The organism is Kitasatospora sp. NPDC058063 (genome assembly GCF_042885395.1).
Lineage (GTDB): Bacteria > Actinomycetota > Actinomycetes > Streptomycetales > Streptomycetaceae > Kitasatospora > Kitasatospora lactacystinica.
Map to the genome: position 1 here is coordinate 61,156 of NZ_JBHVSD010000008.1, position 55,535 is coordinate 116,690.

57 protein-coding genes and 1 pseudogene (1 of these 58 running past the window's edge) are annotated in these 55,535 nt (G+C 71.1%); 21 read left to right on the top strand and 37 right to left on the bottom strand.

Translation table 11 applies throughout. The features are described 5' to 3' along the window. From ACFVUY_RS15585 to ACFVUY_RS15605, 5 genes are all read right to left on the bottom strand, one after another. The coding region (locus ACFVUY_RS15585) for a DNA cytosine methyltransferase (protein ID WP_387730194.1) at window positions 1-673 on the bottom strand (673 nt) is incomplete at its 3' end. A gap of 51 nt (window positions 674-724) precedes the next feature. Further along, on the bottom strand, window positions 725-1,423 hold the full coding sequence (locus tag ACFVUY_RS15590; protein WP_387730197.1) for a hypothetical protein: 699 nt from the start codon (window positions 1,421-1,423) through the stop codon (window positions 725-727). An 81-nt stretch (window positions 1,424-1,504) separates the two neighbouring features. Next, window positions 1,505-2,206 carry a hypothetical protein gene (locus ACFVUY_RS15595; RefSeq protein WP_387730199.1) on the bottom strand — a complete coding sequence of 234 codons (702 nt, stop codon included), beginning with the start codon at window positions 2,204-2,206 and terminating at the stop codon, window positions 1,505-1,507. A gap of 266 nt (window positions 2,207-2,472) precedes the next feature. Beyond that, window positions 2,473-3,057 carry a hypothetical protein gene (locus ACFVUY_RS15600; RefSeq protein ID WP_387730201.1) on the bottom strand — a complete coding sequence of 195 codons (585 nt, stop codon included), beginning with the start codon at window positions 3,055-3,057 and terminating at the stop codon, window positions 2,473-2,475. Further along, complete coding sequence (locus ACFVUY_RS15605) at window positions 3,054-3,311, bottom strand: hypothetical protein (protein WP_387730203.1); 258 nt, start codon at window positions 3,309-3,311, stop codon at window positions 3,054-3,056. The genes ACFVUY_RS15600 and ACFVUY_RS15605 overlap by 4 nt, the downstream gene beginning before the upstream one ends. A gap of 118 nt (window positions 3,312-3,429) precedes the next feature. Between ACFVUY_RS15605 and ACFVUY_RS15610 the strand changes: the two genes are divergently transcribed. Next, window positions 3,430-3,903 carry a spore-associated protein A gene (locus ACFVUY_RS15610; protein WP_387730206.1) on the top strand — a complete coding sequence of 158 codons (474 nt, stop codon included), beginning with the start codon at window positions 3,430-3,432 and terminating at the stop codon, window positions 3,901-3,903. 25 nt (window positions 3,904-3,928) lie between these two features. Here ACFVUY_RS15610 and ACFVUY_RS15615 read toward each other — a convergent pair whose 3' ends face one another. From ACFVUY_RS15615 to ACFVUY_RS15655, 9 genes are all read right to left on the bottom strand, one after another. Beyond that, window positions 3,929-4,687, bottom strand: a complete 759-nt coding sequence (locus tag ACFVUY_RS15615) for a peptidoglycan-binding protein (protein WP_387730209.1) — start codon at window positions 4,685-4,687, stop codon at window positions 3,929-3,931. A gap of 81 nt (window positions 4,688-4,768) precedes the next feature. After that, window positions 4,769-4,963: a hypothetical protein gene (locus ACFVUY_RS15620; protein ID WP_387730211.1), complete on the bottom strand. Its 195-nt coding sequence runs from the start codon at window positions 4,961-4,963 to the stop codon at window positions 4,769-4,771. A 34-nt stretch (window positions 4,964-4,997) separates the two neighbouring features. Then, window positions 4,998-5,270: a hypothetical protein gene (locus tag ACFVUY_RS15625; protein ID WP_387730213.1), complete on the bottom strand. Its 273-nt coding sequence runs from the start codon at window positions 5,268-5,270 to the stop codon at window positions 4,998-5,000. A 514-nt stretch (window positions 5,271-5,784) separates the two neighbouring features. Beyond that, window positions 5,785-6,885 carry a hypothetical protein gene (locus ACFVUY_RS15630; protein WP_387730216.1) on the bottom strand — a complete coding sequence of 367 codons (1,101 nt, stop codon included), beginning with the start codon at window positions 6,883-6,885 and terminating at the stop codon, window positions 5,785-5,787. A gap of 6 nt (window positions 6,886-6,891) precedes the next feature. Next, entirely contained in the window at window positions 6,892-7,017 is a 126-nt protein-coding gene (locus tag ACFVUY_RS15635) for a hypothetical protein (RefSeq protein ID WP_387730219.1), read from the bottom strand. A gap of 969 nt (window positions 7,018-7,986) precedes the next feature. Next, complete coding sequence (locus ACFVUY_RS15640; protein ID WP_387730221.1) at window positions 7,987-8,847, bottom strand: phage distal tail protein; 861 nt, start codon at window positions 8,845-8,847, stop codon at window positions 7,987-7,989. Continuing rightward, window positions 8,848-11,271 carry a phage tail tape measure protein gene (locus tag ACFVUY_RS15645; protein WP_387730224.1) on the bottom strand — a complete coding sequence of 808 codons (2,424 nt, stop codon included), beginning with the start codon at window positions 11,269-11,271 and terminating at the stop codon, window positions 8,848-8,850. It abuts the gene before it with no gap. Between the two features lie 388 nt (window positions 11,272-11,659). Continuing rightward, window positions 11,660-11,971 carry a hypothetical protein gene (locus ACFVUY_RS15650; protein ID WP_387730226.1) on the bottom strand — a complete coding sequence of 104 codons (312 nt, stop codon included), beginning with the start codon at window positions 11,969-11,971 and terminating at the stop codon, window positions 11,660-11,662. Between the two features lie 57 nt (window positions 11,972-12,028). After that, complete coding sequence (locus tag ACFVUY_RS15655; RefSeq protein ID WP_387730228.1) at window positions 12,029-12,592, bottom strand: hypothetical protein; 564 nt, start codon at window positions 12,590-12,592, stop codon at window positions 12,029-12,031. Window positions 12,593-12,645: 53 nt separating this feature from the next. Here ACFVUY_RS15655 and ACFVUY_RS15660 point away from each other — a divergent pair, with 53 nt between their 5' ends. Then, window positions 12,646-13,173 carry a hypothetical protein gene (locus ACFVUY_RS15660; RefSeq protein WP_387730230.1) on the top strand — a complete coding sequence of 176 codons (528 nt, stop codon included), beginning with the start codon at window positions 12,646-12,648 and terminating at the stop codon, window positions 13,171-13,173. Here the strand turns inward: ACFVUY_RS15660 and ACFVUY_RS15665 are convergent. The 10 genes from ACFVUY_RS15665 to ACFVUY_RS15710 form a co-directional block, all read right to left on the bottom strand. Then, window positions 13,147-13,572: a hypothetical protein gene (locus tag ACFVUY_RS15665; RefSeq protein ID WP_387730233.1), complete on the bottom strand. Its 426-nt coding sequence runs from the start codon at window positions 13,570-13,572 to the stop codon at window positions 13,147-13,149. The genes ACFVUY_RS15660 and ACFVUY_RS15665 overlap by 27 nt on opposite strands. After that, window positions 13,565-13,831, bottom strand: a complete 267-nt coding sequence (locus ACFVUY_RS15670; RefSeq protein WP_387730235.1) for a hypothetical protein — start codon at window positions 13,829-13,831, stop codon at window positions 13,565-13,567. The genes ACFVUY_RS15665 and ACFVUY_RS15670 overlap by 8 nt, the downstream gene beginning before the upstream one ends. After that, the gene (locus ACFVUY_RS15675) at window positions 13,828-14,148 is read right to left on the bottom strand and encodes a hypothetical protein (protein WP_387730237.1); all 321 of its coding nucleotides are present in this window, start codon (window positions 14,146-14,148) and stop codon (window positions 13,828-13,830) included. The genes ACFVUY_RS15670 and ACFVUY_RS15675 overlap by 4 nt, the downstream gene beginning before the upstream one ends. Before the next feature lie 20 nt (window positions 14,149-14,168). Then, the gene (locus tag ACFVUY_RS15680; RefSeq protein WP_387730239.1) at window positions 14,169-14,711 is read right to left on the bottom strand and encodes a hypothetical protein; all 543 of its coding nucleotides are present in this window, start codon (window positions 14,709-14,711) and stop codon (window positions 14,169-14,171) included. 184 nt (window positions 14,712-14,895) lie between these two features. Then, window positions 14,896-15,840, bottom strand: coding sequence for a major capsid protein (locus ACFVUY_RS15685; RefSeq protein ID WP_387730241.1), 945 nt, complete (start codon window positions 15,838-15,840; stop codon window positions 14,896-14,898). Window positions 15,841-15,917: 77 nt separating this feature from the next. After that, window positions 15,918-16,496 carry a hypothetical protein gene (locus tag ACFVUY_RS15690; protein ID WP_387730244.1) on the bottom strand — a complete coding sequence of 193 codons (579 nt, stop codon included), beginning with the start codon at window positions 16,494-16,496 and terminating at the stop codon, window positions 15,918-15,920. A gap of 11 nt (window positions 16,497-16,507) precedes the next feature. Then, window positions 16,508-17,482 carry a hypothetical protein gene (locus ACFVUY_RS15695; protein WP_387730246.1) on the bottom strand — a complete coding sequence of 325 codons (975 nt, stop codon included), beginning with the start codon at window positions 17,480-17,482 and terminating at the stop codon, window positions 16,508-16,510. Beyond that, window positions 17,479-18,876, bottom strand: coding sequence for a phage portal protein (locus tag ACFVUY_RS15700; RefSeq protein WP_387730679.1), 1,398 nt, complete (start codon window positions 18,874-18,876; stop codon window positions 17,479-17,481). Before ACFVUY_RS15700 ends, ACFVUY_RS15695 begins: the two co-directional genes overlap by 4 nt. Before the next feature lie 40 nt (window positions 18,877-18,916). Then, window positions 18,917-20,617: a terminase large subunit gene (locus tag ACFVUY_RS15705; RefSeq protein WP_387730248.1), complete on the bottom strand. Its 1,701-nt coding sequence runs from the start codon at window positions 20,615-20,617 to the stop codon at window positions 18,917-18,919. Then, window positions 20,598-21,035, bottom strand: a complete 438-nt coding sequence (locus tag ACFVUY_RS15710; protein ID WP_387730251.1) for a P27 family phage terminase small subunit — start codon at window positions 21,033-21,035, stop codon at window positions 20,598-20,600. The genes ACFVUY_RS15705 and ACFVUY_RS15710 overlap by 20 nt, the downstream gene beginning before the upstream one ends. Before the next feature lie 633 nt (window positions 21,036-21,668). On the opposite strand from ACFVUY_RS15710, the gene ACFVUY_RS15715 reads away from it, so the two are divergent. Then, entirely contained in the window at window positions 21,669-22,073 is a 405-nt protein-coding gene (locus tag ACFVUY_RS15715) for a hypothetical protein (RefSeq protein ID WP_387730253.1), read from the top strand. Between the two features lie 73 nt (window positions 22,074-22,146). Here ACFVUY_RS15715 and ACFVUY_RS15720 read toward each other — a convergent pair whose 3' ends face one another. From ACFVUY_RS15720 to ACFVUY_RS15740, 5 genes are all read right to left on the bottom strand, one after another. Further along, entirely contained in the window at window positions 22,147-22,380 is a 234-nt protein-coding gene (locus ACFVUY_RS15720) for an HNH endonuclease (RefSeq protein WP_387730256.1), read from the bottom strand. A gap of 632 nt (window positions 22,381-23,012) precedes the next feature. Further along, window positions 23,013-24,728: a recombinase family protein gene (locus ACFVUY_RS15725; RefSeq protein ID WP_387730259.1), complete on the bottom strand. Its 1,716-nt coding sequence runs from the start codon at window positions 24,726-24,728 to the stop codon at window positions 23,013-23,015. Further along, the gene (locus tag ACFVUY_RS15730) at window positions 24,725-25,144 is read right to left on the bottom strand and encodes a VOC family protein (RefSeq protein WP_387730262.1); all 420 of its coding nucleotides are present in this window, start codon (window positions 25,142-25,144) and stop codon (window positions 24,725-24,727) included. The genes ACFVUY_RS15725 and ACFVUY_RS15730 overlap by 4 nt, the downstream gene beginning before the upstream one ends. A gap of 10 nt (window positions 25,145-25,154) precedes the next feature. Next, complete coding sequence (locus ACFVUY_RS15735; RefSeq protein WP_387730681.1) at window positions 25,155-25,679, bottom strand: GNAT family N-acetyltransferase; 525 nt, start codon at window positions 25,677-25,679, stop codon at window positions 25,155-25,157. A gap of 17 nt (window positions 25,680-25,696) precedes the next feature. Continuing rightward, window positions 25,697-26,155: a group II truncated hemoglobin gene (locus ACFVUY_RS15740; RefSeq protein ID WP_387730264.1), complete on the bottom strand. Its 459-nt coding sequence runs from the start codon at window positions 26,153-26,155 to the stop codon at window positions 25,697-25,699. A 190-nt stretch (window positions 26,156-26,345) separates the two neighbouring features. Here ACFVUY_RS15740 and ACFVUY_RS15745 point away from each other — a divergent pair, with 190 nt between their 5' ends. Genes ACFVUY_RS15745 through ACFVUY_RS15755 form a run of 3 tightly spaced genes read left to right on the top strand, consistent with a single transcriptional unit; the run spans window position 26,346 to window position 29,113 of the window. Then, window positions 26,346-27,110: an SDR family NAD(P)-dependent oxidoreductase gene (locus tag ACFVUY_RS15745; protein WP_387730266.1), complete on the top strand. Its 765-nt coding sequence runs from the start codon at window positions 26,346-26,348 to the stop codon at window positions 27,108-27,110. A gap of 20 nt (window positions 27,111-27,130) precedes the next feature. Further along, the gene (locus ACFVUY_RS15750; protein ID WP_387730683.1) at window positions 27,131-27,526 is read left to right on the top strand and encodes a MerR family transcriptional regulator; all 396 of its coding nucleotides are present in this window, start codon (window positions 27,131-27,133) and stop codon (window positions 27,524-27,526) included. A 51-nt stretch (window positions 27,527-27,577) separates the two neighbouring features. Next, window positions 27,578-29,113 carry an AMP-binding protein gene (locus ACFVUY_RS15755; RefSeq protein WP_387730268.1) on the top strand — a complete coding sequence of 512 codons (1,536 nt, stop codon included), beginning with the start codon at window positions 27,578-27,580 and terminating at the stop codon, window positions 29,111-29,113. On the opposite strand, the gene ACFVUY_RS15760 is transcribed toward ACFVUY_RS15755, so the two are convergent. Beyond that, a complete protein-coding gene (locus ACFVUY_RS15760; RefSeq protein WP_387730270.1) occupies window positions 29,106-29,882 on the bottom strand; it encodes a LuxR C-terminal-related transcriptional regulator in 777 nt (258 codons plus the stop codon). The genes ACFVUY_RS15755 and ACFVUY_RS15760 overlap by 8 nt on opposite strands. A gap of 161 nt (window positions 29,883-30,043) precedes the next feature. Here ACFVUY_RS15760 and ACFVUY_RS15765 point away from each other — a divergent pair, with 161 nt between their 5' ends. Next, window positions 30,044-30,868: a TIGR03084 family metal-binding protein gene (locus ACFVUY_RS15765; protein ID WP_387730273.1), complete on the top strand. Its 825-nt coding sequence runs from the start codon at window positions 30,044-30,046 to the stop codon at window positions 30,866-30,868. Between the two features lie 28 nt (window positions 30,869-30,896). Here ACFVUY_RS15765 and ACFVUY_RS15770 read toward each other — a convergent pair whose 3' ends face one another. Genes ACFVUY_RS15770 through ACFVUY_RS15780 form a run of 3 tightly spaced genes read right to left on the bottom strand, consistent with a single transcriptional unit; the run spans window position 30,897 to window position 36,884 of the window. Further along, window positions 30,897-34,250 (bottom strand): error-prone DNA polymerase, encoded by a 3,354-nt coding sequence (locus tag ACFVUY_RS15770; RefSeq protein WP_387730275.1) that lies wholly within the window; start codon window positions 34,248-34,250, stop codon window positions 30,897-30,899. A gap of 59 nt (window positions 34,251-34,309) precedes the next feature. After that, window positions 34,310-35,998, bottom strand: a complete 1,689-nt coding sequence (locus ACFVUY_RS15775; protein ID WP_387730278.1) for a DNA polymerase Y family protein — start codon at window positions 35,996-35,998, stop codon at window positions 34,310-34,312. Between the two features lies 1 nt (window position 35,999). Further along, entirely contained in the window at window positions 36,000-36,884 is an 885-nt protein-coding gene (locus tag ACFVUY_RS15780) for a hypothetical protein (protein WP_387730281.1), read from the bottom strand. A gap of 313 nt (window positions 36,885-37,197) precedes the next feature. Here ACFVUY_RS15780 and ACFVUY_RS15785 point away from each other — a divergent pair, with 313 nt between their 5' ends. The 5 genes from ACFVUY_RS15785 (at window position 37,198) to ACFVUY_RS15805 (ending at window position 40,532) form a co-directional block, all read left to right on the top strand. Next, window positions 37,198-37,737 carry an RNA polymerase sigma factor gene (locus ACFVUY_RS15785; RefSeq protein WP_387730284.1) on the top strand — a complete coding sequence of 180 codons (540 nt, stop codon included), beginning with the start codon at window positions 37,198-37,200 and terminating at the stop codon, window positions 37,735-37,737. A gap of 20 nt (window positions 37,738-37,757) precedes the next feature. Then, entirely contained in the window at window positions 37,758-38,114 is a 357-nt protein-coding gene (locus ACFVUY_RS15790; protein ID WP_387730286.1) for a hypothetical protein, read from the top strand. Between the two features lie 213 nt (window positions 38,115-38,327). Next, window positions 38,328-39,071, top strand: a complete 744-nt coding sequence (locus ACFVUY_RS15795) for an ArsR/SmtB family transcription factor (RefSeq protein ID WP_387730289.1) — start codon at window positions 38,328-38,330, stop codon at window positions 39,069-39,071. Continuing rightward, a complete protein-coding gene (locus ACFVUY_RS15800) occupies window positions 39,068-39,892 on the top strand; it encodes an SRPBCC domain-containing protein (protein ID WP_387730291.1) in 825 nt (274 codons plus the stop codon). The genes ACFVUY_RS15795 and ACFVUY_RS15800 overlap by 4 nt, the downstream gene beginning before the upstream one ends. A 67-nt stretch (window positions 39,893-39,959) precedes the next feature. Next, window positions 39,960-40,532: a dihydrofolate reductase family protein gene (locus ACFVUY_RS15805; RefSeq protein ID WP_387692852.1), complete on the top strand. Its 573-nt coding sequence runs from the start codon at window positions 39,960-39,962 to the stop codon at window positions 40,530-40,532. 174 nt (window positions 40,533-40,706) lie between these two features. Here ACFVUY_RS15805 and ACFVUY_RS15810 read toward each other — a convergent pair. Beyond that, window positions 40,707-41,462: pseudogene (locus ACFVUY_RS15810) on the bottom strand (class I SAM-dependent methyltransferase); the annotation flags it as partial. Window positions 41,463-41,608: 146 nt separating this feature from the next. Between ACFVUY_RS15810 and ACFVUY_RS15815 the strand changes: the two are divergent. Then, window positions 41,609-42,199 carry a DinB family protein gene (locus ACFVUY_RS15815; RefSeq protein WP_387692855.1) on the top strand — a complete coding sequence of 197 codons (591 nt, stop codon included), beginning with the start codon at window positions 41,609-41,611 and terminating at the stop codon, window positions 42,197-42,199. 4 nt (window positions 42,200-42,203) lie between these two features. Here ACFVUY_RS15815 and ACFVUY_RS15820 read toward each other — a convergent pair whose 3' ends face one another. Then, window positions 42,204-42,764, bottom strand: a complete 561-nt coding sequence (locus ACFVUY_RS15820) for an ATP-binding protein (protein ID WP_387730294.1) — start codon at window positions 42,762-42,764, stop codon at window positions 42,204-42,206. Between the two features lie 58 nt (window positions 42,765-42,822). Between ACFVUY_RS15820 and ACFVUY_RS15825 the strand changes: the two genes are divergently transcribed. The 4 genes from ACFVUY_RS15825 to ACFVUY_RS15840 all read left to right on the top strand — a co-directional run bounded on the left by ACFVUY_RS15825 (window position 42,823) and on the right by ACFVUY_RS15840 (window position 47,397). Continuing rightward, window positions 42,823-43,848 (top strand): hypothetical protein, encoded by a 1,026-nt coding sequence (locus ACFVUY_RS15825; RefSeq protein ID WP_387730297.1) that lies wholly within the window; start codon window positions 42,823-42,825, stop codon window positions 43,846-43,848. A 201-nt stretch (window positions 43,849-44,049) separates the two neighbouring features. Further along, window positions 44,050-45,201, top strand: a complete 1,152-nt coding sequence (locus ACFVUY_RS15830; RefSeq protein WP_387692861.1) for an SUKH-4 family immunity protein — start codon at window positions 44,050-44,052, stop codon at window positions 45,199-45,201. A 166-nt stretch (window positions 45,202-45,367) separates the two neighbouring features. Further along, window positions 45,368-46,435: a DUF2332 domain-containing protein gene (locus ACFVUY_RS15835; RefSeq protein WP_387730300.1), complete on the top strand. Its 1,068-nt coding sequence runs from the start codon at window positions 45,368-45,370 to the stop codon at window positions 46,433-46,435. Between the two features lie 203 nt (window positions 46,436-46,638). After that, on the top strand, window positions 46,639-47,397 hold the full coding sequence (locus ACFVUY_RS15840) for a MerR family transcriptional regulator (RefSeq protein WP_387730303.1): 759 nt from the start codon (window positions 46,639-46,641) through the stop codon (window positions 47,395-47,397). Between the two features lie 133 nt (window positions 47,398-47,530). On the opposite strand, the gene ACFVUY_RS15845 is transcribed toward ACFVUY_RS15840, so the two are convergent. Together ACFVUY_RS15845 and ACFVUY_RS15850 are read right to left on the bottom strand one after the other, a co-directional pair. Next, on the bottom strand, window positions 47,531-49,924 hold the full coding sequence (locus ACFVUY_RS15845) for an FtsX-like permease family protein (RefSeq protein ID WP_387730306.1): 2,394 nt from the start codon (window positions 49,922-49,924) through the stop codon (window positions 47,531-47,533). Further along, complete coding sequence (locus ACFVUY_RS15850) at window positions 49,921-50,634, bottom strand: ABC transporter ATP-binding protein (protein ID WP_387730309.1); 714 nt, start codon at window positions 50,632-50,634, stop codon at window positions 49,921-49,923. Before ACFVUY_RS15850 ends, ACFVUY_RS15845 begins: the two co-directional genes overlap by 4 nt. A gap of 303 nt (window positions 50,635-50,937) precedes the next feature. Between ACFVUY_RS15850 and ACFVUY_RS15855 the strand changes: the two genes are divergently transcribed. The 4 genes from ACFVUY_RS15855 to ACFVUY_RS15870 form a co-directional block, all read left to right on the top strand. Beyond that, window positions 50,938-52,386 carry a histidine kinase gene (locus ACFVUY_RS15855; RefSeq protein ID WP_387730311.1) on the top strand — a complete coding sequence of 483 codons (1,449 nt, stop codon included), beginning with the start codon at window positions 50,938-50,940 and terminating at the stop codon, window positions 52,384-52,386. Further along, the gene (locus tag ACFVUY_RS15860; protein WP_380538753.1) at window positions 52,338-52,985 is read left to right on the top strand and encodes a response regulator; all 648 of its coding nucleotides are present in this window, start codon (window positions 52,338-52,340) and stop codon (window positions 52,983-52,985) included. The genes ACFVUY_RS15855 and ACFVUY_RS15860 overlap by 49 nt, the downstream gene beginning before the upstream one ends. 349 nt (window positions 52,986-53,334) lie before the next feature. Further along, a complete protein-coding gene (locus tag ACFVUY_RS15865; RefSeq protein ID WP_387730313.1) occupies window positions 53,335-54,378 on the top strand; it encodes an isopenicillin N synthase family dioxygenase in 1,044 nt (347 codons plus the stop codon). Between the two features lie 406 nt (window positions 54,379-54,784). After that, window positions 54,785-55,535, top strand: partial view of a MerR family transcriptional regulator gene (locus tag ACFVUY_RS15870; protein WP_387730316.1) — the 5' portion only. It continues 35 nt past the right edge of the window; only the first 751 of its 786 coding nucleotides appear in the window; the start codon lies at window positions 54,785-54,787; its stop codon lies beyond the right edge, outside the window.

The following is a 55,535-nucleotide window of genomic DNA, read 5'->3' on the forward strand; positions in this document are numbered from 1 at the left end:
CTTCCCGTCTGTGGGGGTGGTTTTTGGGCAATTGTAAACCGGCTTCATCGGCGTGGGTGGCGCCGTGTGGTTGGGTTCGTAAATTGGCACCCGGCCCCCCCCCCCCCCCCCCGCAGGTTTGGGGAGAACACCCCGACGCTTGTCCGGATGCTGTGCGCCACCATTCACCCCGAGATTCGCCGTCGGAGTTTTCAGGAAACGCGACACAGAACCATCTGTCTCTGTGGTGTGCGGCGCCAAACTCGGACGCTCGAACGCAACACCAGCGCGCGTCATACCCGATCTCGGCCAAGCCTGCGACGACTTCGGCGAGCCCGCGCCGGACAATTGCCGAAACGTTTTCCAGGAACACGACTCGCGGTCGAAGTACGCGAATCGATTCCAGAACGGTGTACCACAGCCCCGAACGCTCATCTTCCAGCCCCAGCCGTAGACCTGCATTGCTGATTCCCTGACACGGGAATCCGGACGCGATAATGTCGACCTCGCCAATCAGTGAGGCCCAGTCGATTTCGGTAATGTCCCCGAGGTTCGGGGCGCCCGGGTAATGCTCGGCGAGTACCGCGGACGCGCCCGGGTCGGTCTCTGCTACGTATCGCACCTGGTCACCAGTGATGTGCTCGACCACCAGGCCGAGCCCGCCGACCCCGGCGCACAGCTCCAGAATTGGCATGTGATCCCCCCAAAGGGGCCCCGAGGAATTACCCCCGGGGCCCGGGCCGGCTCAGAACTTCGGGTCCGCCACCGCATCGTTCCAGCTCTTGAGCACGCGAATTACGGGCTTGACGTAGGAAACGTCACGGCCGTTCTTCGTGGTGTACTCCACGCGCTCCAGCTCAAGGCTGCAAAGGGCCTCGCTGCCGATCCGGTCGAGCTGGTTCTCAATCTCGTGCAGGACCTCGGCGAGCTTCCAGGACCCCGACTGAAAGCGGAAGATGCCGAGATCCGGGTCATCGGCAATCCGGAACATGACCGAGATCGACGGCGCCGGGCCGCGCTTAACCTTCGCCTTTGCCTTGCGATCGACCATGAGCGGCGGGCAGCCGCACGGCGTACCGGCCTCATCCTCCGGCGAAAGGAATTCGACCCCGTCGCAGTGGTGAATCAGGTTGCTGCCGTTCCAGAGCTTGAGATCCGAGGAAATCGCCGAGGCGCCATCGATGATCACCTTTACCTTTGCGGTGCTGGTGTCCACGACAATGTAGTTTTCCTTGTCGGTCTCGGTCTCCTCCGGGGTGCCGCCGAAAAGCTGAGCGACCGCGGAGGCCACCTCCGGGTCACCCGTGGAAACGCGCCACTCCTCCAGCGCGACCGGAACCCCCTCCTCGTCCTGCTTGCCGGAATGGAAACGACCCACGGTGTCGTCCGAGAAAGTGCCCGCCGGCTTCGCGTCCGGGTCGGTCTCGAAAATGCGCATGGCCATGCTTTTCCCCCTGGTTTTGGGCATGAAAAAAGGGGCGCGGCCGGTCGGCCTGCCCCTGCGGAAACGTTTCTTCGGTTATGCTCAGCGCGCCCGGCGCTGCGTCCCGGTGACCAGTTGGCGGACCGACTTGGCGATTGCCCGGCCGAGCACAGTCTTACTGGTCTCGCGGTCCCAGACGAATACCCGGCGCAGTGTCAGGAAGACGTCGAACACCTCGGAGTCGATGCGGACGGGCTTGAATGACCAGTCTTCCCCGGTGATGTGGAGAACGGCCGCACCGTCGAACTCAGGCATGGGCTCGCTGGTGCCGTCCGGCGAGATGATGAGATCGGCGTGCGAGTAGGCAGCCATCTGCAACGCCACATCCGGATACGTGCTCTTGCTGGTCTTCCAGTCGACAATCAGCAAATGCGCTGTACCGGACCTGTCGGGGGTCGGCTTGCCCTCGGCGTCGAGCCAGACGCGCAGAATCGCGTCAAACGATCCCGCGTACTCGTGAGTGCTCGACCAGGCAATGTCTTCGGCGCGCACCAGCTCGGGATTGACCGCTTCCAGGAAGGCGGCGAACCCTGTGCGGTACGGCTCTAGATCCGGGTGTACGCGGCCCACGAACTCGTCTCGCGCCATGCGCTCGAAAAGGTCATGGGCGTCAGACCCGAGCCTCGCGCGGGACTTCGTGTACCGCAGGTGGGAGTTGCGGACGTAGTCAATCGCGCCTTCGGGGTCGCGCTCGGCAATCGACTGGACGGCGGCAAGGCTTGTCACCGCCGTCTCGGCAGCCATGCGGGCCGCCCAGTGAACTAGAAAGGGCTTCGGGAGCATCGCAATTACCGATGTGACTCCCGGGTACTTGACGGCGGTCTCGGGGTCGACGTACCAGCGCGACCCGCCCCGTGTGATGGTCCGGATTCGTCCGGCCATAGGTTCCCCCCTTGAGTGTGGGGGTGACGGGGTGACGTTCGGGGCTCAGATTCTAGGTTCTCTACTAGAGTTGGAAATCTAGAGAAAACTGAATCCGAGGCTTTGAACGTCACCCCGTCACCCCGCTGTCAGTCCCGCCGGACGGCGAGCGAGTCGGCGAGCCGGTGCAGGTCGGCGAGCGTGCCCGTGTTGGTGACCGTGACGTCCACCTCGACCTGGTCTAGCTCCGTCTCGGTGACGTGTTCGCCCTCGGCCCCCGCGAGCCGGCCAACCTCGGGCCGGACGACCCGGACCACCAGGGCGCCGCGGGAGCGGAGCGCTTCCAGTTCGTTGGTGTGCCGTACGTCCGTGACGACCACGGGCAAGTTCCACTGGTCGGCGACGTCGATTCGTTCGAGCGCAAGCCGGAGCCAGTAGTTCGGATCGTGAGCGCGCACGGCCTCGCCGAGCTTCTGTAGCGTCCGGCGCACTTCGCGGTACTCGGTTTTCCCGCGCTCCCACCCATAGCGGCCGACCAGGTCCGACAGCCTGACTGGTAGGTACCCGTACGAAGTGCGCTCGGCCGCCACAACGGGGTCAAGATCGAGCGCCATTGAGCGCAATGGATCGGCGAACGCGACCCGGACGAAGGCGTGTTGTGCTCCGAGCCGGGCACCGATGGTGTCCTTACCGCTCCGCGCCTTACCGAGCAACGCCACATGGCGGTAGGTCACAGCACCTCGAACCGGTCGGTGTCGGTGCCGACCGGCTCGGCCTGGTCGACGGTCTCGGCCGGGGCCGGCTGTGCGAGGGCGTCCGAGGTCTTGGCGTCCTCGACTCGCTGCACGCTCTCGCCCACACCGAGGACGGCCGCCGCCAGGGCGAGCACCAGGGCGGACGGCATGGACGGCACGTAGTGCGCGACCAGGGTGAGAGCGGCGACCAGGACGGCGTACAGGCGGGCCGGGTGGTTGGTGACGAACTGCATAGGTTTCCTCCGAATTTCTAGAAGTCAATTTCGCGATCATGGCTGAATACGCCCTCTTTCGATGGCAGGCAAACCGAGCTAGCCTCGGAAGACATTCCATCAGGAAAGGAAAGATCAAGTGAAAGTCAAGAGAATGCGATCCATCCACTTCACGCGGATAGGGCGCCGAATGGCTACGGCAGTCGGCCTATTGGGGATCTCTGCGGCTTCCATCGTGGCGACCGCCGGACCCGCCAGCGCTCAGGAGGCTGCCTACAACGGCGCATGTGGAAGCGGCTACAACGTCAAAGACTGGGAGGACATTTACGCCGCAGACGGCCGCCTCTCGGCGACGATCTACCTGACCTACTCGTCCGGGACCGGAAAGAACTGCGTCGTCACGATAAAGAACGGCCAGACGACGTACATGGTCGGGGCATTCCTCGAAAATGACAACGATCCCAATTCGTGGACTTCCGACTACGGGAACTACATGAAGTACGCAGGACCCGTCTACGTGTACGCGAAGGGCTCGTGTGTGAGCTGGGGCGGCGCATACATGGAATCAGAGGTACATCGGTGGCACACCAACTGCGGGGCGCTCGCTGGGTGATGCCGCAGTCTCCTCCCTGTCAGAGCTAGGCCGTGGGCACGCGGAGCGCGTCCCACGTAGTCCGGCCGGGCCAGCCATCGGCGTCCGAGCCGGTGAATCCCCGCTTGCGCTGCCACTTCGCGTACGACTGCCGGTCGGCCTCGGTCCACTGCGGGCCGGGGCCTTCGGTGTAGGCGGAGCAGCCTTCGGCGACCAGGCGGCGGCCCATGGCGGTGATCAGGGGCGAGCGCGGCGACGACTTGAACCACGCGGCGCCGGGGAACGGGGCGTAACCCGAGCCGGTCGAACCGCCACCACCACCGGGCGCGGGCATGCCGGACTGCACCCACGTGTACAGCCGGCCACCGGGGCACAGCGTGGCAAACCCATCCTTGTGCCCCTTCATCGCGAGGCGTCGACCCGTGCGGGCACACGCCTCGTCGTACAGCGCGCGGGCAGCACGGAGCGCGGCGTCCGTCGGGGCCTGGTCGCCGCCGATGGCGATCTGGACACCGAACCCGGAGCGGTTGTGGTCCGGACAGTGCGCGCCCTGGAGTCCCCAGCCCCGGCCTTCGTAGATGTTGCCCGCCTGGTCGACGACGAAGTGATAGCCGATGCCGCTCCACCCGTTGCCGAGGTGTTCGGCTTCGATTGCCCGCGGGACCGCGGTGCCGGTCCGGTTGACCGGGGTGCCGCCGTCGTAGTGGACGAAGAACTCCGCGCGTTCCGACAGCGGGACAGCGCTGATGCTGCCGGTCCACGGCTTCGCGCCCCACTGTGCGCGGGAGATGATGGTGACGCTCAAGGTGCCTCCTGGCATGCGAAAGCCCCGCCCGGTTTCGGCCCGGACGGGGCTCGGATGTTCTGAATTCGGTTGTGTGGTGGGCTACTTGGCGATGGCTTGCACCAGTGAGACCACGGCGCCGCCGAGACCTGTCACGGCCGCCACCGGCAGCGCGTACCGCCATGCCTCCAGACCCCTCAACCTGTTTTCATGATCGGCGAGTTCGGCGCGTACTCCCTCGGCCTGTTGGCCCATGGCCTGTACGTCCGAGCGCAGCCCAACCACCTGGTCGTACACTTCGCGGGCCCCAATGTGGATCGTGCCGAGCTGATCAGGCGGGCTCGGTTCCGGGGATGGGGATGTGGGCATTGGGGTCCACCTCCTCACGGCGCACAGTGACCACGGCGGACAGGGGCCGGTAGCTGATGCACTGGCGCAGTAAGGTCGTGACCGCACCCTCGGCGGCACGGACAATCTCCTCGCCCGCCCTCGCAATCGACGTGGCATCCGGCGGGCCGGGGTCGCGTCCGGTGACGTAGGTGACGACCGCGCGCACGTCCTCGGGCGGAACGATGATCGACAGGTCGTAGGCGTGCCCGTCCATGGACTCTCTCCTCTCCATCTAGTAGCCGGCCGGGGCTGCCACCGCAGACCAGGTGCCCCCTGCGGTCGCCCCCGGGGCCGAGGTGGCCGGTACTCCGGTGGCGAGCCCCAGCCCGATCGACAGGGCCGGAGTTCCGACCGATTGCCGTGCTTGCAGCAGCACGCGCCGCCATGTCCCGGCGCGGGTCTGCGGCGGGCCGAGCGGGTGCAGCCACTCGCAGCGGAGCCACTGCGCAGGGGCAATGCCGATGGCTACGGTGCTTGTGGTGGCTCGGCCGGAGTCGACGTCGAACAGTCGGAACTCGACCAGGCCGCTCCCGGCGGTGCTGGCTCGGAAGTCGAGCCGGAGCACCGCAGCATTCAGGTTTCCGACCCCGAGTTGTGCCACCGCCCGGAAGGTTGATCCACCCGGCCACCCCTCGTACGGGGTCATGGGCAAGGGCTCGTCTCGGCCACCTTGTCGGGGGGTACGTTCCAGGACGTCAAGGCGCCGCTTAATCTCTGCGAACTCCTGGCTAAGGCTGGGGAGTTGCGGCACTGCCGACATTGGCATACACCTCCGTCGGTGTGAGCGTGAGCGTGGTTTCCTCCCCGTCGTCACCGACCCGGACCGTGATCTCGGTGACCAGGTACCGGCCGTCCACCAGCGACCGGCCACTGATCGGGACGCGCACGCGGACCTGGTGGCCCACCTGCACGTCACCAGGGCCGGGATGGTCACCGGGGTACAACCGGACGGAGGGGATCGTGATCGGGGCGGAACCCGCGGCGATCGTCTGCCGGGCGTACTCGGTGAGGGTGCCCGGGTCCACGACGTCCTGTCGGGACTCCACCGACGACAGGCGCGGGATTCTCCGGCTCGGGTCGGTCTCGGCGGGCAGGTTGTACCACCAGCTCACCATCTGCGACTCGCCGTCGCCGGATCCCGTGACCGCCGCCTCGGTGGTCATCGCCGTGCCGTCGACCGTGACCCTCGGGACGTCGCACGTCGACCCGTGATCGAGCACCAGGTCTGTTGGCTCGCCGTCGCGGGGCAGGAACCGCACCGTGTTGGTGAGCCGACCGCCGAGCCACCCGGAGTCGATCCGGAAGCCGAAGCCCCCGCGGACCGCCCCGAGGTCTTCGACCACCGGCCCCACGAACTTCCGCTCGTACGCATGGTACGTCCGGTCCCGCGGCACCCCCGTGACCTCGGAGCCATCCCAACTCAACGCAGCGGGGCCCGTGTTCCACGAAATCGCGCCCGTTCCGTCCGCGTAGTCCTCGACCAGCCGGCGGGCAATGAGACCCTGGTCCAGCTGTGAGTACGTCGCCGTGCTGGTGATCTGTCGGCGCCGGTAGTACTCCCACAACCCCACGGCGGACAATGTGACCGTCTCCGCTTCCAGGTCGACGTCATAACCGACCAGGGGCCCCGACCAGAGCACCTGTTGCCCGCGTTGGACGTAGATCAGCACGCGCCACGGGGCGAGGGCCTGCCAAGGGAACCGCTCGAAGCTGAGTTTCACGGCAGCGCTGCCGGGGGCGCTCAGGATCCGGGTGTAAGACAGCTCCGCGGCGGGCAGTTCCCCCCACACCTCACCGGACACGAACTCGGCGAACAGGATTCTGTACACGGGCGCCTACTCGGCTGGCAGCAGTAGCAATTGGCCGTTGCTCTGCCATTCGTCAAGGACGCACCAGGCGTCCTGTCCGTACAGATACACCGACACATCGAGCGGCTGACCACGGGGCACGAAGACCTGCACGGTCGCACTGTGGACGCCTGCCGAGCTGGTGTTGACCTGCGGCGTCTCCCACTGGTGGACACCCCCGGCCGTGACCACGGCGGACGTCCACCCCCCACCCCCACCGGACGTGTACCGCATCTGGAACGTGAGGACCCCGACACGCACATACGGTGCCGCCGCGCCCTCCCACCACATCATCCGACCCGAGGTTCCGCCCGGTGTTGCCGATGACCGCCACCCGGTCGCCCCCTTACCGGTGACGCCGGTAGCCAGCGTCGGCCGGTACGCGAGCGGCCTCGCCGACGAAGCGCCCCGGATATACATCAGGTCTTCGTCGGAGCTGTAGATCAGCCCGCCGCGCGGAACAGGGGCAGCTGCGTCCGCGACGGTCTGCCCCGGCGCTGTCCGGACCGGCGCAAGGACGGTCGGATCTCCCTGCCCGGACGACGATCGCAGGTCTTCGATGTCCCCCGTGCTCAGCGTGGTTGCACCTCTCCGGACCCGGACTCGGGCCAGGATCAGACAGGACTCCCACGGCACAGCCGGCGGGGGCCCGCCGTCGGTACCCCGCACCACATCCAAGCACCAGCCGGGCGCAAGGTTGCCCGGCGCGTAGTTCGCCAAAGGCAGCTCTGCATACGGAGTGCTGTCGGTCTCGGGCGCCACCCGGGCCACAACCAGATCGAACCGGTCGGCCGTCGGCGAAGATGGCGCAAGGCTGAACTCAACACCAGGTGCTGGCAGTTCGACCAGGTATGCAGCCCGGCCCCGGACGCCGGACCGTGTGAGCGGAACCCATGCACGGCCCCCGCCCACGGACACCCGCGCTGAACTACCAGACACCGCCGTGACCTTGAGCGCATCGGCCGTGTCCCGAACCACCCCGACAACCGGTGCCCGCACATCTGCAACCAGACCGCGGAAGTCGGACGCGTCGTACTCGCCCCTCGGTCCGAACAGCGGTGCTCGGATTCCCACCTCTACCCCCTATATCCATGCGGACCGCCAACGCAGGTCCGCGACTCGGTCACGTCCGCCCACCAGGTCATCCAGCTCCCAGACGTTGCGACCCGGGCGAAGCGGGAACCACACGGAGTCGCCGGACAACGCGTACCGGTCCGCCCCGTTGAGTCGCACCGTGCGGGCCCCGGTGTCGACGGTCAGCACCTCGCCCGCGGGTACGTCCAGCAGAATCCGAAGCCGTTCGCCGGGTGTGCTCCGGTTGGTGATCACCGGGGCCGCCAGCGGGCCCCGCAACGTGATGACCGGCCACGTTTCGGCCGACCCGCCAATGGTGATCACCGGGTCCGCGGGCGTCGCCCTGGCGCCCGCCCTCGCGAAGCTGAACGGGAACCGCAGCGGCCAGATCCGAGCGGCACCGCGCGGCACCGCCGGGACCACCTGTCCCGCGAACTCCTGGTCGGAGTAAAGGACCGGGTCCGCGGCGATCAGCTCCACCTCGACCCGGGCAGCGCCCGAGGTGTACTCGACGTCCAGCGGTGCCGCCCACTCCCCCACCCGCACGGCGACGCGACCGGACCCGCCGGCCACCCCGGGAACAGCGAAGCGCAACACCCGGTCGGCTCCGCGCCGCAGGACGGCCAGCAGCGCCGCCAGCGTTTCCGGGGAGTCGAGCACGGTCATCGACAGGTGGATGATCCGGGCGCCCGGAACGTCGTCGCCGAGGACAACGCCCGGACGCCCAATACGAGTTGACCGCGCCGCCCTGGTCTCGGTGCTTGCGAGGATGCCGCTCGGTTCGTGCAGCACCACCGACCCGGCCCCGCCGAGCAGTAGTCCCCCCAGCTCCATGGTCCACGGCTCCGCGGTGTATGCCGGACCCACCATCTAGACCACCCCCATCCGGAGTTGCCACGCCACCTGTCGGCCGATCTCGTACGCGCTCGCATCGGTGCGGGCGTTGACCGTGATCGACGGCGGCGCCGAGCTGGTCGCCGCGGAACCGACCGGGGCCAGCACCGGAGCGGGCACCCGGAGGGGCGGGATAGTCACCAGGCGGCGGAGTCGGGCGGTGAGCTCGGGCGCCGTCTCGTCTACGCCCTCGCCGATTCCCGGAGGAATCCACCGGCCGATTTCGGCCGCCATCAGACGAGACGGCGATTTGATCCCGAGGGCATCCGCAATCGGACCCGGAATTGCCGACTTGGCCCACCCGATCAACTTTTCTTTCAGGAACGAACCCATACTGGAAATTCCGTTCCAGAGTCCGCGCACCACGTCCTTTCCCTTGTCGAGCAGCAGATTTCCAAAGTCGCCCAAGGCATCCTTTACGGCGCCCGGTACTCCCTTGGCCCAGTTCACGAACTCGCCGAATTTCTCCTTGGCTGCCGACGCGAAATTCGCCGCAGCCTGCCCGGCAGTTCGCAGCATGTTTGCCAGCGAGGACACCCAGCCGATGATGTCCCCGAACCAGCTGATACCAGTGCCGATCGCCGACCATAGAGCCGAGAAGATCGGGCCGGCGAGCCGGAGGACAACCGGGATAACGACCCCGAGAATGTCGGCGCCGAGCCGTCCCAGCCAGGAAATCAGCGACGCCAAGAACTCGACCGTGGGGCGGCCCTTCTCGACCACTTCGAGCAGACGGGCACCGATCATCTGGAGAGCCGGGACAACGCGGTCCGAGACGAACGCGCTCACTGCCGCGAAGATCGGAATCAGGTTCGCAGAGACCGCCTCATAGACGCTCATCACAGCCGGCCAGACAACCCCGACCAGAATGGAGCCGAGGGCGGAAACCACCGGCATAACGGCGCCGAGAATGGCCGAACCGAGCTGAAAGGCAGTCGGCACCAGGTAGTTGGCAAAGACGTCCCAGAGATTTCGGGCCACAAGCCCGGCGCGCTCCAACAGCCCCGCAAAACCCGAGGATGTCACGTCGTTTCCGCCCGCGATAAAAGCTGCACCGAACGCGCGGATACCACCAATCGCCGAGTCGAAAACGGTGCGGACCGTCGCCCCTGCCAGGATAATGGGGTTGATCCACGACGTTGCCAGACCAACACTTGCCCCGGCTCCGGTGAACGATCCGAAGAACAGCCGGACCACATCCGCAGCCACCCGCAGGGGCGGCCCGAAGGTATCCGCCAAGAACCCGCCGAACTGCCCGAGAACCGGCAACACCTGGTCCCCGATAAAGTTCGTCAGCCCAACCTCTAGGCTGCGTTTGAACTGCTCGATCTTGGCGCCCGCATTGTTATGCAGCGCGTCGCCCATTTTCTCGGCAGCGCCCGCGGTATCTCCGAGGGCTTGGACAGCCGTCCTCGGATCAAGGGCAAAAAGTGCCTGCCCCAAATCCTCGCTTTTGGTCCCGAAAAGTCCGACCGAGGCGGCCGACCTTTCCGCCGGGTCCTTTATTGCCTTGAGCCCGTCTAGAACCTGCTGCAATCCCTCACGGGCACCCGGGCCGCCCGCAGCGATTTTGCGGGTCATATCCTCCGCGGAAAGGCCGATCGCTTCATAGGCAGCCTTGCTGGCGGCACTCCCATCCGTCGCCCGGATTTGGAATTCTTTGAGAGCGTCAGCAACGGTATCGGTATCGCGGGCACCCGCCGCCATACCCTGGGCCATAAGGCCCATTGCGTCGGCGCCAGAAAGCCCCAAGTCTCGGAACTTGGTGCTGTACTCGTTCATCGTGTCGGACAAGTCATCAGCCCTCGGCCCCATGCGCTGCATTGCAGCGGTCATAAGATCGAGTGCTTCCGTCCCGTCTTTTGCGATTCCGTTTTTAATCATCTGGCCGACCGCGTTAGAGGTCTGGCCCAAGTCCAGCTCAAAGGTCTTGGATAGATCCGTGACCTTGCCCGTTATGGAATCGATCTGGGCATTTGTGGCATCCGGCGGCAGAATGCCTGACCGCATCACGCCGGATATCGCCTGTGCGGCTTCCTCTACAGAATCGGTGACCCCGCCCACATAGAGCTGTCCAGCATCCTTGCCGTACCGCTCGGCTTCTTCCGGGGTAGCACCCAACTGGGCTTGGATTTTGCCGTTAATAGCGCCCTGGTCAAGAGCATCGGAAAATCCCTTGACCAGGATTGCCGCGGCAGCCAGACCAACAGTCAGCAGCGAGCCCTTGAGGATCCCACCCATTTTGCCGGTGAAGCCCTCGCCGGACGCCGTTCCGGCAGCCTCGCCGGCTGCCTCTCCGGCCTGCTCGCTAGGGCCTGTGACCTTCGACTCCAGCTCCTGGCCGAACCCTTGTACCTCGGGGACGATCGACAGATATCCCATGCCGACTTCGACAGCCATTAGTCACCCCCCGGGGTCGGCTGGAATCGCACCAGATAAGCGGCGACTTCCTTCGGATTCCGGGTGGTCGAGCCGATTCGACCAGGGCCCTTGACGCCCGGCCGCGGAATCGGGTCCGGCCGCCGGCTCGGCGACTTCGACCCTGCGTTGCCTCGCTGCCAATTTGCCTCGGACAGCCGATCGTGGACGGCCGCAAGTAGCTGAGTCTCCAGCGTCCACGGGGCATCCGGACCAGCCAGAGAACGGGCCAGTGCAGAATCCGGCGGAAGCCCGGAGATCAGGGCCCTAAGGCGCCGGAGAGTGAGCCCGGAAGCCGGCCGAAAAAGGTCTCGGATATCTATCCGGTAGTAGCGCTGTAGGTCCGCCTCGACCGCCTCGCCGTGATCGGTCAGGAGGCGGGCGAGGGCTGCGATTCCCCCGGCGTCACACCCGTGTGGTTCTGCCAGCGCCGGAACAGTTCACCCAGCGCAGAAAGGGGCAGGGGCAGCGCGTCGAACTCCTGCCACTGGTCGCCGAGACCTTCCCGCATCAGGGACAGAATGTCGGCCGCCGAGGGCGACGACAGGTTTACCGTCGACAGTAGCGACTTATCCAGATCACCCGCAGCGGGAAGGGAGAAATCCCTACCTCCCAGGGTGAACGGAAAGGGTGTCCGAGTGGACTCGGTTACCCACGTGTCAAGGTTGAAACGATCAGCCATTGGGATACCTCTCGATCATGCAGAAGCGTTTCTGCAAAATGGGCAAAAACGGGGAGGTCACTGCGCCGGGGCCGCCAGCCACGCCGGGTCGTCAGAGAACTTAATTGCCACGGTCCCGTCCGCTGCCGGGTAAGCCGTGATGGTGAGTTCGTAGGAAACGGCTTCGTCGCCCTTGTAAACCAGGTCGCCGACCTCGGTAACCTCGCCGTCGGGGATTACGATTCGGATGTGGGAATCGCCGTCGACCACGTCGAAGCCGAACATTCGACGATCCGGGCCGGGTGCCTTGATAGCAAGCACGGCCTTACCACTGGCGCCGGTGACCTTGCTTCCCTTGTGGTAAAGCTCAAGGGTCGTCTTGGACGTCTCGATAGCGGTCAGCTTGAAAGTCATTTCCGAACCGGAAATCACCTTCCGGACAGTCGCCCCGCCCTGCCAGGCCTTGATTTCGGTGACGTCGGCGGAATTCGACTCGGTGATACCGTCATCGGAAATCCAGCCGATATCGACCGCAGCAGCCGGCCATGGACTGGTTGCGTCGCTGGGCGCGGTGGTCCCCTTCGGCGCGGTGTAGGCAGCGCCAGTAATGGCGACCCGGACCGCGTTGGCGTTGAGAGTCAATTACTTCCCCCGTTCATCGAAAATGATCATGAGAGTCCGAGTATCATGCCGCCATGGACACGGCATTCGGTGCGCTAATCGGCGCAGTGGTGGGGTCGCTGGCAACCGGCGGAACTACGCTCGTTAGCGGTTGGTTCCAGCGAGAAGGGGTGCGGGTGGCCGCCCGTGTAGAACACCAGAAAGAACGACGCCAGGGCCGCCAGGATTCCTATCGGGAGTTCTTGAAAATCACCAACGACCTTAGTGCGATCGCCCGGCATCAAAACTACATAAATCGCACTGGTGAGGAACTCGACCCCGATATTATGGGCGGCGCTTATCTTTCCCTAGAGGAGGCGTGGATTGACGTATCGCTATACGGCCCGCGCGACGCAACATTGAGCGCTATGGGCGTCATGGAAGCCGCACAGCGACTTAAGGTCGGTGCTGCCATGAGCGCGGAAGGAATGGACCCCGAGAACAGTTTTATCAACGATATTCGGAATTTCGGGTCGGTGGTCGGAGAGTTCATGGTCGCGGCACAAAAAGCCCTTGACGACGATGGAAGTCGGCGCCTACGGAAGTGGCCCGCTCGGCGGTAGCATCCGCCCTCTCATGTGGATCTCGACCGCCAGGGCGTAACGCGGGCTACCGGACTGGTCGTCGGGCAGCCACATAAGCCCCCCGACTTCGGTGATCCGGTACACGGTGACTTCATCTCGAACGCCCGGAATGAAGCTGAGCACCGCGCGAACCAGGGCCGCGAGATCGTGAGCCGCGGATTCGGTGGCAGCCCACGCGTGGATATCGAGCCGGGGCCGATCGGAAACGACCGTCGCCCTGGTACCTCCGACCCGCTCGACCCGCACGAACTCGGCCGGTCGGGGCGAGGGGATTCGGGAGACCACCGGCACGGGTCGGCCGACCTCGGCGAGGGCCTGCCGGAGGTATCCGATAACCACGGCAACGGCGTCCGGCATGAGGATCAGGGGCCTACTCACCGTGGGCACCGTCCAGCCCGCGAAGCAGGTCCCTGCGCGAGCCCTCGCGCCCGCCCGCCTTCGGGAAGTTGTAATTTCCGATGACCGCGCCGCGCCACCGCTTCCGGCCCTCTTCCAGATCGGTGCGGAAGTCCCCGCCACCCGATCCGGCGCTGTCAGCGATCCGGTTCGTAATTCGGCCGACTTCCTTTCCGACCGTGGGCAACTTCATCAGGCTTCGGATTCCGGCCTTGTTGGGCTTGAACCTGCGGAATCTCATCCGTTCACCTCCCGTAGCCGTACCTCGGTGTGGTGGTGCCGGTCGCCGAGCGGGTACCGGGCAGGCTCGCCATCCACCTCCAACAGCCGGCCAAGGACGGTCACCCGGTCGCCGGGGGCTAGGTCGACGTCGACTCCGCGGCGGGTCAGAAGTCGCCACCCGGTGACCACCACGGGCCGGTCCCCGACAGCCTCGGTGGACTCCTGCGGCAGCACCTCGACCCGGGGCACGGTCGTACTCGTCGCCCTGGTCCAATCCCGCTCGCTGGTGGTGTTGCCGTAGCGGTCAACTGCGAACGGTGCGCGGTGAGTTACCACTGTCTGCCGGTACCGGAGCGTCATTCGAGCCCCACCAGGGCGGCCCTGCGCCGGTATCGGGCGAGCTGGTCGCGCTCGGCCGGGGCGAGGCTCGCACCGATCGTCTCCGCGGCGTAGGTGACGGACACCCCGCCCACCGCTTCCTGTCGCAAATCCTGCGGGTTGTTGATCACCCGCGCCGCGAGGGTGAGCACCACGGCAAGGACGTCGCCCGGCACCGAGCTGTACCCGGCGGTGTAGGTCACCAGGGCCGGGGTGTACGGATGTCGGATCACCCGGAGCCGGTCACGAACCAGCTCCCACCCCGAGGGTTCGACCACTCCGCCGGCTACCGTCACGGCATCGACCGAGCCGACCGGCCGGAGCGGGAGCGTGATCCACCCGTCCCGCGGGGTGAACGTCGCCGTAGTCGTCCGGCGGATGAAGTCGCATCGAGCCTCGGTGCGCACGATGCGCGAGGCGACGTCGAGCACCAGGGCGGCGCCCTCGGGCAGCTCGGCCGGAGTGCGCTGCATCCACAGCGCGAGATGGTCGACGGTTGCGAGCGGGGGCAGTACGGTCACGGTGCCCCCTTCGGGTTGTCGGTGATGAGCTGGGCGCCGCACTCCATGCACCGCGTGACGGTCTGCCCCGGCCCGTCCGTACCGGGCACCGGAAAGCGCTCGATACGGACGGACGAAGGGCAGGAATCCGTGTGCGGAATTCGGGAGAGCGCCGCAGCGCGCTTACGCGGCGGCATTCCGTCCCCTACTTGTTGAGCACGCCGTTAAGGCGAGCGGCAGCCTGCCCCGAGAAAAGTGCGAGGCCACAGAAAAACTCGATGCGAGTCCGGAAAGCCGGCTTGCTGTCCAGCTCTCCGAGGTCTCGGACCGAGATGCCGCCATTGGTCAGACCGGTCACTCCCTTGTCGCCCTCGTCCCGGCCCCACTTCACGGCATAGATGGAGCTCGCGTCGGTGGCAGTTCCCTGCGTCTCAGTGGTCGGCAGAATGTCGACACCCGCGGCGGTCTGGCCCGGGTCAAGCAGCGGAATACCCTGGTAAGTGGAAATCATCTTGCCGGTAAGGGCTTCCTTGACCATCTCGTATCCGCCTAGCCGGCGAGCCGATGACTTGATCTTCGCGATAATCTTCCGGTTGGCGTACAGGGCGCCGTTATTGGCCGACAGGCCCGGTACCTGGGCAATTAGGGCGTCGAGAGCGTCAAAGAAGTCGTGCGCGCCTGCCACTGGGCCCATGCCGTTGGTGGCAGTGGAAAGGACCTGTGCACCCACCAGTCGCTTACGCAGGCCGTCGAAACCCTTCGGCTCCACAGCGGTGTCCCCGTTAAAAAAAGCATCCTGGAACTTAACGGCCGAAGCCTTGACCTTGAGCGTTTCCTGAATCGCTCGCTGATCGTTCAGGTTGCCGCGGGTCGTGGCAATGAAAGTATCCACGTCTGCGTCACCACCGAGGATTACCAGAGACTCACTCTTGGTGTTCACGGTGCCGGTGCTCTCGCTGTATGCCTCGTTCACGTTTCGGAACTCGACACCCGGAAGCGTGGCCTCGGAATTGTAGGCGTAGGCATTTCCCTGAATGGTCATGAGGGGCAGGCGGTCGAGAATCGGGCTTTCCTGCACGAAGGTTTCGACCACGCCGCGCTGAAGGTCGGTCGTGCTGAGCTTCGCGGCCTCGGCAAGGGTCAGTGCCATGTAAATTTCCCCCTGGTTTTGGGCATGAAAAAAGGGCCTCGCTCGGCGAGCGGTGCCCAACTGGACTTCGGTGCCTGCTAGTTGTTGCGCTGCACCCGGCGCAGACGCTCGTACGGGCTCGCGGGCTCGGGCTCTGCCGGCTGCCGCGGACCGGCGCCGACGTCGCCCCACTTCGGGGCCTCGGCAGCGTCGGCCGCAAGGTAGGGCTTGTCCTTGACCAGCTGCTCCAGCGCGGCACGGACCGCCGTAGCGTTCACCGCAGCACCGGAGCCGGCGAGGGCGGACAGGTCGAGCAGCGCGAGGGCGTCGGCAGGGTCGCGGAGCAGACCGGCCCCCGCGGCTCGCACCTCGGCGCGTACCAGCTCGGCGGCGAACTCCTGCCGGATCTCCGACTTGAGCGCGTCAAGGTCGGTCCCCTTGTTCGCCGCGTTGCTCCGGCGGAGCCTGTTCGCCTCGGCCTCGGCGGTCTCGGCCCGCTTCTCGGCAGCCTCGCGGGCGGACTCCGCGGCGGCGAGGGCGTCGGCCTGGTCGCCACCCTTCGGGTTCGGGTTGCCCTCAGGGCCGGTCGTCGCGGTGCCGGTGCCCGTGGTGGGCTCGCCCTGGCGGTCGCCCTCGGGGCCGGTCGGGTTGGGGTTCGGGGTCGGGTCGTTGGGCATGGGGCTCCCTCTCAGAAGATGTAGCCGTGTTTGGTGAGTAGATCGATCTGTTGTTCGCGCGTCTTGGCCCGGCGCATGATCTCCTCGGGCATCATTCGCGTCTCGGTGCGGCGGGCATACCGGGAGTCGGCGGTCTTCTCCACGTCGCCGAGGTTCCGGCCTCCGAGTCCACGGCGGGTGGTCGACTCCGAGGTGATCGACACGGTTCCGCGGCTGGTGGTGACCGTCTGCATCCCCCGGCGGGCGTTGACCAGCGCGGAGATATCGGCGCCGCTCTCGATCGCCTTGACGGCCGCACCGCCAAAAGCCCGGTGCCTCTGCTCCGGGGTCATCGCTTCGAACAGGTCTTTCGGGTCTGCAAGTTGGGGCTTCGTGCTGTCGGCGAGCGGTTCCATCCCGCAGTCACAGCGTGGATGCCGGGCGAACCCGGTTGAGTGGCTGTACTGCCTGCCCGCCAACACGATGCACCGAGCGCACGCCGGAGCGTGGACCACCCGTACGTACCCCTGACACCGCGGGTGCGCCGCCATGGCGACCGAGGTAGCCGTACGGGCGGTGTCGGTGATCGTCGTGCCGGTCATCACGGCCATCTGCGTCATCCCCCGAAGGGCGGCCACCTCGGGTGCCTCGCCGAGTGCGAGGGCGCGGGCGGTCGTGATGGCCGGCTGATACAGCAGCGTTGCGAGCGGGCGCCCGTCCATGGCGACGCCCACCAGGGCGGACGCGTCCACCGTACCGAGCGGGGCTGCAATCGCCCCCTGCGCAACCATGCTGGCGCTCACGAAGGCTTGCGCGCCCTCGGCGGCGGTGAGCTGTCCCACGGTGACCGCCCGCAGGACGGCGGCGCCCGCCTCGCCGTTCATGGCGGACAGGATGCGGTCCGCCGGGACGTCCCGCCAGACGGCCTGTACCGCGTCGACCACGCTCCGGCTCACCCCTTGCACCTCCCGGTACCGGGCGTCCGCCAGCGTCGCCGAGCCGGTCACGCTGCTACCTCGACCGGGTCAGCCGACTGCCCCTGGTCGGGCTCGGACTTCGGTCCGAACAGCCCCCCGAGACTGCCCCCGACGATCGCGGCGGCCTGGTCCTCGCGCATCCGCTTCCACCGCTCGATCTCCTCGGGTGTGACCCCGGGAATCCTCTCCCACAGCGCTTCGTCCGGGACGTTGATCGATTTGAGCTTCGTCAAGGCGTCCGCGTACTGCGCGTCCGATCGGAACTGCGGGTCCCGCCACACCACTTCGCCGAGCCGCAGGGCGTCGGCTCGACCTGGTTCCCCGGCGGCGAGCGCTTCAATACGCATCACCTCGCGCAGGGCTGCCCCGATATGGTCCTGGCGCTCCCTAACCTTCGACACCAGCCCGGCATCATCGGCATCCAAGGTGTCCGCTGCGATGTTGGAAAGGCGGCCGACCAGGTACCGGGCTGGGGTGCGGGACTGCGCGGCGATGTGTTCAACCATGACCCCGATGACATCCAGGAATCCCCGCAGGTCGGCAGCGGAGAACTCCGCAATAGTGGCTCCCGGCTTCTCCAGCCACAGCAGACGGTCTGACCTGAATCGGCCGATCGGCAGGTCTTCCTCTCCGATGACCTCGCCCGCAGAATCCAGAATCTCCCTGACGGGCCGGTCCATCCCGAGGACGGCCCGAGCGGGCAGCGCAACCGAATCCGCAGCTGTCAGCACGTGCGCCCACAGCGTGTTGATTGCGTTCTGTAGCGGGATCACAGAGCGCAACTCGGAGTTCGGCCCCTTGGCGAGCCGTGCCCGGTTCGGAATCTCAACCAGCGGAACCACGTTCAACGGATTCGGGAAATGCGCCCGCTCGGACCGCTTGAGTCCGTCTGAACGTTCTGCCCATTCCCCGCTGTTCACGTCACGCTGCCACCGGCATACATAGTCCGGAAGGAACAGGGTCGCAAATTCGAGATTCCCGTCACGCCAGCACTTGAGACCAGCCGAGCGAACCCGCCGGCGCCCCGGAACATATTCCACAATGGACTGAGTTTCGGGCTCGAAAGTAATTTCTGTCTCTACCCCGTCCGGCTTCCAGACGAGTGCATTGCAGCGCCCGGACACCAGACTTTCGAGCATCGAAAGCCCGATTTCAACGTCGCATTCGGAGCTTTTCCAGGCGCGTGACGCAGCCTTGTCCAGCGTGCCGTCATCCAGCCTGAAAGCAAGCGGCTTCATGCGCTCAATCATGGTGTTCGGAACTGTCGAGCACCAGTTGTCCGAGAAGCCGTCAAAAAGCCCTCCGGTCTGCGCCCGAAACTCCGGAGAGGCGAACATCAGGGGATGATCACCATCGTAGTACTCGCCGTACCGGGCTGCCCTTATTCGGCGCCCCTCCAGCCTCCGTCGAAGGCGGGTTGTCATCTCTAGCGGCGTCTCTGCCACATTTCCCCCTTCGGGCCCATCAAGCACTCACAGCACGCGACTTCCGGAGCGGGCGGCGGATATACCCGTCAAGCGCCATAACCGTTGCCGCGATTCCGTCTATTCGCGCCGAGGACTTGTCGCGGTCCGGTTTGACCGGCCTCATGTTATCGTTTCCGTCCCGGTACACCTCGACCACACTCGCATTCCAGCGGAGAACCGGGTTACCGCCGTGCTGTATTCGTCCCTCGCGGAGCAGCCTTTCCAGTTCCTTGCAGCCCGGGGACATTCCTAGGTAGGTCTGCGCGACCGGCACCAGGTCGACCCCGCGGGTCTTGGATTCGACGCGCTGCACCAGCTGACCTGCAAACATACGGTCGTAGCTAATGCGCTGCATATCCAGCCGGCGGCAGTCTTCGACCACCTGCCGCTCAATGGCGGTGTAGTCAATTGCGTCGCCCTCGGTGAGGGTGAGCAACCCCTGATTAACCCACTGACCGAGCGGCACCTGTAGCTGCTGTTCCAGCTCGGGCAACCGTTCCTCCGGCAACCAGAAACGGGCGATCAGCTCCAGCTCAACGCCGGGCCGCTTGGACTCCACCGCCATAACCCATGCGGACAGGTCCGAGACCGCGGAAAGATCGATCCCACCCCATGCCCGACGGCGCCGGAAAGCCTTCTCGTCCACCACCCCGGCATTCGCGTCCCACAGCGTGAGAGGCAGCCAGCGCGAGGACGAACGCATTCTCATGTTGAGCGACAGCCGACAGAACGTTGGGAAGTAGCTCGGCGTACTCTTGGCCTTGGCAGCCTCGCGGCGCATGTATGCCAGGCTCGGACTTACCCCGAGGCCCGGATTAGCCTTCCGCCAAGTCTCCTCCGCGAAAGGGTCATCCCCGGGCTCTGCGGCCCAGATAACCCCGTAGTGGCCGGGGTCGGAAACTACCCCGTCCGCAATCCTTCGAGTGTAGGTGTGTTTCTCGTCGTAAATACTGCCTTCGATTCCCTCGTCGGCAGTGGTAATGAAAACAACTAGCGGTTGGTCTCGGGCACCTGTTCCGGTCTCGATAGCGTCGACCAGGTCTCGCCGCTTATGGACGTGCACCTCATCGACAATGGCCCCGGAAACGTTCAGGCCGTGTGCGGTTTCTGCAATTTTGCTGAGCGCACGGAATAGCCCGCCGGTTCGGGGCACGCGAATGAGTCCGCGCAGGACTTCCACCCGTCCCCGGATAGCTCGGGAAGTGAGCGCCATTCGCTTAGCGTCGTCAAAGACGCGCTCCGCTTGCGGCAGGCTGCCCGCAGCGGCGTAGACCTCGGCACCAATCTCGCGGTCAGCGAGCAGCAGCACCAGGCCGATGCCAGACGAAAGGGTCGACTTGCCCGCCTTACGGGGCACCTCGATCCACGCTGTCCGGATAACTCGGACGGGGCGACCAACTTCCGGATCGTCCCACAGCCACCCGAAGAGGGGAGCAATGATCCACACTTTTTGCCACGGGGCGAGCCGGAGCCGACTTCCACCCCAACGCCCCTTCGTGTGCCGCATGCTCTCGATAGCGGCGATAGCCCGCCGGGCAGCCGGAACCGAGAAGTAGGCGCCGGGTTGCTGGTGTTGCTGGTTAGCCACGACCAGGGGCCGGGATTCAAGTGCCTCGGCTATCTCGTCCTCGGTGAGCCCGAGTTCGAGCAGCGCGTCACGGGGAACGGGGAGGGCTGCGTCAGTCGAAGATCCCGTCATCGTCGCCCCCGGTTTCCGGCGGGGTGATCCTGGTCGCGGACGCCGGGCTGAGCCCGAGTTCGCCCACCAGGGCCCGCAGATGAGACCGGTAGCCGGTCACGATCGTGGTCCACGGGTTCTTCACCCGCCCTCGCTCGGTCTCGACCACAAGACCTTCGCGGCTCAACTCCCGCTCGCCCTGCCAGATTCGGGCGGCGGTCACACAGAAGTCGGTGGCCACCTCACGCTGTGAGTCGACCAGGCCGGCGGACACCACCAGCGCCGGAACAACCCGGGCCCAGACATCCGCGGCGAAGGCGCGCACGCCCTCGGCCTGGTCGCCGGGCAACAGCTCGGACCAGTCCGGTTCGATCGGGTCAACGGGCTCGAACCGGGCGCCCTCGGTGTGCCGGTCCGCCCGGAAGGTGCCTTCCCGCACCGCCGCAATGTGTGGCTTCGGCTTCCGCCCTGGCATGGACACGCTAGGTCACCTCCACAAGAATGGTTGCATTAGCCATCTGATTTTTTTGCCTCCCTGCCGGTCAGGGTCAGGAGGGGAGGGGGTCACCCTCCTGGGTAAACCCGCAGGTCAGAGCCCTGTGACCGGCTGACCCGCTCGGCAGCCCAACCACCCGGCTGGTGGGTGGCGGTCTCGCGGTTGTGACACTGCGTACACAGCGGCCTGAGCCGGCTCCACGCGTCCGGGTCTTCGACACCTCGGGCGAGCAGCGAGCGGCGCGACTCCGGGTGGTGGTCGGCGACCACGGCGGCCCGTCCGCACAGCAGGCACCAGGGGTGCGCGTAGATGTACGCACGCCGGACCCGGGCCCATCGTCGGGAGTCGTACCCGCGCTCTGCCGCGCTGCCTCGCTGCTGCTCTGCCTCGCGCTGGTGCTGCGGACAGCGACCACCACGGGCAGTCAGCTCGGGACATCCGGGAACGCTGCACGGGGGGCGGGGTCTTCGGGGCATGGGGCACCTCCGATCTGTAAAGAGGTAGCGGTTTGATGACACTCCGTTATGGGGAGATCCACCGCACGTCGGCAGCGAGCCGGCAAGTAAGGAGACCGCCATGCCCGAGACCACGCCCAACTCCAAGGGCCCCGCCAAGGTGCAGATGTCACCCGAGCAGATGGCAAACCTCGGGCTGACTCCCACCCCCGAGACGGCGGCGCCCAAGGAACCCGCGCCGATCCCGGCATCCGAGGTCAAGCCCGAGGACATCGCAACCCTGTCGATCGAGTACCGCGACGGTCAGCCCGTGGTCGTCGCAAGCGGCGGGAAGTACGTCCCGTCCGAGCTCCCCGTTGTGAGCAGTTCTGGCGCGGTATACGCGGTCCGATTCGCCAAGGAGAACGGCCAATGGGTCCTCCACACGCCCGACCCGGTGTCCCTACCGGCTTCCGGAACGACGTCCGTACCGGCGACCAACATCGATCCGATTTTCTTCCTGTACCACTCTGGGATTGATAGGTGAACCCGCACTAACAGATGAAGTCTCACCCGCCCCGGTACGGACCTCTCAGAGCCCGCGCTGGGGCGTCGTGCTGTCAGAACGGCACGACGAACATGCCGAAGTCCTCACGGGTCTTCCCTCGGTGGCACGGGCGGCACAGCGACCACACGTTGTCGTCCGTGTCCTCGCCGCCGAGGGCGAGCGGCTGCCGGTGGTCGACGTCGACCAGCTCGGCGGGAAAGCCCTCGCCGCACAGTCCGCACACCGCGGAGCCCGCTCGGTCGACCAGCCGGCGAAGCCTCTCCGCGCCGCTGTGGCGCCGTGCCACCAGGGCGAGCAGCCTCCGCCGTGCCCGGACACTCGGGCGGGCTTCGTAGGCCGCGTGGTGGGCCTCGCAGCGTCCCCGGTGAGTCGGGGGTGAGAGGCAGTCGATACAGCGCACGGTGCCCCCTCGGTGGACAGTTGCATCAGGCCGAAGACCACGATCTCTGTGCATCGCGTCATCCGGCAATGGTGGGGACTGCACTCGCTCACGACCCGTTTCGGCCCGCCCTGGCGGACGGGGTCACTCGTGAGCGGTACAGCCCCCGCCCCCTGCCGCACGACTCCGGCGGCCACCCGGTGGCGCGGGTGCGTGGTGCACGGGCAGGGGTGTGAGAGAGAGGCGCAGGCACTCGGTCCGCCTGTTCCCGTCGGTGGGGTGCGCGGTATTCCTGCGCTCCCTCTCTCGGAAGTAGAAGAGGGGGACGAATTCCCGCGGTCCGCCGAGCGGCGCGGTCCGGGTCGTCCGTTCCCTTCTCCCGGGAGTAGAAGAGGGGGACGAATTCCCGCCCGGGTCCAAGGGTGACGGGGTGACGTTCGAAGGGGTGATTTCAGTTTTTCTCTAGACTCGCTGTGTCATAGAAGAAACTGGATTTGACCCCTCGAACGTCACCCCGTCACCCTCGGGCTGTCCAGCAGCTACGCCGCTGCGCCGACCGGCTCGACAAGGCGGACCCGGCTGCCTGCCGCGGGGGCCGCCCCGGGGGGCGTACTCAGCTCCGTACGGAGCCCGGCCATCTCGTCCACCGCCGGGTCCAGGTCGCCCTTGATGGTGAAGGTGACCCGCCGCGTGTCGAGCTTCCGCCACCCGCCCCGGGTGCCGCGCTTCACTTCGAGCCGGGCCCCGGCGTCGACCAGCATGCGCCGTCGGCCAGCGAGGTCCGCCGTTGCCCAGTCGTCCGCGTAGGTCCGACCGGTGTCCGTCACCACTCGTTGGGGCTCGGTCTTCTCGCGGGACTCCAGCTCGGCTATTCGGCTGTCCAGCGCGTCATGGTGCTTCTGCCACTCCTGCGCGGCGTGCTTGGACTTCTGGTTCCCCTGGTTCTTCAGGTGTGCGGCGAACTCGGCCACGGTCGCGTTCAGCTCCGGCTCGGGGTCGTAGCCGGGTACCTCCACGACCGTCCTCGTTCGGATGGGGCCGACCAGCCGTAGGAACTCGGCTTCGACATGGTCGTCCGCCCAGTCTCCCCGAACGTTCGACGGAGCCTCGCACTCGTCCCCGCGGGCGTGGTGGTTGCACTTGTACGTGGGGTTCTTGCCTTCCTGCGCGTTCAGGTACATGCGCCCGCCGCACGAATCGCAGTAGATGACCCGAAGCAACAGCGAGTTCGTGTCGACCCGCTCGCTGTTGTTGATGCTACGGCCGTTCAGGACTGCGCCGATCCGGTCGAACTCCTCGCGGGTGAGGATCGGTGTTTCGGTCTGCATGATCGGGTTGCCCTTGTCGTCGCGGACCGGCTTGTCCTTGTGCAGCTTCCAGCCGAGCAGCATCTCACTGCGAAGCATCCGGGTGACGGCTGCCGGGGCCCACTGGAACGCCTCCCGCACGACGTATGCGCCCTTCGTTGCGCCGGTCTTGCCGCCCCGTTCGCGGCCCATCTTGTTGGCCCAGTAGTCGCGCGGGCTGAGTACACCATCGGCGTTGAGCCCCGCAGCGATGGCGGACACCGTGGCACCCTCCAGCAGCTCCCGGACGATCCGCTCAATGACCGCCACGGCGTCCGGATCGGGCACCAGCGTCCAGCCCTTGCCGCCGTGCTCCTCGGGCATGGGGGCGGGCATGTAGCCGTAGGACGGACGAGAGCCGCGCCAGCGAAGCGGCATCCGGCGCATGGCCGCCATCGCGCCGGTAACGCGCTCCTTGATCGACCACGCTTCCATCTCGGCCGCAAAGGCGAACTGATTGAGCATCATCCGCGTGACCGGGTCGAGCGGGTTTCGGAAGTCGAATTGCTGCATCCCGCCGCCGATGCCCTCGGCAAAGACAATCAGCTTCTGGTACTCGCTCGCCCATTCGGCGAGCCGGTGCATGTCGCCTTGCGATCGGACGGCGCGGTCGAAGCGCCACCACACGATCACGTCGAAGCTGTCGGGGTCTGCGATCCACTTGCCCAGCCCCGGACGTTCCCACGGAGCGGTCTTGCTTGCCGACACGTCAAGGTCGACGGCCTCGCGGCGCTGGTCACCCTCGCCGAAGTCGATGTTCAGCATTTCGGCGGCGCGGTCGTTGGCCTCGCGCTGCCGCTCGGGGCTGGTCGTTTCGTCCGTCAGTACGGACAGGCGTACAGCCGAGACGCCCCGCAGGCGCCCGGAGAACACGGTGCCCGTGGAACCGGGCAGGGTCGTCCTAGTCATACCCTCCGTGGAGGGGGATGAATTCCGCAGGTCACGGGTAGGGGTGGCGGTCGACACCGGGGACTACTCCAGAACTGGTAGTCCGGAGCGTTGGGGTCGGCCAGGGTGACCCAGCCCTTGCCGTCCGGGGTGCGGTGGTCGGCCAGCACAGTGGCGCCCAGGGCGACCAGGCGCTCCACCTCCTCGTCCCGGCCGCGGTCCTGCGGCTGGAGGTCGAGGTGGGTCCGGTTCTTCACCGACTTGCCCTCGGGCACCCGGATGAAGAGCAGCGAGGCGCCGGCGGAGTCCACCAGCGCCTCGTCGTCACCGGGGTTGTCGTCCTCGCCCAGGGTGCCCTCCAGCGCCCGGGCCCAGAAGGAGGCCAGGGCGTGCGGGTCGGCGCAGTCGATCGTCACATGTCGTACCAGAGAAGCCATGTGTCCACTCTCACCTGCACCGTTCGGCTTCGTCCAGCCTTTTCCGGGAATGCCGGTGCCCGTCCAGCGGGTACGGCGGGAAGGCCGGGACGATCTCCGTGAAGGCGTAGCCGCTCTTCTCCGCGACCCGGCAGGAGGCGTGGTTGTCGCCCGCATGGAGCAGGTCGATCCGGCGCAGGCCGTCCTCGGCGAAGGTGGCGAAGGCCCAGGTGGTGAGGGCCTCCACCGCGCGCGGGGCCACGCCCCGGCCGCGGGCCGGGGCGGTCGTCCAGTACCCCACCTCGGCCGTCCCCCCGCCGGGGGTGGGGTACTTGAGCGCGACGTTGCCGACCAGCGCGCCGCCGTCCAGGACGGCGAAGCTGTACCGGGTGCCGGCCGCCCGGCCCTCCTCCTGGGCGCGCAGCCAGTGCGCGGCCTGGTCGGCGTCGTCCACCAGGGTGCGGAGGAAGCGGCGCAGGGTCTCGTCCCGGTAGGCCTCGATCAGGGCCGGCGCGTCGGCGGCCTCGAAGGGGCGCAGCAGCAGGCCGTCGGCCATCGGCAGTGCGGCGACGGTCACTTGAGGCCCTCCCAGCCCCAGCGCGGGGTCGGGCCGGGATCGCCGAGGTCGGTGCCGACCGGGGAGGCGGAGACGTCCTCGGCGATCCTGGTGCCCCAGTCGAAGTACTCCAGCACCCGGCGGCGCAGCAGCTCGTCCTCCGGAAGCTCCGCGCGGACGGCCTCGGCCATCAGCTCCATCCAGCGCAGCCGCTGCTCCTCGGTGGTGGCCAGGCCCAGGTGGGCGCGGAGCAGCGCCTGGTGACCGCCCAGTTCACCGGTGTAGCCCGCCGGGCCGCCGAAGACCTCGGCCAGCCAGACCGCGACGCGCTCGATGTGGGTGGGGGTGAAGTCGGCGAAGACCGGGGCGAGCAGGGGGTCGGCGAGGGCGCCCCGGTAGAAGGTGCGGCTGAGCCGGCGCAGGGCGTCGATGCCGCCGACGGCCTCGTAGAGCGGGCCGGACCGTTGGTCGTTCATGGGTGTGCTCCCCGTGGTTGGACCGTGCGTTGCGACCTTCCTAGCAGGCCGGGGCGCGAACGGCGGTCCCGGGCCCGCCGTTCGCGCCGGGTTCGGCGGGCGGCGGATTCGGCGGGCGGCGGGTTCGGCGAGCGGCGGACGGGGCTCCCGCTTGACCCTGACGTTGGCGGCAGGGTCGCAGGGTGGGGCCATGAACGACGAGAGCGGGACGCGGGGCAGGGTCGTGGTGGTCACCGGGGCCGGGACGGGGATCGGGCGGGAGACGGCGCGGGCCTTCGCGGCCGAGGGGGCGCGGGTGCTGGCGGTGGGACGGCGGCTCGAACCGCTGGCCGGGACGGCGGCCGCGCACCCGGCGCTGATCGAGCCGCTGACCGCGGACGTGACCGGGCCGGACGCGCCGGAGGAGATCGTCCGGGCGGCCGTGGAACGGTTCGGGCGGCTGGACGTGCTGGTCAACAATGCCGCGATCGTGCGGAGCCGGCAGGACCTCGGCGGTTTCGACCGGGCGGGCGTCGAGGCGCTGCTGGCCACCAACCTGGTCGCCCCGGTGCTGCTCGGGCAGGCCGCGCTGCCCGAGCTGGAGCGGAGCCGGGGCGTGGTGGTCAACGTCAGCACGGCCGTCGGGCAGCGGGGCTGGCCGGGCAACTCGGTGTACGCGGCGAGCAAGGCGGCGCTGGAGACGGTCACCCGCAGCTGGGCGGTGGAGCTGGCGCCGCGCGGGGTCCGGGTGGTGGCGGTGGCGCCCGGGGCGATCGACACGCCGATCGGCGAGCACTCCGGGTACGGCCCCGAGCAGCGGGCGGCGATCCGGCGGTGGCAGATCGAGCACACCCCGCTGGGCCGGATCGGCCGCCCGGCGGAGGTGGCCTGGGCGATCACCCAACTGGCCTCGCCGCAGGCCTCGTTCGTGACCGGCGTAGTGTTCTCGGTGGACGGCGGCGCGCTGGTGGGCTGACCGGGAGGGGACGGGTGGCGGTGCGGATCGGCGAGCTGGCGGCCCGGACGGGCAGTACCGCGCGCGCTCTGCGGCACTACGAGCAGGCCGGGCTGATCGAGTCCGGGCGGGCGCCGAACGGCTACCGCGAGTACGGCGGGTCGGCGGTCGTCCGGGTGCGCAACATCCGCGCGCTGGTGGCCGCCGGGCTCACCCTGGAGGACCTCCGGCCGCTGCTGGGGTGCCTGGACGGGGACGTGCTGGCGGGCCGGCCGTCCGCGCGGGTGCTGGGGATCGCCCGGGAGCGGCTGGCGGTGCTGGAGCGCCGGATCGCCGCCCAGACGGAGGCCCGGGACCGGCTGGTGGCGGCGCTGACGGCGGCCGGGGAGGCGGATCCGGTGCCCGTGGACACCGGCCCGGCGCCCACGGGCGGGTGACACCCCCGTTCGGGGGTGTGCAGGGCGCGGACGGGGGAGGACAGTGGGCGCATGCAGATTCCACTCTCCGTGATGGACTTCCTCGACCGGGCCGAGCTGGTCTACGGCGACCGGGTCGGCATCGTCGACGAGCCGGTGCAGCCGGCCGAATCCTGGGGCGAGCTGAGCTACCGCAGGGTCGCCGAGCTGGCCCGGGCCCAGGCCGCCGGGCTGGACCGGCTCGGTGTCGGGCCGGGCGAGCGGGTCGCGGTCGTCTCGCACAACTCGGCCCGGCTGCTGACCTCCTTCTTCGGGGTGAGCGGGCACGGCCGGGTGCTGGTGCCGGTGAACTTCCGGCTGAAGGCCGAGGAGGTGTCGTACATCGTCGAGCAGAGCGGCGCCTCGGTGCTGCTGGTCGACCCCGAGGTCGCCGACTCCCTGCACGGGGTGGTCGCCAAGCACAAGTTCGTGCTGGGCGCGGACAGCGACGCCGTGCTGTACGACTTCGACGGCACCCCGCGGCGGTACGCGGTGGACGAGAACGACACCGCCACCATCAACTACACCAGCGGAACCACCGCCCGCCCCAAGGGCGTTCAGCTCACCCACCGCAACATCTGGCTGAACGCGACGCTGATGGGCCTGCACTACGGCGCGAACGACCGGGACGTCTACCTGCACACCCTGCCGATGTTCCACGCCAACGGCTGGGGCCTGCCGTTCTCGCTCACCGGCCTGGGCGCCCGGCACATTGTGCTGCGCAAGGTGGACGGCGCGGAGATCCTGCGCCGGGTCGAGCGGCACGGGGTGACCTTCCTGTCCGGCGCGCCGGCCGTGGTCCAGATGGTGCTGGACGCGGCCGCCGACCTGGACGGCCCGGTGCCCGGCCGGGACCGGGTGCGGATGATCGTGGCCGGCGCCCCGCCGCCGACCTCGGTGGTGCAGCAGGTCGAGGAGCAGCTGGGCTGGGAGTTCATGCAGCTGTACGGCCTGACCGAGACCTCCCCCGCCGTCACGGTCAACCGCACCCGGGCCGAGTGGGACGCGCTGCCGGCCGCCGAACGGGCCGAGAAGCTGGTGCAGGCGGGCGCCCCGGCGCTCGGCACCCAGCTGTGGGTGGATCCCTCCGGGGAGGTGCTGGTGCGCTCCAACACCGTGCTGGACGGCTACTGGCAGCAGCCGGAGGCCTCGGCCGAGGCACTGCGGGACGGCTGGTTCCACACCGGCGACGGCGGCACCCTCACGGACGGGCAGCTGACCATCTCCGACCGCAAGAAGGACGTCATCATCAGCGGCGGGGAGAACGTCTCCTCGATCGAGGTGGAGGACTGCCTGTACGACCACCCGGCGGTCGCCGAGACGGCGGTGATCGGCGTGCCGCACGAGAAGTGGGGCGAGACGGTGAAGGCGCTGGTGGTGCTCCGGGAGGGCCACGAGGCGGTCACCGAGGCCGAGTTGATCGCGCACTGCAAGCAGCGGCTGGCCGGCTACAAGTCGCCCACCACGGTGGAGTTCCGGGACGCCCTGCCGCGCACCGCCACCGGGAAGCTGCAGAAGTTCCGGCTGCGCGAGCCGTACTGGACCGGGCGGGAGCGCCAGGTCAACTGACGAGCCCCGACTCCCTTGCCGCGAGGGCGAGTTCGGTCCGGTTTCGGACGCCGAGCTTGTGCATCGCGGACTTGAGGTAGCCCGTCACCGTGTTGCAGGTCAGGCCCAGCCGGGCGGCGATCTCCGGGTTGGTCCGGCCGGTCGCCGCCCAGCGCAGCACCTCGTGCTCGCGCGGGGTCAACGGCGGTACGGGGGCGGACTTCCGGGGCCGCTCGCGACTCCAGGCGGCGGCCCCGGCGAGCGCCCGGGCCGCCGCCCTCGCCAGCGTGCCGACCGCGGAGATCCGCACGTCCCCGAACGGGACGACGGTGCGCAGCGAGGCGTACACCACGCCGTGCACGGTGCCGCCGTCCATCAGCGGGACGGTGAGCATCGCGTACAGGTCCTCGGCGGCCACGGCCGCGTCGTAGTGGTGCGAAATCGTCGTCGCCGCACGGTAGTCGGGCACCCAGGTCGGCGCGCGCTCGGCGAGCGCCCGGCCGCCGAGGCCGAGTCCGGCCGGGACGGGGACGTCGTGCAGCAGGTCGGCCCGGGTGCCGGCCCAGTGCCGCAGCACCATGCCCTCGCTGTCGGGGCGGCTGCCGGGCAGCGGCTCGGGCACGCCGACCAGGCCGACGTCGGCGCCGCACTCGGCCACCACCCGGCGGGCGAGGTCACCGAGCACGGCGTCCCGCACCAGCTCGGCGGCGCGCGCGGCCAGTTCGGGGTCGTCGGATCGCGCAGCGTCGGCGACGGGTTGCGCAAGGTGGGGGTCCGCAGCCCTGGTCATCGCGGAATTGTCACACGCGGTGGGGCCGGTGGCGAGAGTCCTGACATGCGTGTTTCGTGGAGTCGCGGACACCGGCGGCCGGGCGGGCATAGGGTGCGCCCGTACGCTACCGGCGGGTAGCAACTGCCGGACGGCAACCGCCTTCGACCGGAGGGAAACCGATGACCGACCCGAACGCCCCGGGCGACGTCCTGGGCGGACTGCTGGCGGACCTGCGGGACGAGAGCGCGGTGCTGGACGACCTGGTCGCCGGGCTGCCCGTCGGGGGCTGGGCCCGCCCGACGCCCGCCGAGGGCTGGACGGTGGCGCACCAGATCGCCCACCTGGCCTGGACCGACGACTGGACGGCCCTGGCCGCACGCGACCCGGAGGGCTTCGGCACCTCGCTCGGCGGGCGCTTCACCGAGCTGGTGGCGGCCGGCACCGACCCGGTCGAGGAGGGCGCCCGCACGGGTGCGGCCGCCGAGCCCGCAGCACTGCTCGCCCGCTGGCGCGCCGGCCGGGCGCAGGTGCTGGCCGCACTCGCCGCCGCCCCGGCCGACGTCCGGCTGCCCTGGTTCGGCCCGCCGATGAAACCCGCCTCGATGGCCACCGCCCGGCTGATGGAGACCTGGGCGCACGGCCAGGACGTCGCGGACGCACTCGGCGCCACCCGTGAGCCCACCGACCGGCTGCGGCACATCGCCCACCTGGGGCTGCGCACCCTGGGCTTCGCCTTCACCCTGCACGGACTGCCCGCGCCCGAGCGGCCGGTCCGGCTCGACCTGACCGCGCCGGACGGCGGGACCTGGTCCATCGGCCCGGCCGGGGCCGAGGACGTGGTGTCCGGCCCCGCCCTGGACTTCTGCCTGCTGGTGACCCAGCGCCGCCACCGGGACGACCTCGCCCTCACCGCCACCGGGCCGGTCGCCACCGCCTGGCTCCCGATCGCCCAGGCCTTCGCCGGGGCACCGGGCAAGGGACGGCAGCCGGAGGCGCAGGCGTAGGGACCGATCCGCTCAGAGGCCGATCCGCTCAGAGGCCGATCCGGAGCGGGGCGAGCCGGGTGGCGATCAGGTTGGTGGCGCCCCGGTCGCGCTCGATGTGCCCGTGGACCAGCAGTCCGGCCCGGTCCAGGGCGGTGCGGCGCTGGGACTCCCAGACCGGGCGGTTGCAGATCACGTTGATCAGCCCGGTCTCGTCCTCCAGGCTGAGGAAGAGCACCCCGCCGGCCGTCGGCGGCCGCTGCCGGTGGGTGACCAGGCCGCCGACCACCACCGCCGTTCCCGGCGGTACGTCCGGGAGCCGGTCGGCGCAGAGGGCGCCGCCGCGCTCCAGCCGGGCGCGCAGATGCTGGAGCGGGTGGCTGGTGGCGGAGGTGCCGGTGGCCCACAGGTCGGCGATGGTCTCCTCGACCGGGCTCATCCCGGGCAGCTCCGGTGCCTCGGTGCCGGGCGTGGTGCCGGGGATCAGATCGGCCGAGATCCCGGCGAACGCCCCTGCCGCCCACAGCGCCTGACGCCTCGTCAATTCGAAGCAGTCGAAGGCCCCGGCCGTCGCCAGCGCCTCCAGGGCGGGCCCGGGCAGGCCGGTGCGGCGGGCGAAGTCCTCCAGGTCCGCGTACGGCTGCCCGGCCACGATCGCCTCGGCCTGCGGGGTGCCGATGCCGCGCACCGTCTCCAGGCCGAGCCGGATCGCCGGCTGCGGGCGCCCTGCCGTCAGCGGCGGCTTCGGGGTCGGCCCCCGGTACGGTTCCAGGGTGGGCCGCGCCCCACTGGCGTTGACATCCACCCCGCGCACCCGCACGCCGTGCCGGCGGACGTCCGCGACCAGGCTGAGCGGCGAGTAGAAGCCCATCGGCTGGTTGGCCAGCAGGGCACAGGTGAAGGCCGCCGGGAAGTGGTGCTTCAGCCAGGCGCTGGCGTACACCAGGTAGGCGAAGCTGATCGCGTGGCTCTCCGGGAAGCCGTAGTTGGAGAAGGCCTCGATCTTGCCGTAGACGTCCTCCGCGACCTCGGGCGGGATGCCGCGCTCGGCCATCCCGCCCAGCAGCCGGTCGCGCAGCCGGGCGACCCGCTCGTGCGAGCGCTTGGCGCCCATCGCCTGCCGCAGCCGGTCGGCCTCGGCCGGGGTGAACCCGGCGCAGTCGATGGCGAGTTGCATCATCTGCTCCTGGAACAGCGGCACCCCCAGGGTCTTGCCGAGCGCGTTCTCCATCAGCGGGTGCGGGCAGCCGGCCGGCTCCGCCCCGGCGCGGCGGCGCAGGTACGGGTGGACGGAACCGCCCTGGATCGGTCCGGGGCGGATCAGCGCGACCTCGACCACCAGGTCGTAGAAGTGGTCCGGCTTGAGCCGGGGCAGGGTCGCCATCTGCGCCCGGGACTCGACCTGGAACACGCCGACGGTGTCGGCCCGGCGCAGCATCGCGTACACGCCCTTGTCGTCGTCCGGGATGGTGGCCAGGTCGTAGCGCAGACCGTGGTGCTCCGCGACCAGGTCGCAGGCGTCGTGCAGGGCGGCCAGCATGCCGAGGCCGAGCAGGTCGATCTTCACCAGTCCGGCGCCGGCGGTGGACTCCTTGTCCCACTGGAGCACGGAGCGCCCGGGCATCCGGGCCCACTCGGTGGGGCAGATCTCGCCGATCGGCTCCCGGGTGAGCACCATGCCGCCCGAGTGGATGCCCAGGTGACGGGGCAGGCCGTGCAGCTGGGTGGCGAGCTGGAGCACGTCGGCGGGGATGACGGCGTCCGCGCCGGGGGCCGAGCGGAAGTCGGTCTGCCGGCTGAACGCGTCCACCTGCCCCTGCGGGTAGCCGAGCACCCGGGCTGCGTCGCGGATCGCCAGCCGGGGCCGGTAGGTGATCACATTGGCGACCTGGGCGGCGTGCTCGCGCCCGTAGCGGCCGTAGACGTACTGGATGACCTCCTCGCGGCGGCGGTTCTCGATGTCCAGGTCGATGTCGGGCGGCCCGTCCCGGGCCGTGGAGAGGAAGCGTTCGAACAGCAGCTTGTAGTGGATCGGGTCGACGGCGGTGATCCCGAGGGCGTAGCAGACCGCCGAGTTGGCGGCCGAGCCTCGGCCCTGGCACCAGATGTCCCGGCTCCGGCAGAAGTCCACGATGTCGTGCACGATCAGGAAGTAGCCGGCCAGGTCGAGGTCCTCGATCACGTCCAGCTCCCTGCCGAGCTGGCGGCGGGCGGCGGCGTTGCCGGGGCCGAAGCGGCCCGGGCCGCCGGCCGCGACCAGGGCGCGCAGATGGCTGATCTCGCTCTCGCCCTCGGGCACGGGGAAACCGGGCAGCTCCGGATCCAGCCGGGCGAAGTCGAAGGCGCAGGCCCGGCCGAGTTCGGCGGTGGCCCGCTGCACCCCGGGGAAGCGGGCCAGCCGGCCGGCCATCTCGCGGCCCGAGCGCAGGTGCGCGGTGCCGGCCGCCCTGGTCCAGCCGACCGCGTCCTGGAGGGTGCGGCGGTCGTGCAGCGCGGCGAGGCTCTGCGCGAGGCGGCCCTGGGCGGGGCCGGCGTGGTGGGCGTTGGTGGAGGCGACAACGGGGAGCCGCGCCGTCGCCGCGAGGGCGGCGAGGGCGTCGTTGCGCCGGTCGTCGCCGGGCAGCCACTGGTCGATCAGCTCGACGTGGACGTTCTCGCGGCCGAACGCCTCGGTGAGGGTACCGAGCCGGCGCTCGGCCTCGCCCCGGTCGGGCAACGCGGCGGGGACCCGGCCGAGCCGGCAGCCGGTGAGCACCGCCCAGTGGCCGTCGTGCGCCCCGGCGAGCGCCGCGAGGTCGTACACCGGACTGCCCTTGGCGCCGCCGGCCAGCTGGGCGGCGGCGATCGCGGCGGAGAGGCGGCGGTAGCCGGCCGGGTCGCGGGCGAGGACCAGCAGGTGCTCCTCCGCCCCGCCGTCGCGGACGGTCAGCTCGGCGCCGAACACGGTGGCCAGGCCCGTGCCCCGGGCCGCCTCGGCGAGCCGGACGGCCCCGTACAGGCCGTCGTGGTCGGTGATCGCGAGGCTCTCCACGCCCAGCCGGACCGCCTCGGCGACCAGGTCCTCCGGGTCGCTGGCGCCGTCCAGGAAGCTGAAGGCGGAGTGGACGTGCAGCTCGGCCCAGGGCTCGGCGGCCCTCCCGGAGCCGGTCCCGAACCCGGGCTCCGCCGGAGCGGGAGCGGGAGCGGGAGGGGGGGCGGGAAGGGGAGCGGGAGGGGGAGGGGATTCGGGAGCGGGGGGAGCCTCGGGAGCGGGGGGAGCCTCGGGAGCGGGGGGAGCCTCGGGAGCGGGGGCAGGCTCGGGAGCGGGGCGGCGCAGCGGGACGACCGTGCGGTCCGGCGCCGCGCCGGTCAGCCGGCGGTGCAGCTCGCTCCAGGGGAGGGTGGGGTGGCTGGTGAAGCCCATCGGGGGTTGCCTTCGTCGTTCTCGTGCTCGTTCCACTCCCCCCGGGTCCGGGCCGACCGCTAGTCGTAGCCGGCCTCCAGGTACCAGGCACCCCCCTCCACGGTGAGCAGCAGCGCCCGGCCACCGCCCACCACGACCTGGAACCGCGCCCGGCGCCGGGCCAGCGACTGGTCCCACCAGTACTCGACCGCCGGCCAGGGACCGGTCCAGCCGTCCACCCGCTCCTCCCGGCCCCGGACCACGACCAGGGCCGGCCGGGCCGACACCCCCGCCCGGCCGTCCACCGTGACCGGCCGCCCGGCCCCGTCCAGCACCCGCACCGGCGCGGGCTCCCGCAGCACCACGGCGGGCCACACCTCCGGCAGCCGCCCCGGCCAGGGCGCGTCGGCCGCCACCGCCGCCTCGTACGGCTCGCCCCACGGCACCTTGACCGCCTGCTCGCCCGGGCCGCGCCCGCCGGCCGGCTCGATCCGGCGCAACCCCGCGTGGCCGAGCACCGCCTGCACCCGGGCGACCGCGCGCTCCACCCGGTCGTCCGCGACGGCCCGGCCCCACAGCGCGAGCTGGCGGCCCTGGTCCGGGGAGAGGCCGTCGGGGGCCAGCCGGAGCAAGGTGAAGCCCGTGTCCTCCCCGCCTTCCCCGTTGCCGGCGAAGGTGCCCGCGCCCTGCCAGGCCTGCAGCTGCCAACGGACCCGCTCGGCCAGCGCCGTCGCGGACAACCGGCCCTCGTGCCGCCACAGCCGGGAGGCCGTCCGACCGTCCGCGCAGGCCACCTCGACGGCCACCCGGCGGCAGGTCAGCCCGGCCCCGGCCAACCGCCGGTGCAGCTGCTCGGCCAGCGTGCGGGCGACGAACACCAGCGGCTCGGCCAGCGGCTCCGGCGGGTCGAAGCGCTGCTCGACGGCGAGGTCAGGCTCCTCGTCGCGCGGCACCAGCGGGCGCGGCTGCAAGCCGCGGGCCAGCCGGTGCGCGACCGTCCCGGACGGGCCGAAGCGGTCCGCGACCGACTCGGCCGGCAGGGCGGCGAAGGCCCCGACGGTGGGCAGGCCGAGCCGCCCCAGCAGTTCGGCCAGCGTCTCGTCGCCCAGCGCGCTCACCGGGTACGGGGCGAGGAACTCCGCCGTCCGGCCGGCCGGGACCAGCACCCCGGCCCGGGCGGCGAGCACGGCGGCGAACAGGCCGTCGGCGACACCGACCCGGGCCTGCGGGGCGGCTTCGGCCGAAGCGGTCCGGGTCTGCGGAACGGCTTCGGGTTGGGAGGTGACTTCGGGCCGGGAGGCGGCTTCGGGCCGGGAAGCGGTTGCCGGTCGGGCCTCGACGGCCACCGCGCCCGGGACGGCGTCCGGGACGAGGGGCCGTCCGAGGGCGTCCGCCACCGCTCTGCCGACCTTGCCGGCCAGCGCCTCCTCGCCGCCGAAGTAGCGGCCCGGGCCCTTCACCGGGATCGCGCACAGTCCCGGACGGATCACCTCCACCCGGGGCGTGAACGCCTCCACCGCCGCGACCACCGGCTCGAAGCGGCGGGTCTCCGCCTCCGGGTCGCGGTCGCGCAGCTCCAGCTCCGGGCAGAGCCGCTGGGCCAGCTTGAGCCGCTGCCCCTGCCGCACCCCGGCCGCCCGGGCGCCCGCCGAGCAGGCGAGGATCCGCCCGCCCTCGGTCACCGCGACCGGGTCATCGCCGGTGACGGCCACCACCGGCCAGTCCGGGCACCAGACCACCAGCACCCGGGGGGTTCCGTCGTCCGCCATCTCAGACCACCGCCGCCACGCGGGGTGCCATCGGCTCCGCCGCCGGTAGCACTGGTAGTGCCGGTAGCGCTGGTAGTGCCGGTAGCGCTGGCAGTGCCGGTTCCGCCACCGGCTGCGGCCGTCCCTGTCGCGGCTGTTCCTGGAGCGGGCGCACCGCGCCGTGCTCGTCGGGCAGCCAGAGCCGGGCCGTCCGGCCGCGCACCGCCGAGCCGCGGCCCTCGGCCACCACCTCCACCTGCCGGCCGACGAGCTGCCCGTGGCCGTCGCCCAGCCCGAACCAGCGCCCGGAGCGCACCCCCAGCCGCAGCACCGCGCCCGGCCACGGTCCGGCGACCAGCAGCACGCAGCCGCTGCGCCGCAGCACCGCCGTCAGCCGGGCGGCCAGCTTCGGCGGCACCGGCCCGTCCGGGCGCAGCATGATCAGCTCGACCGCGCCGGCCAGCACCGAGACCACTTCGGCCCAGTGCGGCCCCGGATCGTCCGCGACCAGCAGCCGCCGCAGGTCCAGTCCGTACCCCTCGGCGGCGGCCAGCCCCAGGTCCGGCAGTCCGACCGCCGCGGCCCAGCCGCCCTCGGTCTCCTTCACCCCGGCGGCGAGCGCCAGCAGTAGCCCGGTGTCCCCGCCCGCCACCGACACCGCCGTCCCCCGGCGCAGCCCGGCGTCGGGCAGCACCTCCCGCAGCGCGGACGGCACCGGCAGCAGCCCCCGGGGCTCCGCCGTCCGCCCGGTGGCCGGTGTCGCCCGTCCCTCTCGCTCCTCCCGCTCCCCCGGCTCACCCCGCTCCCCCCGCTCCCCCGGCGCGGCAGCCGGGGACGCCACCGGGCGGAGCACGGGGCGTGCGGGCTGCTCGGCGGTGGATTCGAAAACAGATTCGAAAACGGGCACACCCCCAGGATCGAACATTCGTTCGCAAAGATTCAAGTCCGACCTGGTCAACCCACCCGTCACTCTCCGTGTACCCGGCCGCTCGCGCAGGCCGTACGGGCCGTGGCACGGCCGTCGGCGCCCCACCGGGAACCCGGACGACTTTCTGCGGCGCGGGCCGAATCCTTTGGAGTGGCCCGCGCCTCTTATAAACGTTCCGACAAACGTCGGGTACGGGATCCGGAGGTAGTGATGATCATCGGAATCGGCATCGCCGTCGCCCTGGTGCTGCTCTGCACCTGCACGCTCGCCGTGAAGCGCAAGCGAGCCGGACGTGGCTGAATCGACCTGGCCCGGCGAGCAGTTGATCGCCGCCGCACAGGCCGGCGACGTCGACTCGATCGCCGCGCTGGTGTCGGGATCGCACCCCAATGTGCAGCGGTTCGCCCGTTCCCTCTGCGCCACCCCGGAGGACGCGGAGGACGCGGCACAGGAGGCCCTGATCATCCTGTACCGCAAGATCGGGATGCTGCGGGCCTCCGGCGCCCTGGCGTCCTGGATGTTCCGCATCGTCCGCAACGAGTGCCTCCGGCGCGCACGGACCCGGCTGCGGGACCACGGCGCACCGCTGCGACAGGACGTCTGCGTGGACTCCGCCGAGGAGGCCGCCCTGCGCCGCCTGGAAGCCGGCACGGTGGCGGCCGCGGTCGCCGCCCTGCCCCCCGACCAGCGCCGAGTGCTGATCATGCGGGACGTCCAGGGCCACAGCGGCCGGACGGTCGCCGACGCGCTGGGCCTCAGCACGGCGGCGATGAAGTCCCGTCTGCACCGGGCCCGTTCGGCGGTCCACCGGACGCTGCGGCCCACCACCTGAATCCGCCCGTGGAGGAAACGATGACCGGAACGACGCCCGGAACGAAGCCCGGAACCGCCACCGGCCCCGGGGGGCCCGACTTCGCGAGCAAGTCCCTGACCGAACACGTCGTGCGCGGCGTGGTGGGCATCGGCTCGCTGATCGGCTCGGTCGCCCTCGTCCCGGCGGTCGGGCCGGTCGGCCTGGCCCTCCTGCCGGTCGGCCTGCTCGCCCTGCGCGGCTGCCCGACGTGCTGGGCGATCGGCTTGGCACAGACCGTCTCGCGGGGCCGCCTCCAGCGCTCCTGCGAGGACGGCCGGTGCAAGCTGGCCGTCGCCGACCGCCACGACAGGCACGGGGAGGAGGCGCGGTCGGCGTTCACGGGCTCCACCGTCTGAGCGGCTCCCACCGGAGGGCGGTGGGGGGCGAGGGGTGACGGCGGCGGGAGGGCGGAGGCCGAGGGGGTGGCGGGAGGGCTCGTCCCGTCGAAGTCCGGGCCTCCGCCCCGCGCCCCCCGTGTTCCGCCGGTCGGGCGGCGGCACTGGCCCGACCGGGTTACCGACAAGCGTTTTTTCCTTGACAAATTTTTTTGTCGGTCGGATGCTGGAACGGTGCTGGAAGTCGCCGTGATCGAAGAACCCGCTGCGGCCGAGGCCTCGCTGGACCCCATGCGGTCACGCCTCCTCGCCGCCCTGACCGAGCCCGGCTCGGCCGCCATGCTGGCCGCCCGGCTGGGGCTGCCCCGGCAGAAGGTCAACTACCACCTGAAGGAACTGGAGCGGCACGGCCTCGTCGAACTCGCCGAGGAACGCCGCAAGGGCAACGTCACCGAACGGGTGTACCGCGCCACCGCGTCCTCCTACGTGATCTCCCCCGGCGTCCTGGCCGCCATGAGCCCGGACCCCGCCCGCTCCCCCGACCAGCTCTCCGCCCGCTGGCTGCTGGCGCTCGGCTCCCGGCTGGTGCAGGAGGTCGGGTCCCTGCTGACCGGCGCCTCCCGGGCCCGGCGGCGGGTCGCCACCTTCGGCATCGACGCGCAGGTGCGGTTCGCCTCCGCGGCCGACCGGGCCGCCTTCGCCGAGGAGTTGGCCCAGTCCGTGGCCGCCCTCGTCAGCCGCTACCACGACGAGTCCGCCCCCGGGGGCCGCAGCCACCGGGTGGTGGTCGGACTCCACCAGATCCCCTCCGCACAGCCCGGGGCGGAGACGGAGGCGGGGGCAGCCGGGGCCGGGGCCGAACCGGCCGGGACCGGGCCGGCCGGGACCGGGCCGGCCGGGACCGCGCCGGAGGCCGACGCCGCCGGCAGCGCGGCAGAAGGCGCCGGAACCGCACCGAACCAGGAGAACCCACGATGACCCACCCCTTCGAGATCGCGCTGGAGACCTCCCTCCCGGCGAGCCCGGAACAGGTCTGGGAGGCGATCGCCACCGGACCGGGGATCGACTCCTGGTTCATGGGCCGCAACGAACTGGACCCGCGCGAGGGCGGCACCGCCGTCATGGAGACCGGGGGTCACCGCGCGGAGGCGGTCGTCACCGCCTACGAGCCCGGCAAGCGCCTGGCCACCCGTACGGCCGCCGGCGAGGACGGCCGGTTCATGGCCTTCGAGTACCTGATCGAGGGCCGGGACGGCGGTGCCACCGTGCTCCGCGTCGTCCACAGCGGCCTGCTCGGCGACGACTGGCAGGACGAGTACGACGCGCTGCGCCGCGGCTGGCCCTTCCACCTCCACACGCTGCGCGAGTACCTCACCCACTTCCCCGGGCGCACCGCCGTCCCCGTCTTCGCCGCCGCGCCGTCGGCCGGCCGACCGGAGCCGGAGGTCCGGGCCCTCCTCGCCCACGCCCTGTCGCTGCCGCTCCCGGTCACCGCGGGCACGCGGGTCCACGGCGAACCGGCGGGCCTGCCCCCACTGGACGGCGAGGTGGCCTGGGCGGACGACGAACGCTTCGAGGTCCGCACCGCCGACGGGCTCTACACCTTCCACCACGGCTCCGGCCTGGTGCTGATGTTCCACCACCTCTTCGGCCCGGCTCCGGACGGGTCCGAGGCCGCCTGGCAGCAGTGGCTGTCCGGGGTCCTCGGCCGACCTGCTCCTTCCGGCCGTTCGGACCTCCCCGGCCCGACCGGCCCGACCGGCCCGACCCAGCCTGACCGACACGGCCGACTCACCTGACCCGACCTGCCCGGCCCGACCGCTCCAGATCCGCACGAGAAACCGCACGAGAACCGAGGAACCACCCATGCGCACCCTGATCAGCACCGCCTTCGTCTCGCTCGACGGCGTCGTCGAGGGCCCCGGCGGCGAACCCGGCTACCGCAACTCCGGCTGGACCTTCAAGGACATCGAGTTCCTCCCCGAGGCGTTCGAGATCAAGGGTCGGGAGCAGGAGGAGGCCACCGCGATGCTGCTCGGCCGGGTCAGCTACCAGGCGTTCAGCCCGGTGTGGCCGGACATGCCGGAGTTCGCCCGCTACAAGACGCTGCCGAAGTACGTCGTCTCCACCACCCTCACCGAGGACGACCTGGTGCCGAACTGGGGCGGGACCACCATCCTGCGCTCGCTCGACGAGGTCGCCGCGCTGAAGGAGACCGAGGGCGGCCCGATCATCGTCCACGGCAGCGCCGCCCTGAACCGGGCCCTCTCGGACGCCGGTCTGATCGACCGCTACCACCTGCTCGTCTTCCCGCTGCTGCTCGGCGCCGGCAAGCGCCTGTTCAGCACGACGGACAAGGACACCCAGAAGCTGAAGCTGGTCGAGCACGAGGTGTACGGGAACGGCCTGCAGAAGCAGGTCTTCGACGTCGTCCGCTGACCGCTCCCCGGCTGCTCCCCGACCGCTTCCCCTGCGTCGGCGGCGAGAGCGTCGACGGGGTCGGGGCGGGGGCGGCCCTCCTGTCCCGTGCCCGATGCCCGATGTCCGGTGTCCCGTGCGGCCGTGCTCTGTGCTCTGCGTCCCGTCCCGTCCCGAACCGTCAACGCTCCGCTGCGGTGCGGTGCGCCAGATGAACACCTCGCCGCTCGGCTGCCGCTCCGAGAAGAGCCCCGACGGCGAGGTCCGGGCGAGGAGGCCGCGGAGGTCCGACTCGAAGGCCGGGCGGCGCTCCGCGAAGAAGTGCGGGGCCGAGGAGGAGAGCGAGAAGACGCCCGCGACCGCCTCGTCGGCCGTGCGCTCCAGCGGTCGCCCGCCCGGGACGACGATCCGCTGCGGGCCGGTGAAGCCCGCCCGGGTGAGGACGGCGGCCTCGCCGTCCGGTGTGCCGTGCGGCAGCAGCCCCTGCCCGGCGCGGCGGACCGGGCCGAGGTAGCGCCGGACCAGCTCGCCGATCGCGGCGTACGGGACCGGCGGGTGCGGCAGCCCCTCGGTGGGCCGCGGTTCGCCCTTCAGGTCCGAGACGTGCGCCAGGGCGCCGCCGGGCCGCAGCACGCGCCGTACGGTCGCCGCCACCAGGTCGCGGTCCATCCAGTGGAAGGACTGGCCGAAGGTCGCCAGTGTGAAGGTGCCGAGGCCCGAGGGCAGTTCCTCGGCCCGGGCCCGCACCCAGGTGGCCTTGGGCTCCGCGGCGCCGGCCCGGCGCGCCTCGGCGGTCATCCCGGCGCCCGGGTCCACTCCGACGACCTCGCCGAACAGGTGCGCCAGGCCCAGCGCCAGCGTGCCCGGCCCGCACCCCACGTCGAGCAGCCGCCCCCGCCCGTCGAGCCCCAGCGCCTCGGCCGGCGCCTCCGCCAGTCCGGGGGCGGCCGGGTTCGGCCAGAGGTTCGGACAGGGATCCGGCCAGGGAACCGGCCTCGGGCGAACGGAGTTGATCCTGGCACGAGTTGACTCCTGGCCGGACGTTCGCGGGGCGGGAAATCGATGGACAGGCATTCCGTGATCAGCAGACTGATCCCATGACCGTGACAGATGACAAGACCGATCTCCGGATCTACATCCAGGACGCCCGCGACGCCCTGCTCTGGAAGCTCGAAGGCCTCTCCGAGTACGACCTGCGCCGCCCGCTCACCCCCACCGGAACCAACCTGCTGGGCCTGGTCAAGCACGTCACCGGCGCCGAGGCCCTGTACTTCGGCGACACCTTCGGCCGCCCCTTCCCCGAACCGGCCCCCGTGTGGATCACCGGCGGGACCGAGCCGAACGGCGACCTGTGGGCGCGGGCGGACGAGAGCACCGAGGAGATCACCGGGCGCTACCGGCGGGTCTGGGCACACTCCGACGCCACCATCGAGGCCCTGCCGCTGGACGCCGTCGGCAAGGTCCCGTTCGGCGCCGGCCACGAACAGACCCTGCACCGGGTACTCGTCCACATGATCGCCGAGACCCATCGCCATGTGGGACACGCCGACCTGGTCCGCGAACTCGTGGACGGCGCCACCGGCCAGCGCTCCGACGGCGCCAACACCGCCCCCGGCGACGCCGACTGGTGGCGGGCCCACCACGACCGCGTGGAGCAGGCGGCCCGGCAGGCCGGCAGCCTGGCCTGAACCGTCAGCTCCCGTGCGGGGCCGCGTCCGCGCCGACGTGCCGCACCACGGCCGCCGCCCGGTCGGCGAGGGGCCCCGGGGCGATCGGTACACACACGTACCCGAACCCGGCATAGGCCTCCCGGTGGATCCGCTCGAACCGCAGCGACTCCTCGTACGAGATGCGCCGGGCCTCGGACGGAGTGACGAAGCCCGGGCTCTCCACGAAGAACACCCGGCGCTCGTACACCCCCGCCTCCCGGATGCGGTCGAGCTCCCGGGTGAGGGCCCGGGTCACCGAATGGCCGAGGTACACCGCCAGGGCGTACGTGCACACCGGCGAGCGATCGAAGAACCGCACCTCCCCCGGTCGGCCGACGGCCCCCTCCTGCCGCCGCCGCTGCAGGTCGACCACCGCGTCCACGAACGACGGGGCCGTCCACGGCTCCGGCTCGCCCTGGGCCTGCCGCAGCGCGATGACGTCCGTCGCGGCCTCCTCGACCACCGGATGGCCCGCCCACTCCAGCCACCGCAGGATCGCCGTCTTCCCGGCCCCCGGGGTGCCGGTCAGCAGGTAGCGCTTCATCCCCGCACCCTACGGGCCGGGTGGAGCGGCAGCGAAGCGGCTCCCTAGGGTGTCGGGCATGGGGACATCCGGCGTGACGGGTACGGAGCAGGGCGCGAGGGTGACCGTCCGGTGCGCGGACTGCGGCGGCGACGCGGTCCGGAGCTTCGGGCAGTTCCTGCTGCACGGACGGGAGTTGTGGTGGGACGCCGAGCGCTTCTGCCCGCGGTGCGGCGCCGCCTGCTGCGAGGACGCGGGCCCGGAGGCCGCACCGCAGGACGTCCGCGAGACGCTGCTGACCACCCACGGACCGGCCCGGCTCCGACTCACCGGGCCGCTCACCGACCCGGTGGCCGCACTACGGACGCTCCGCGAAGGAGCGGACATCACACTCCGGCAGGCGCGGGAACTCCTCGACGAGCTGCGGGACTTCGGCCTCAGCGGGACAGCCGTCGAGATGGCGTACTGGCGGGCGCGGCTGGCCGAGCGCGGAATCGAGGCGGAGGTGGCGGACAGCTTCGGGAGGGCGTACCGGTACGTGGGGCCGCCGGAGCTGCGGGCGGCTGGTGACGGCACCGGCGGCGGGGGCTGTGGCAGTGGCAGTGGCAGTGGCGGCGATGGCGGTGGCGGTGGCGGTGGCGGTGGCGGTGGCGGTCAACGGTTGCGGACGGAAGGCGAGTTCGCCGCCTGGGCGGAGGAGCGGTCGGCCGAGGAGCTCGCGGAACCGTTCACCTTCGTGGTCGACCTCGGCGGCGCACTGCGAATCGCTCCGCGCCGCAGCGAGCATGTGGACTGTGCGGGCGGGGAGTTGGTGCTGAGCGCCGGGGAGATCGGGTTCCGGCGGTCACCGGACGGATGGGAGGTCGAGACGGTCGGCAACCACTCCACCGGCTACTGCCCCGACACCACGTCCTGGCCCGCCGTCGCCGCCGCCCTCGCCCGCCTCGGACTGCCGCACCCCGACGCCTTCACCCACGCGGTGGTCTTCCGCCGCTGCCCCCGGTGCGCCCGCTGCAACCTCGTCCGCGAGGAGCACTACGCCTGCGTCTTCTGCGACGCGGACCTGCCCGAGCACTGGAACGTCGACGGGGCCGCGCTGCCGTGAGCCGCCCGGGCGCCCCCTCCGCCCCCGCACGGCGAGCGCCCCGGGCGACCAACCGAACCACCCCGCCCCGCCCCGCCCCCGGCCGGCCGCTCACACCGACCCGCCGCCGCACCCCTCCCCCGCTCGGGAGTCCTCGGTGTTGTCGGGCCGGGCCGCTAGGGTCTGTGGGTCACGGGGCAGGCAGGGAAAGGGTTGGGGCACGTGGGATTTGTGCGGGCGGCGGAGCTGCCGGGTGAGGTGGTGCACGCGGGGAGTCGGGAGTTCCTGGTGCGGGAGGGACTGCCGGCGACCGGGGCGTTCCTGGACTTCGAGGCGCTCGGGGACGGGGAGCTGACGGCCTTCCCGGCGGAGGCGGAGCGGCTGTTCGTCCTCGGGGAGACGGAGTACTGCACGCCGTTCGCCGCCGGCGGGAGCCTGGTGCTGCTGGACGGGGTGACCGGCGAGGTGTTCCTGGACAACGGTGGCCCGCGGCGCGACCTGCTGGCCTCCGGCGTGGCCGCGCTGGCGGGCCTGGTGCGCGAGGTGGACGCGGTGGCCGAGGGGGCCCGGCGGCCGGAGGCACTGGACGGGCGACGCGGGCCCACCGTGGTGGCCGAGGTGCTGGCGGGGGCCGAGCGGCGGATGCGGGAGATCGATCCCGGACTGTTCGACGACGGATCCGCTCCGCCCCCGCACTGGGGCACCGCGCTGCTGGTGCGGGCGCTGGGCTGGGGCGCGCTGCCCGGCGGGCCGGGCGGGCCCGCGTACGAGACGGCCCCGGAGCTGGTGGCGGAGCTGGCGGCGCTGACGGACCAGGACGGCGGCCCCGGCCGGGTGCACCGGTTCCGGCCCGAGGAGCTGCCCGCCGCTCTCGTGCACGAGCCGACCCGGCGGCTGCTGACCGAGGTCGGCCTGCCGCTGGGCGGGGCGATGTTCGGGGTGTGCGAGGAACCGCTGGTCACCATGGGCGAGGCGTACCCGGAGTACTTCGACGGCGAGGAGGAACGGCCGTACCAGCGGGACTTCCTCGCCCTCGGGGACTGGCCCACCGACCTCACGATCGCCCTGGACGGCGCCACCGGCCGGCTGGAGCTGCCGGACTGGTACGACGACGGCCACCCCGAGGCCTACCTGAACCGCGACCTGTCCGCCCTGCTCTACGCCCTCTGGACGTACGAGCGGCTGCGCGCCGAGTGGGACCGCTGGGACTACGGCCGTGCCCGGGGCACCTGGGCGGTGTTCGATCCGCAGGCGCTGCTGAGCGCGGTGGTGGACCGACTGGTGGAGACCGTCGACCCGGAGGCGTTCGCCTCGCCCGGCTGCTCCTGGCGACTGCTCGCCGAGGACGGGCACATGGGCGGCCTGCTCGGCTGAGCGCTTCGCCCGGCCGGGCTCTGGTGACGGGCGGCGGGCGGGGCGCCGACGGGCCGGTGCACCGGCCCGCCGGTCGACGCGCTGTGGGCGGCGGGAGGGGTGACGGGCCGGGCGTAGGCTGAGCCGATTCGATCACTTGAGAAGGCATCGAAGGGAGCTGCGAGGGATGCGCAGCGGTACGGGGGAGCTCTACCGGGCGTTCGCGGAGAGGGAGGCGCACGGCAACTCGCCGATCTACCAGGAGCTGGCCGAACGCGTCGCCGATGACCGGCAGTTGTGTGCGCTGCTGGACGGGCTGCCCATCGCGAAGCGGCAGCCGAATCTGCTGTTCGGCGCGGTCCGGCACCTGGGCGGGCCGGTGACGGAGGGCTGGCCGGCCTTCCACGGCTGGGCGGCGGATCACTGGGCCGGGGTCTCGGCGACGATGCTGGAGCGGCGGACACAGACCAACGAGGCGGGCCGCTGCGCCACCCTGCTGCCGCTGCTGGCCGCGCTGCCGCAGCCGCTCGCCCTGATCGAGGTCGGCGCCTCGGCCGGACTCTGCCTGTACCCGGACCGGTATCGATACCGGTACCGGTACGTGGCCGGAGACGGGCGCAGGAGTGGAGGCGGGAGCGAGAGCGGCAGCGGCAGCGGCAGCCGGGCCTCGGTCGCCGAGTTCGGCGCCGAGGCGAGCCCGGTGACGCTGGACTGCGCGGTGAGCGGTCCAGTGCCGCTCCCCGGATCCCTGCGGGAGCGGCTGCCCGAGGTGGTGTGGCGGGCCGGGATCGACCTCAATCCGCTGGATGTGCGGGCCGAGGAGGACGTGCGCTGGCTGGAGTCGCTGGTCTGGCCCGAGCAGACCCACCGGCTGGACCGGCTGCGCGGCGCCGTCCGGGTCGCCCGGGCCGAACCGCCGCTGCTGGTGCGCGGCGATCTCAACGCGACGGTGGGCGAGTTGGTGGCTCGGGCCCCGGCGGGGTCGACGCCGGTGGTGTTCCACAGCGCGGTGCTCGCGTACCTGTCGCCGGAGGAGCGGGAGGAGTTCGCGGCGACGATGCGCGAGTTGCCCGGGCACTGGATCTCCAACGAGGCGGTTTCCGTGCTGCCGACCGTCGCCCGACGCCTCCCCCGCCCGGCCCCGGCCGACTCCGGACTGTTCGCGCTCGCGCTGGACGGGCGGCCGGTGGCCTTCACCGGGCCGCACGGGCAGTCCCTGGACTGGTTCGGCGAGGCGTGGCCCGGCGAGGCATAGAGGCAGACGAGGCACAGAGGCACGGGCGGCGCGCGCCGGTGTGCGGCAGCGGGCGGCGGTGTGCGGCAGCGGGCAAACCGGCGGGAGTCTCGGCTTGAAGCTGCCGCAACGGCAGCCTCTACGGTCGTGACCAGGGCCGGAGAACCGGCCCCGGTCCACGCGAACGTGGGGACGTGGGGACGTGGAGAACGAGGGAGGCGGCCATGGCCTGGCCCATCGCCGATGTGGCCCGGATGTCCGGGGTGACCGCCAGGACGCTGCGGCACTACGACGAGATCGGGCTGCTGCCCCCGGCCTGGATCGGTTCCAACGGCCACCGCTACTACGAGGAACGGCAGTTGCTCCAGCTGCAACAGATCCTGGTACTGCGGGCACTGGGCGTGGGGCTGACCGAGATCGCCCGGATCCTGGGCGATCAGGTGGACGAGCTGGAGGCCCTGCGGGGCCACCGCCGCCGGCTGGTCGCCGAGCGCGACCGGCTCGACGCCCTGGCCACCACTGTTTCCCGCACGATCGCTGACCTGGAACGCTCCCGGAAGGACGGCACGCCCATGACCATCAACCGCCCCGAGAACCTGTTCGAGGGCATCCAGCCCGACGACGTCGACGCGAGCCTGCGCGACTTCCCCGAGCACGCCGAGGCGGCTCGGCGCGCGACCGCCGCGATGTCTCCGGCCGAGATCGAGGCCGGACAGCGCGAGCGGACCGCCCGCATGATCCACCTGGCGGAGCTGATGGCGGCCGGCCACCCGGCCGACGCCGAGCCCGTGCAGAGCACGATCGACGAGGAGTACCAGCTGCTCCGCACCATCCGCTCGGTTCCGACCGAGGAGTACCTGGCGATCGCCCGTTCCTGCACCGAGAACGAGCAGTGGAGCGCCGCGTACGAGGCCATCGCCCCGGGCCTGGCCGCGTACCAGCGTGCCGCCATGGAGGCGTACGCGGCGGCGCGGCTGTCCTGAGCCGGGTTGGGCCGGACCGACCTGACCCGGCCATGTCCGACCCAGCCCTGTCCGGGCCGGTCCGGGAGCCTTACGGGGGGCTCCCGGACCGGGCCGGACGCCGGGCGGCTCCGCTCCTGGTCCTTTCTCCTTGTCACTCCGTGCGCAGCGCCGTGACCGTCCGGGTGCGGGCCGCCCAGGTGGCCGGGAGGGCGGCGCCGAGCAGGGCCAGCACCAGGCCGCCGAGTATCAGCGGCCCCGCCACCGGCGGGGCGAAAACGGCGAGGTCGGCGTCCGGCACTCCGATTCCGGCGGCCCGGGCCATCGCGGGCATCACCTGGTGGTGCACCAGGACACCGATCGGGACTCCGATCAATCCGGCCGCCAGCCCGCTGCCGCAGACCGAGGTGAGCACCATGCCGACCGTCTGCCGGGGCGCCATCCCGAGCGCCTTGAGCACCCCGAGGTCGTGCACCCGTTCCCTGGTGTCCAGCAGCACGGTGTTGAGCACCCCGAGCCCCGCCACCACGGAGAGCAGCAGTGTGAGCACGCCCGCCAGGGTGTTCATCGCCAGCACCACGATGTTGAGGTGCTCCCCGCCGGGTTCGGCACCCAGGCCCATCGGCTTCACGGCCTGGTCCAGCCCGTCGGCGTAGGACTGCGCGTCGGTGCCCGGGGTGAGGTCGATGTGGAAGGTGAGCGCCTCGGCGTGGATCGCGCCACCGAGCGGCGCCAGCGTGGCCCGGTCCGTGAACACCACGTCGTGGGTGGTCAGGACCTCGCCGGTGATCTTCGCCGGGGTGCTGCGGCCGTGGTCGGTGAGGGTGACGGTGTCACCGACCTTCGCCTCGTTGGCCCGCAGGTAGGCGGCGGCCACCACCACCTCGCCGGGGCCGTGGAACCAGCGGCCGGAGACCAGTTGGAAGCCGCTCCAGGAGGCGTCGCCGCTGAACGCGACCACCTCGGAGCGCCCGGTGTTCCCGGCCAGGGCGATCGGGGCCGGAGCGGTGCTGTACCAGGCGCGGGTGCCCGGCCGGGACTCGACGGCCTTGGCCACGGCCGCCTCGTCCACGTGGTCGACGGGCTGCGCGGCGCCCTCGATCGGGACCTGGACCACCACCTTGCCCGCGCGGTCGGCCGCCAGGCCCTCCTGGATGGAGCTCAGCGAGAGCGTCAGACCGACGCAGAGGGTGACCCCGACCGTGCCGAGCACCACGGCGGCACCGGTGGTCGCCGAGCGGCCCGGCCGGTTGAGCGGGGAGGCCAGCCCGAGGCTGAACGCACGTGGCACCGGCAGCCGGCCGATCAGGTCCTGCGCCCGGGACAGCGGACCCGCCGCCCCCGCCCCGCCGGCCATGCGGCGGGCGGCCGCCCGCTTGGCGCCGGGAGCCGTCCGGCCGACCGCGAGTGCCTCCACCGTCCGCAGCCGCCCGGCCCGCAGGGCCGGTACCACCGCGGTGCCCGCCACGGCCGCCAGCGCCGCCACCGCGACCACGGCGTCCACCCAGACCGGGATGCCGAGCAGCCCGCCGCGCAGGGCCTTGTGAGCCAGCCCGAGGACCGGTACGGAGAGCAGGTTCCCGAGGAGCACGCCGAGCGCCGTGCCGAGCCCGGCGGGGATCAGCGCCTGGCCGACGTAGGCGCGTGCCACCTGGGCGGGCGTGAAGCCCAGGGACTTGAGGATGCCGATCCGCCGGGTGGCGGCACTGACGGCGCCGCTGACCACGACACCGATGATCAGCACCGACATGGCCAGCCCGAGCACCCCGAAGGCCGTGACGAACGGGACGAAGGTCGAGGCCGTCCGGTTCGCCTCCTCCCGGGCGGGTCGGTAGGAGGTGACCCCGGCGAGCGCGTCGCCGGGGACGGCGGCGGCCAGCGCGGCGCGGTCCGCGGCCACCTCGGCGTCGTCGTCGGCGTGGGCGAAGCGGTAGAGGTACTGGACCGCGGGCACCGTGCCGGGCGCCGCCAGCCCGGCCACCTGCTCCGGGGCGACCCAGCCGTCCGCGCTCCAGGAGACCGAGGCCGCCAGGCCGACGACCTTGAGCGTCGGGTGCCCCGGCCGGTCCGGGAACTCCATGCTGTCGCCGACCGCCAGCGGGGAGTGCCCGTCCAGGAACACCACCTCACCGGGGCCCGCGATCCAGCGGCCATCGGTGATCCGCAGGCCGTCCAGTGGGCCGTCCTGGGCACGGCCGACCAGCGTCATCGGCGGCAGCGGGCTCCCGGCCGGCGGGATCCGGGTGTCGGGGCCGGAGCGCGGCTGGACGGTCACCGCCTGGTAGGGGCCGGCCGTGGCCGTCACGCCGGGCGCGTGGGCCGTCGCGGCGAGCTGGGCTGGGCTCGCTCTCTCCCCGTCGTACAGCACGTTGAGGTGGGCGCCGCGCTGGTCCGCGAAGGAGCGCTGGTAGGGGCCCTGGGCGGCGACCAGCAGCCCGAGCGCGAGGATGCACGCCGTCACGGACACCATCGTGGTGAGCACCATCACCAGTGTCTGCACCCGCCGGCGGCCGACCCCGGCACGCACCACCTTGCCGAGCGCGCTCATCGGCCACCGCCCGGCGCCGACGCGGCCGCCGTGTCCCGGACCAGCCGGCCGTCGAGCAGTTCGATCGTCCGGTCGGCACAGGCGTCGGCGAGCGCGGTGTCGTGCGTGACCAGCAGGATCGTCTGGCCCTCCGCGTTGAGCCCGCGCAGCAGGTCGCGGACGTCGGCGGCCGAGGCGGTGTCCAGCGCTCCGGTGGGCTCGTCGGCCAGCAACAGCGGCGGACGGTTCATCAGCGCCCGGGCCACCGCGACCCGCTGGCGCTCGCCGCCGGAGAGCCGGCCGGGGAAGGCCTTGGCGTGCCGGGCCACTCCCAGCCGTTCCAGCAGTTCCCCGGCCCGGGCACGGGCCGCCTCCCGTCGCATCCCCGCGAGCTGGGCCGGGAGCAGCACGTTGTCCTCCGCGGTCAGGTCGTCCAGCAGGTTGAAGAACTGGAACACCATGCCGATCCGCGCCCGCCGGTACTCGGCCAGCGCGGCCTCGCCGAGCCGGTGCACGGCGACGCCGTCCACCTCCACCTCGCCCTCGCTCGGACGGTCGAGACCGGCGACCAGGTTCAGCAGGGTGGACTTGCCGCTGCCCGAGCGGCCGAGCACGGCCAGCGCCTCGCCGGCCCGGACCTCCAGGTCGAGCCCGGCCAGGGCGGGACGGGCGGAGTCGGATCGGTCGTACGTCTTGCTGACGCCGCGGATCCGGATGATCGGCGCGTTCACGGGCCCTCCACGGTTCGGGGTCCGGCCCCGGGAAATCCGGTCCGGCTGACGGGACATGACGCTACGAATCCGCGACGGGGTGCCGACAGCCGTCTGGACGGCCTCTACGGGGTGTATCCAGATACACCCCGAACTGGGTGTTCAGGCCTAGAGCGCCGGGCGACCCGGACGGGCAGACTGACCCATCGAAAGATCGGAACCGGGGTCCGCGGGGGCTTCGGGGCGACGGCTTCGGGTCCGCCGCTCCGGGCCCGCGGCTCCGAGGTCCCCGACCGGGGCCACGGATGGGAGAGGGGGCGCGTCATGAACGCGGGAGTGCTGGAAGGACTGGCCCTGAGGGTCGGCCGGGCGTGCACGGACGGGGTGCGGGCCTGGTACGCGGCGACGCTGGCCGTGACGGGCTTCCTCGCGCTGCTGGCGGGGCCGGTCCTGCTGGCCTCCGCGCTGTTCGGACCGGACGATCCCCTGGACCTCCACCCGGGCGGACCGCTGATCCTGGTGGTGCCGATGGGGCCGGTCGCCCTCTGGGCGCTCTGCTGGGCCACCGGGGGCGGCGGCCGGGCGGTCGGCGCCGCGCTGTTCGCCCCGGGGGCGATAGCGCTGATGGCGACGCACCTCTACGGGGGTGCCGCGCCCGGCGGCCGGTCCGGCTCGCTCTGGCTGGCGCCCTCGCTGCTGGTGCTCGGGCTGTTCGGGGCCCGCTGGGCCGCGACGGAGAGCAGGCGGACGGTCGGGAAGTGGAGCGGGCGGCCGATCCCGGTGCCGTACCGCCGGCCGGTCGGGGCCGGGCCCTGGCGACGGCTGCGCACCGGCGGCTGGCTCACCGACCCGGCGACCTGGCGGGACTTCGCCTGGACCCTGCTCACCGGCGCCGCCGTGCTGCTCACCGCCGCGATCGTCCTGCTGACCCCGGTCGCCCTGGAGGTCTTCGGCCGGAACGGCCGGTTCTTCGCCCTGGGCGTCGTCTACGCGATGGGTCTGACCGTCGCCCCGTTGGCCGTGCTGTGGGCCGCCCCACCGGTCCTGCGGTTCCACGAGAAGGCCGCCCGGGCCCTGCTCGGGCCCTCCCGGCGGGCCGAGCTCGCCCGCCGGGTCAGCCACCTCGCGCGGACCAGGGCGGACACCATCGACGCCGGCGCGGCCGAGCTGCGCCGGATCGAACGGGACCTGCACGACGGGGCGCAGGCCCGGCTGGTGGCCCTGGGCATGCTGCTGACCGTGGCCGAGCAGCTGAAGGACGATCCGGACGCCCTCGGGCCGTTGCTGGCCGAGGCCCGGCTGTCCTCGGTGAGGGCGCTGGGAGAGCTGCGGGACCTGGTCCGCGGCATCCACCCCCCGGTGCTCGCCGACCGCGGCCTGGCCGACGCGGTTCGGGCGACGGCGCTGGACATGCCGCTGCCGGTCGGCTTCAGCGGCGACCTGCCCGGCCGGGCATCCGCCCCGGTGGAGTCGGCGGCCTACTTCGCGGTGACGGAGCTGCTGGCCAACGTGGTCAAGCACGCCGGGGCCTCGCAGGTGTGGATCGAGATAGGGCACAGTGGCGGGCTGTTGCGGATATCGGTCACCGACGACGGGCGCGGCGGCGCCGACCCGTCCCGGGGAACCGGCCTCAGCGGAACCGAACGCCGACTGGCCGCCTTCGACGGGGTGCTCGCGATCAGCAGCCCGTCCGGCGGGCCGACCATTGTGAACCTGGAGATCCCGTGCGCGTTGTCATCGCCGAAGACCTCTTCCTCCTCCGGGACGGCCTGACCCGGCTGCTGGAGGCCAACGGCATGAAGGTCACCGCGGCGGTGGAGGACGGAGAGCAGTTGCTCGCCGCGGTGGCCGCGGACCGCCCCGACATCGCCGTGGTCGACGTCCGGCTGCCGCCGGGCTTCACGGACGAGGGGCTGCGGGCCGCGCTCGCGGCCCGCCGGGCCCACCCGGGCCTGCCCGTCCTGGTGCTGTCGCAGTTCGTGGAGCAGCTCTACGCGCGCGAGCTGCTCGCCGGCAGCACCGGCGGGATCGGCTACCTGCTCAAGGACCGGGTGATGGACGGCACCCAGTTCATCGACGCCGTCCGGCGGGTCGCCCAGGGCGGCACCGTCATGGATCCGGAGGTGATCACCCGACTGCTCACCCACAACTCCTCGGCCGGCCCGGTCTCCACCCTCTCGCCGCGCGAGCGACAGGTGCTGGCGCTGATGGCGGAGGGCCGGTCCAACGCGGCGATCGCCCAGCAGCTGGTGATCACCGAGCGGGCGGTCGCCAAGCACACCGCGTCGATCTTCGTCCGGCTCGACCTCCAGCCCTCCGACGACGACAACCGTCGGGTCCTGGCCGTCCTGGCCTACCTCAACAACTCCTGAAAGGAGCCGCCATCGCCCGCGCTCCGGCACCGGCCCCGCACAACTTGATAGATCACCGACAAGTGGCGAGTGGCCCTCCGCTGCACGGGGCTCGCCTGCCGCAGAACGGGTCAATTAGGCTGGTGAGGTGCTCATCCTTGTTCGCCGCCGCCACGTGGACCTGCTCCGCGTGACGACCATGTCCTGTCGACGCTCCGGCTGAACCTCGCGCCACCCACCCTCACCGGCGGCCCCTGCCCTGCCGCCACCACCTCCCGGCTCCCCGAGCACCCGCCGCACCAGGCGCTGCTCCGGCCGTCCCCGGTCGACCACCGGGACCAGCCGGGACGAGACCCAGCGGATGTCACACATGACGCAGCAGTACACGCCCATATCCGAGACCGGCACCGACTCCGCCCCGGCGGACGCCCTCCCGGTGATCGACCTGTCGCTCGCCGACGGCAGCCCGGAGGACCGTCGCCGCCTGCACGACGAGCTCCGCGACGCGGCCACCGGCGTCGGCTTCTTCCAGCTCGTCGGCCACGGTGTCACCTCGGACGAGACCACCGCACTCGCCCGGGCCATGCGCGCCTTCTTCGCACTCCCCGAGGCCGACCGGCTCGCCGTGAGCAACCTCAACTCCCCCCACTACCGGGGCTACACCCGCACCGGTGACGAACGCACCGGCGGCAGCCAGGACTGGCGCGACCAGCTGGACATCGGCGCCGAACTGCCCCCGCACGTCCCCGGCACCGGCGAGCCCCCGTACTGGTGGCTGGAGGGGCCCAACCAGTGGCCCGAGGCGCTCCCCGAGCTGCGCACCGCCGCGCTCGGCTGGATCGACCACCTCGGCGGGGTCGCCCGCCGCCTGCTGCACGAGCTGCTCACCGCGATCGGCGCCCGCCCCGACTTCTACGACGAGGCCTTCGCGGGCCACCCCCACCTGCGCCTCAAGCTGGTCCGCTACCCCGGCAGCGCCCCGGACGGCACCGGCCAGGGCGTCGGCACCCACAAGGACTACGGCTTCATCACCCTGCTCCTGCAGGACACCGTCGGCGGCCTCCAGGTCGAGCGCGCGGACGGCACCTTCCTGGACGTCCCGCCGCTCGACGGCGCCTTCGTCGTCAACCTCGGCGAGCTGCTGGAGGTGGCCACGGACGGTTACCTCAAGGCCACCAGCCACCGCGTGGTCAGCCCGCCCGGCGCCCGCGAGCGCTTCTCGGTGCCGTTCTTCTACAACCCCCGCCTCGACGCCCACATCGAGCCGCTCGACTTCCCGCTCGCCCACCACGCCCCCGGCGCCACCGAGGACCCGGCCAACCCGCTCTTCGCCGACTTCGGCCTCAACGAGTGGAAGGGCTACACCAGGGCCCACCCCGAAGTCACCCGCCGCCACCACGCCGCCCTCGCCTGACCCCCGCGGCGCGTAGCCCGCACCGCACCGATGCTCCCCACCGGCAGCCTTCCGGCCCGGGCACTCACTCGGGTGCCCGGGCCGGAGGGGCCCGTCGGCCCAGCGCTGTCGGAGCGGCGGCAAGACCGACGCGGTCGACACGACCGACATCACGTAGAGGATCGCCGGCGGCGCCCCGAGGCGGAGACGATCGAGCTCACCGAGGCGCTGGTGGATGTCGGACTGCTCGTCTCCCCCGCGCCCCGCCGGTACGCCTACCCCCACGACCTGCTCCGCCGCTACGCCCGCGGCCTCGCCACCGGACGCCGGCCGTCCTCCTGAGCCGGTGCACCGATGGACCCGGGGCGACGGGCACTGTCACACTGCTGCTGTCACAGCAGGAGTGTGCCAGCGCGGGAGGCGGCGGGTGGGGGAGCACGGCGAGGTGGGGGTCGGGTTGCGGCTGACGGTGGACGAGCTGGCGGCGCGGGCCGGGGTCACGGTGCGGACGGTGCGGTTCTACGGGACGAAGGGGCTGCTGCCGCCGCCGGAGCTGGGGCCGCGGCGGGTGGGGCTGTACGGGGCGGCGCACCTGGACCGACTGGAGCTGATCGAGGAGTTGCAGCGGCAGGGGCTGACGCTGGCGGCGATCGAGCGGTACCTGGCGCGGTTGCCGCAGGACAGCTCACCGCTGGACCTGGCGATCCACCGTGCACTGGTGGCGTCCTGGACGCCGGAGGCCCCGGAGGAGGCCACCAGGGCTCAGCTGGAGCGGCGGGCCGGGCGGGGGCTGACGGAGGAGCAGGTCGGGCGGCTCGCCGCGATGGGGGCGCTGGAGCGGACGGGGGATCCGGAGGTGTTCCGGGTGGATCCGGGACTGCTGCCGCTGGGCGTGCGGATCCTGGACGTGCCGATCCCGCTGGAGACGCTGCTGGCCGCCCGGTCGGTGGTGGTGGAGCACAGCCGGGCGACGGCCCGGGAGTTGCAGCGGCTGTTCCGCGAGACGGTGTGGAAGCCGTACCGGGAGAGCGAGCCCGCGCCCCAGGAGCTGGCCCGGATGCGGGCGCTGACGGACCACATCCAGCCGATGGTGGCGCAGGCGCTGGTCACGGCCTTCCAGCGGTACCTGCGGGAGGAACTGGGCGAGGAACTGCGCCAGGAGCAGGGGCAGGAGCAGG

Bases quoted from the DNA above. Each gene is read 5' to 3' on its own strand.
- ACFVUY_RS15590 (WP_387730197.1), bottom strand. From the start codon at position 1,423: ATGGCCATGCGCATTTTCGAGACCGACCCGGACGCGAAGCCGGCGGGC.
- ACFVUY_RS15595 (WP_387730199.1), bottom strand. From the start codon at position 2,206: ATGGCTGCCGAGACGGCGGTGACAAGCCTTGCCGCCGTCCAGTCGATT.
- ACFVUY_RS15605 (WP_387730203.1), bottom strand. From the start codon at position 3,311: ATGCAGTTCGTCACCAACCACCCGGCCCGCCTGTACGCCGTCCTGGTC.
- ACFVUY_RS15625 (WP_387730213.1), bottom strand. From the start codon at position 5,270: ATGGACGGGCACGCCTACGACCTGTCGATCATCGTTCCGCCCGAGGAC.
- ACFVUY_RS15640 (WP_387730221.1), bottom strand. From the start codon at position 8,847: ATGGTGGGTCCGGCATACACCGCGGAGCCGTGGACCATGGAGCTGGGG.
- ACFVUY_RS15645 (WP_387730224.1), bottom strand. From the start codon at position 11,271: ATGGCTGTCGAAGTCGGCATGGGATATCTGTCGATCGTCCCCGAGGTA.
- ACFVUY_RS15650 (WP_387730226.1), bottom strand. From the start codon at position 11,971: ATGGCTGATCGTTTCAACCTTGACACGTGGGTAACCGAGTCCACTCGG.
- ACFVUY_RS15660 (WP_387730230.1), top strand. From the start codon at position 12,646: ATGGACACGGCATTCGGTGCGCTAATCGGCGCAGTGGTGGGGTCGCTG.
- ACFVUY_RS15670 (WP_387730235.1), bottom strand. From the start codon at position 13,831: ATGAGATTCCGCAGGTTCAAGCCCAACAAGGCCGGAATCCGAAGCCTG.
- ACFVUY_RS15685 (WP_387730241.1), bottom strand. From the start codon at position 15,840: ATGGCACTGACCCTTGCCGAGGCCGCGAAGCTCAGCACGACCGACCTT.
- ACFVUY_RS15690 (WP_387730244.1), bottom strand. From the start codon at position 16,496: ATGCCCAACGACCCGACCCCGAACCCCAACCCGACCGGCCCCGAGGGC.
- ACFVUY_RS15700 (WP_387730679.1), bottom strand. From the start codon at position 18,876: ATGACAACCCGCCTTCGACGGAGGCTGGAGGGGCGCCGAATAAGGGCA.
- ACFVUY_RS15705 (WP_387730248.1), bottom strand. From the start codon at position 20,617: ATGACGGGATCTTCGACTGACGCAGCCCTCCCCGTTCCCCGTGACGCG.
- ACFVUY_RS15715 (WP_387730253.1), top strand. From the start codon at position 21,669: ATGCCCGAGACCACGCCCAACTCCAAGGGCCCCGCCAAGGTGCAGATG.
- ACFVUY_RS15725 (WP_387730259.1), bottom strand. From the start codon at position 24,728: ATGACTAGGACGACCCTGCCCGGTTCCACGGGCACCGTGTTCTCCGGG.
- ACFVUY_RS15730 (WP_387730262.1), bottom strand. From the start codon at position 25,144: ATGGCTTCTCTGGTACGACATGTGACGATCGACTGCGCCGACCCGCAC.
- ACFVUY_RS15735 (WP_387730681.1), bottom strand. From the start codon at position 25,679: ATGGCCGACGGCCTGCTGCTGCGCCCCTTCGAGGCCGCCGACGCGCCG.
- ACFVUY_RS15740 (WP_387730264.1), bottom strand. From the start codon at position 26,155: ATGAACGACCAACGGTCCGGCCCGCTCTACGAGGCCGTCGGCGGCATC.
- ACFVUY_RS15745 (WP_387730266.1), top strand. From the start codon at position 26,346: ATGAACGACGAGAGCGGGACGCGGGGCAGGGTCGTGGTGGTCACCGGG.
- ACFVUY_RS15755 (WP_387730268.1), top strand. From the start codon at position 27,578: ATGCAGATTCCACTCTCCGTGATGGACTTCCTCGACCGGGCCGAGCTG.
- ACFVUY_RS15760 (WP_387730270.1), bottom strand. From the start codon at position 29,882: ATGACCAGGGCTGCGGACCCCCACCTTGCGCAACCCGTCGCCGACGCT.
- ACFVUY_RS15765 (WP_387730273.1), top strand. From the start codon at position 30,044: ATGACCGACCCGAACGCCCCGGGCGACGTCCTGGGCGGACTGCTGGCG.
- ACFVUY_RS15770 (WP_387730275.1), bottom strand. From the start codon at position 34,250: ATGGGCTTCACCAGCCACCCCACCCTCCCCTGGAGCGAGCTGCACCGC.
- ACFVUY_RS15775 (WP_387730278.1), bottom strand. From the start codon at position 35,998: ATGGCGGACGACGGAACCCCCCGGGTGCTGGTGGTCTGGTGCCCGGAC.
- ACFVUY_RS15790 (WP_387730286.1), top strand. From the start codon at position 37,758: ATGACCGGAACGACGCCCGGAACGAAGCCCGGAACCGCCACCGGCCCC.
- ACFVUY_RS15800 (WP_387730291.1), top strand. From the start codon at position 39,068: ATGACCCACCCCTTCGAGATCGCGCTGGAGACCTCCCTCCCGGCGAGC.
- ACFVUY_RS15805 (WP_387692852.1), top strand. From the start codon at position 39,960: ATGCGCACCCTGATCAGCACCGCCTTCGTCTCGCTCGACGGCGTCGTC.
- ACFVUY_RS15815 (WP_387692855.1), top strand. From the start codon at position 41,609: ATGACCGTGACAGATGACAAGACCGATCTCCGGATCTACATCCAGGAC.
- ACFVUY_RS15820 (WP_387730294.1), bottom strand. From the start codon at position 42,764: ATGAAGCGCTACCTGCTGACCGGCACCCCGGGGGCCGGGAAGACGGCG.
- ACFVUY_RS15825 (WP_387730297.1), top strand. From the start codon at position 42,823: ATGGGGACATCCGGCGTGACGGGTACGGAGCAGGGCGCGAGGGTGACC.
- ACFVUY_RS15835 (WP_387730300.1), top strand. From the start codon at position 45,368: ATGCGCAGCGGTACGGGGGAGCTCTACCGGGCGTTCGCGGAGAGGGAG.
- ACFVUY_RS15840 (WP_387730303.1), top strand. From the start codon at position 46,639: ATGGCCTGGCCCATCGCCGATGTGGCCCGGATGTCCGGGGTGACCGCC.
- ACFVUY_RS15845 (WP_387730306.1), bottom strand. From the start codon at position 49,924: ATGAGCGCGCTCGGCAAGGTGGTGCGTGCCGGGGTCGGCCGCCGGCGG.
- ACFVUY_RS15855 (WP_387730311.1), top strand. From the start codon at position 50,938: ATGAACGCGGGAGTGCTGGAAGGACTGGCCCTGAGGGTCGGCCGGGCG.
- ACFVUY_RS15865 (WP_387730313.1), top strand. From the start codon at position 53,335: ATGACGCAGCAGTACACGCCCATATCCGAGACCGGCACCGACTCCGCC.